Origin of the sequence: Paraburkholderia diazotrophica, assembly GCF_038900755.1 — a bacterium.
GTDB lineage: Bacteria > Pseudomonadota > Gammaproteobacteria > Burkholderiales > Burkholderiaceae > Paraburkholderia > Paraburkholderia diazotrophica_A.
The window spans coordinates 1-57,671 of the sequence record NZ_JBBPEN010000022.1; the positions used below are offsets into that span (position 1 = coordinate 1).

Here is a 57,671-nt window from a genome sequence, read left to right on the forward strand (position 1 = left end):
AGGATCTGGAGCGCAAGCTGATGCGCTATATCCGCAAGCACAACAAGAATCCCACGCCGATTAAATGGAAGTACGACGATCCATCGCGGCGAATTCGTCCGGTGCCATTTCAATGACGCAGTGGACTGGTGACATGGCAATGACGGTACGGTGGGATGTTTTACGTCCCGGAGAGGTGGAGTATGTCGTAAGACTTATCGGGTCTTCCCTTTCTGAAAAGCCGATTCAACCTCATTCGGCGTTGGCTTAGCGTGCCTGAAGGTTACTCGGTCGAAGGCACCGCTGCAGAATCTGACGGGCGGCTAGCCGGTATGGCGAAGCCGCGCAGGGCCGCCGCGCATGCGGAGAAAGCACCATCGGCGCGCTGCACATATCGTCAGGCGCATAGGCTGACCGGTGCAAGCATGACGGCGTCAATTGCGGCAACGCAGCGTTCCACGGGGCAGGGTCGTATCGATTTGCCACTGCAGCACGAAATGCAAGTCCGAAGTAAGCCTAGGTCCTGGGCAGGTCGAACGCGTGTTCCGGCGAGCCGTATCACTTGTGTCAACCCGTGAGATCGCAGTACCCCAACCTTCGAACAGGATGGACAAGTTTATGGCGATTTCAGGAATGTCGTTGAGAGACATGGTCCAGGACTGGCTGGCACCCGACCCGGAGAGAGGGTTCCGGGTCAGTCATTACGGGCGATCAGGGGCGGGACGTTACGTTTGCGTTGTCGCAGACAACGGAGGCGGGTCGAAGGCGATGTTCTTTTTTCGTCACCGGGACGGCAAATGGTGCATTTATCCTCCCGGTCCAGAGCGGCCTGCCATGCACGGTAAAGTCTCGTGTACGGAAGCGAGTGGTGGAGGCGTCTAGGTTGGGAAAATACAGGCAGGCCTGTGAAACGGGAATCGGCCTGCAGCGGTCCCCATCTGCTAGATACCGACTACGGTTTTCGGTCAAGGTTAGTTCTGCAACGGACTGCGCGCTGGTCTTGACCACCAGGCGCCTGCACAGGAGGACCATCGACCCGCGCCAATACCGCACGCTGCGTGGCGTTGATGTTCCCGTGTCAGACGCGCTATCGAAGAGCGAGGATGAAAGTGGACGCAATGCTGAATATGATCGAGCTGGAGACGTTCGCCGCGGTGGTCGAACATCGCAGCTTCACGCAGGCGGCGGCTGCACTGAACATCTCCTCTGCGGCAGCGACTCGCCGGGTCAAGCGGCTCGAACAGTCGATCGGGGCGCTGCTGCTCATCCGCGAACCGCCCGTGATGCCGACAAAAGCGGGCGAAGACGTTTTTCGTCATTTCATGACGGTCCGGCTTCAGGAGGATGACCTGCTTCGGTGTGTCACACCGGGTAAAGCGGCGACGACAGCGCTGGCACTGGCCGTCAATGCTGATTCCCTTGCCACCTGGTTTGAGCCGGTCATGGAGGCGGCGCGGCGCAGCCTGGTTCAGCCGGCCTCGTCGGGTGAGAGTACCGGCTGACGGTTCGGTGCGACCCGCTGCGGTGCGGTCTGGGCGCCGGTCAGGTCGATGTGGTCAACACGCAGGCGCCCGAGCCGGGCGCGTTCGGGTGGCCAGTCGACTCTATGACCGGACCCGGTCGAGAAACGGCGCGAACTGCCATGCGACCGGTACGCAGGCGGAAGCGAACAGCCCCGCCGGAAGCGGGAACCAGGCGGGCAGATGGCCGATACTAGTCCAGTTCATTACCGACACGAGAAGGGAGACGATGGCCCCGGACAGCAGCATCGCTGACGCGCAGCGCGGCGCGACCTGTCGACCGCTCTCGTGGAAGAGGAACAGCAGGCCGACGGCCGCAACATAGACGACGTTCAGCGAAACGATGGTCGACACAATCGCCTGGCCATCAGTGGCGATTGCGCAACCAATAACGATGATCAGCAGGCGCGACGCGTAGCCGTAGCGACCATCTCTGGCATGCAGGCCCTCAAGTGCCGATGACATTGCGCGCGCGATCGCTGTCCCTGAGCCAAGCGCAGCAAGCAGGATGACGCCGATGCAAACGGGCCCGACTGACCGACCGGTTTGCAGCATGATCCACGGGATTGCGCTCGCGGTGTCCGTCAGGCCGGAGAGCTTGCCGGCATGAAGTGCTGCGACGACTGTTGCGGCCGGGAGAAACCCGGTCGCCATGAGAAAAAGGCTCGCCAGTACGCAACCTAGCCACGCATCGCGTGGTCGGCACGCCGCGATGACGAACTGCTGATAGTCCGATCCCGTGATCACCAGGAAGCCAACTGCTGCGATGGTCACCAGTGTTTCCGCGCGTGGTGCGGCGCGCGTCTCCTGGACGAAGGACGGCCACGCATGGAGGTACACGGGCAGCCCATTCGAAGCTGCAAGCGCATGCACGAGCGCGATGTTCGTTGCCAGCAGGCAGCCCGCAAAGAGCATGGCGGCCATGCCGAGCTCAATGGAAGACATCACCAGCAATGCAGCCGCAATCACCGCCAGTGCATGCGTTGCTGGCAGTCCGACGGCGACCAGCACTGCGATACCGCCATGGATCTGCGCTGCCAGCACGCCGGCCATCCAGACGAGCGACAGCAGCGCCACGAGCTTGCGCACTATCGGGCCATAGCGCTCGCCCAACACATCCCAGATGAGTTCGCGTCCCCGCCAGAGCGTCGGCGCGACAACCGCGAGCGCGAGCATACCCAGTGCGGTGATGATCGCGTACAGGCTGCCCGCCATTCCGGAATGGACTGCCATCTCACCGGAACCGAGCAGGAACGCGACGCCGTAGCTTGCCGAGACGAGCAGGGCGGCGACGTGCATCGCGCCAAGGTTACGCTGCAACATTGTTGGCTCCTCCTTCGACTTCCCATTCACGGACGACCGCGTCGGGTCCGCGAAAGTACGCCGGACACACCCGCGCTGTTCGGGCGAAGGCAGGCAGCTCCAGCAGGCGCTGATGTACGGAAGAAAGTCGGTGGTAGGGAATCGCGGGCATCAGGTGATGCGCCAGGTGGTAGCCGTTGTTATGCGGATGGATGACCCCGCGCCACAGGCACCGGGAAGACACGTCGCGTGTGTATCTGAAGATGCCGCCTGGCTGCCGGCCGAAGTGGTCGCACAGCTCCCGGAACGTGGTGATCACGTGGAAGACGGTGGCTCTTGCCAGCAGCCACATACCGAAGAAAAGTGCCGCCGCACGCACGCTCCATAGAAGCGTCATGGCACCCAGTACGGCGCACCACCATCCTACGATGGCGAAGCGCTGCATCCATGTAAGCGTCGACAGATGCAGGTGTCCGAACGTCGAACTCAGGCATGCCGCTGGCGCGAACAAAACCTTGGAAAACGGCTGCCACCAGCGGTCGCCAGGCTTCGAAGGAACGGCGATATAGTCGGGATCGCGCGCAGGATCGCCCAGCCACGCGTGATGATGGGCGTGTAGCTCCCGATAAACCGCAAGGCTGCTGAACAGCGCCGGCGCGATCAAGAGGCATGCCAGCGCGTCATTGATGCGAGCTGATCGGGCAAGGCTGCGGTGGGCGGCGTCGTGAAGCAGGTTACCCAGTGCACGTTGCCGGTTTGCAATCCATGCAATCGCAGCGGGTGAGGACATCCATCCCAAACGATGCAGGGTCAGCATGGCGAGCGCAATGCCCAGTCAGTCGAACGCGATATCAAAAATGACGGGGACCACGTCAGGCGAAGTCACGGCCCGATGAAGCGTGTCCCATTCGGGAAACGCGGAGCGGATCAGTTCCTGATCGTGGATCACGGCGCGATGATTCATGGATTACCTCGCGTGAATGGCCTCGCATCGAAGACAATCACGTCGCCCGCAGCGAATGCGAAGGAGGAATGGAAGCGCAGGGGCGCCGACCACAGAGTTTGATCTTACGAAACATGTGCAAGCGTCGAACGTGCTTGCACAAATGTTCAGCGGGTTGCATTTTCGACAGCGGCGTGCGCGCTGGATCGCCTTGCTCGCGGAGCATCACGAAGTTGCATCGGGTTCCTGCAATCCGGCGGGCCGTGCTGTAGGGATCCCTGTTATCGACGCTCTGTTCGATTCCTGGTTGAACTGAGAAACGTCGTGCAGTATGACAAAGAAGGCGTTGCGGACAAGCTATCGTCGCGGTTGCCGCGCCAGTTGTCGCGTTGCCCGTCGCGCCCGATCTTGGCCCGGACTGACGCAGTGCCTTCCGTAACGATGGTCGCTGGATATCGCACCCACAACCGCGAGGATGGCAGTTAACGGAACACTGTCGTTGATTCAGCAAATCGAAGCAAGATCGCGTGCCGATGGCGGCCACCCGGGCCGAGCAATCGATCAAGGCATGATTTCCAGGACCAGTGCCTGGCGGGGCGAGGGACGCGCGCCGCTATGATGGTTCGGCGTCATCGCGCGGTTCCATCGAGATATGGATCCGAAAGCCGGAGGGCGGGTGCTGCGTAACGAAAAGTTCAAGACGGATATGCGTTTCGGGAATCGACGGCAGATGCGCGGCGCGCTCGACGCGCCGACGCAAAATATCCTTCTCGATTTCACCCGCCAGTTGATCGAGTTCCTCGCTGATCTCTTCCCGACGTCCCATTGCATTTCTCCACTACCGATTGCGATATCGCAGGCATGATCATCCATGCATTGAAAAACGCTACGTCCGAAGATTAATGGCCGGCCGATGGTCGACAGACACCATTGCGGAATTATCGCGGTTGCTGACTTTAGCGAAACTAACGCGTCAGGCGACTGATGCGCGAGTCCTTCAGGATATCGTCGGCACTATCGCCCAGCAGCTGACACTGCTCGTAGAGCAGGCCAATGAGTCGCGCCTTCCTTTTCGCGTCGAGCGGGACATCAAGGCGGCCCTCGATCCGTGCGACGGCGACCAGCACGCTATCAAGCGCTTTCTGGTCGAGCCGATAGCGCACATCACGATCGAGAATCATGTTGCCGTCGCCCGTCAGCAGCCAGGCGGGATCGATCGAGAACTGCTCGTACAACGCACGCAGTAGTTCGACCGGGACTGCACGTTCGCCACGCTCGTAGTTCGCATACGCACGCAGGGAGAGCCCGAGCTGCCGGGCTATTTTTTCCTGAGACAGTTCGAGGTGCTCACGAACCTGCACGATGCGCTGGTGGTAGTCGCCGTGATCCGCGCTGCTTGACATGTGGGCCTCACATTCCTACGATGATTTTGTACCTTGATTATAGGAACGTTCGAGTAATGGACAAGACTGGACGTACCTGGACCAACGCAGCAGGCCGCGGACCGATAGGCGTCATGTTCGCGAGGTCCGCGTGACGGGCGGGCGGTTCTATACGCTGGAAGAGATTGCACGCGAGCTGCATATCGCGCCCGCGACCGCGCGCAACCGCCTGACGCTGGGGCTGCCGATGCCGCCGTCACTGCGCGTAGGTCGACGGCGTCTGTTTCCCGTAGACGAGTATGAAAAGTGGATTGCCTCGCAATTGACCCGTACTGACGCACGTGACGCTGACGATTTTGCTGCCCCGGATCAGCGCGGGCCGTCTCACGACCCAACCTGATCGGTTTCTTTCTGATTCTGTTATCCGCTCAAACGATGACGCTGTACTGGATATCCCACCGTGCCGGCTGTTATTTCCTTCGTCTCCACCAAAGGCGGCGTCGGTAAGACGACCGTCGCCGCCAATCTGGGCGGCCTGCTCGCAGCCTTCGGCCTGAAGGTCCTTGCCATCGATGCAGATGTCCAGCCGAGTCTAAGCAAGTTCTTTCCCGTCCATTACCGTTCACCGCGGGGTCTGAGTGCCGTCGTGACCTCAGGCGGCAATCCGGCCGCCGACTGCATCAGCCGCACGATCTTCTCGAATCTCGATCTCGTCTATTCCGACACACCGGACGCGGGGCTGCAGGCCTGGCTCAACCGCCGTGAGGATCGGCTGATGATCCTGCGTCGCGCGATGCAAAGTCCGCTGATTGAAGCCTATGACGTCGTGCTGATCGATACACAGGGCGCGGTGGGCGAGCTGCAGAAGTCCGCGGCGATGGCCGCCAACATCATGGTGTCGCCTGTCAAGCCCGATGCGTTGAGTGCCGGGGAGTTCGCTACGGGCACGATCGCGATGCTCGATGAACTGAACCGGCTGGCCGACTTTGGCGAGTCGTTTCGCTCGGGTGATCTGCTCGCGCTGATCAATGCGCACGAGCGCACCACCAACGCCCGCGCACTCTCGGCTGTGCTGCGGCAACGGTTCGCGGACCACGCGAAAGTGAGAATACTGGACACGGTTATCCCGTCGGCGGCCGCCTATTGTGCGGCTGCGACGGCACGCATTCCCGTTCACGACTTCGATCGTCGCAGGCGGTTCGACAATTCCGCTTGGAACGTGATGCACCGTCTCGCATGGGAACTGTTCCCGTCGCTGGCGAATGTCTATGCCGGGGCATCGCGACGCACGCTGGTTGACGTCGGGACCGACGATGAGGGGACGGGCGACGGCGGACAGGGGGCGGTCGCATGAGCGCGTCAGGAAAGTCGCTCATCAGGGCGCGCGAAAACCTTGCTGCGCAACGCCTGGATGTGGCGCCGCCGGGTGCACAGGCGCCCGATCCGCAGTTGACGTCGGTGATCCGGCTCAGGATCACCGACGTAATGGTCTACGAGCGCAATCCCCGGCGCGCGTCGCACGAGCGCATCGCGGAACTCAAGGAGTCGATCCGCGCAAACGGCATCGAGCAGCTCGTGACGGTAACCCGACGTCCTGGTGAGACGCGCTACGTGGTCGCGAAGGGCGGGAATTCGCGCGTGACCGCGGCCATGGTCCTGTACGACGAAACCGGTGATGAACGCTTTCTTCATTACGACTTTGTCTACGTGCCGTATCCCGGCGAGGCGAGGCTGCTGGCGGCGCATCTGCGCGAAAACGATCAACGTGCGGACCTGTGCTTCTGGGACAAGGCGAACGGCTATCTGGCGCTCAAGGCCGATCTCGAAACCGAACGGGGATCCACGCTGTCGCTGCGCGAATTCTCGCGACTGCTCGAGCACGATGGTGCTGCGGTGAGCCATGTACTGCTTTCGCTTTTTCAGTTTGCGATCGAGCGCCTGTCCGCGCTTGGACCCACCACCGCATTTCTCAGCCGCCGTGCGCTCGTTGATGTCATCCAGCCCGGCATCGGTATGCTCCTGCGTCTGGCGAGGCGTCTGGGCCTGGATGATCAATGGGTGCAGGCGCGGGTGATCGATCCGCACCTGACCGGCATGGCTGCTGGCTGCGAGCCGGGCGATGCCGGCATGCCGCCACAGCGTGCCGCTTTCGACGCGGCACGTCTAGTCGATGGATTGCGACAACGCATGGTGGACGAGCTGGGTGTGTCGCGCGATGCGCTGGACCGGATGTGCCATCTGCTCGAGCGCACGCCGGATGCCACAAGCGGCGATCTGCGCGAAGTGGGCGGGATGCAGGTTGGCGAATACGTCGAGTCTGGGTTCCCTTCGGGCCGGGCAGACGCTGCCTATCGGCTGGCGCTCGGCTGACAGCCGTGCACTACTGGCAATAGGAGGATAGCGATGAGCCCGATGACTATGGCCGAGACGCACAGCCAGGACGCTTCATTTCAGGAGCAGTGGGGCGCCGCATTGAAAACGCGCGTTCAAAAAGCACGGCGGCGCGAGACGCACAAGTTGTTGTTGCTGGTCGCGCCCGTGATTCTGTTCCTCATGCTGACCTTCCTCGTGCCGATCGCCAAGATGTTTCAGGTCAGTATCTATGATCCGACATTGCGCGATCTTCTGCCAAATACAGCTCGTACGCTCGATGGCGGTTCGAAGGTGAAAACGTGCAAGCAGAATTTCTCCGAAAGCTGGCGGCCCATATGCCCGCGCGCCCGCCTTCGCAAAACAGCGTGTATTTCGCAAGCAGTTCCATGCCGGACTGGAAGTTTTCGGTAGGTTCGCCGTCCTTGCCGATGCCGGGATTGCCCGTCGCAACGCCCTTCAAGGAGGCGACGTCGCTGTACAGCACTTCCGCAGCCGCGAAACCGGCAAAATCTCGGCACGGAGCGCCTCCGCCTGGTGGCCAAGCCAACGCGTAACATTCCCGAGACTGACCACGAGGTTGCCGTGGTTCTTGAAGTTGTCCGGAAGCAGCCAGACCGGCACTGACCTCGCGTTGGCCTCAGACAGAAACGCGATGATCACGTGCGTTGCGACGGGTGCCCAGAACGAGCCGCTCAGGTACAGCAGCGAGAAGCGCAGGAATGCGATGCCGAGCACGACGGCAGGAATCGTCATCGGCGAGAGGAAGAAGCTCATCAGTGCGGCGCGGCCCGCGAGCGGTACCGCGATCGCGAGCGCGACGCCGATCATCGCTGCCGCGAACGCGAGCCGAACCGACAGCCAGAACGCCGGGACGATGTCGCCGTTGTCGAGGATCGCACGAACCAGCGCAGCGACGCGCCGTCGAACGGCATCGAGATGAAGCCCTTGTCGGTGAACGCTACCAGCAGCACGACAACGAGCGGCGCGAGGATGAAAGTGAGGAACAGCGCGTTGAACAGCAGGCCCCAGAATCCGTTCTGTTTCATGGCGTCATCCTCATCGCGTCACTCGAAAATGTGCTTGAAGCGGCGTTCGGCGAGACGTTCGCGATCAGCGGCAGCACTGCGATGCTCGCGCCGAGCGGCCAGTTCAGCGTGCCGAGAAACTCGTCGTAGGCGGCCGTCGCGACGACCTTCAGACGGCGGCCGCCGATCAGCGCGGGCGTCGCGAAAGCGGACGCGGACAGCGCGAACACGATGATCGAGCCGGACAGCATGCCGGGCATGATCTGCGGCAACACCACGCGGTCGCAACACGCGCAGAGGCGAGCCGCCGAGCGACAGTCCCGCCCATTCGACCTGGGGATCGAGCTTTTGCAGCGTCGCCCACACGGACATCACCATGTCCGCTGGCCGCAATTGAAGACCTCGACACTCGTGCCGGCCGAGACGTGGACCCGCGCTCGCTCACGAGCCTCGCACCTGGCGATTGGGTCGAAACTGCCTAAAGCGTGCTCATCAGCGGCGCAACCGGCGCGGGGAAATCGTGGCTCGCTTGCGCCTTAGCCCAATATGCTTGCCGGCGCGGGCACTCGAGCGTACATACCACGACCGAAATCAGGAGCGGGCCGAGCACGATCGACAGGCACAGCGGCTGCCACGGCAGCTTCATGCGCGCGAGCATGATCGTGTCGGGGACACCGAGCAGCACGCTCAGCAGCGTCAAGGTCAGCGCGAGGCCCGCCGTGCGCGGGAAGATCTCGCCGTAGTACGGATCGCTCAGTACTCCGGCGTAGTTTTTGAGCGTGTAGGTTCGCGGCCTTCCTCGGGCGGTGGCGCGCCGTAGTTCGGCTGCGCGATATGCAGCTTGCCCGAACTCGGTGTCGACTTCGAGCAGCCATTGATTCCGATGAACACGCGGGTCGCGATGCGTCCGTGCATACGAGCGTCGCCGTTCGTCGGACGCATTTTCTCCGGACGGATGTACACGTGCGCCGCGCCCTTCGTGCGGCACATGTAGCGTCGTGCCCGCGACGTCGACTTCCGAGTGGCGCGGATTGCGCCTGAGCACTTCCCCGGGCAGCGTGTTCGTGCGGCCGAGAAATGTCGATGCAAACGGCGTGGCGGGGCGCTCGTAAGCATCGTACGGCGTGCGCGATGCGGTCGCTCATCGTTATCGCTTCGACCTGATCGTGCCTGACAAGGATCGTTGTGATGCCGAGACGCTTCTGGATCGCGCGCAGTTCGATGTGCATTTCCTCGCGCAGCTTCGCGTCGAGATTCGACATCGGTTCGTCGAGCAGCAGCAACTCGGGCCGCATCGCGAGCGCCCGCGCGAATCGCGACGCGCGGGCGCTGGCCGCCCGACAGTTCTTTCGGATAACGCGTGTCGAGACCTTTTCTGAAGCGCTGCGTCTGATTCAACTGCCGGGATATTGCCGGGTGTGCGCCCTTAATGCACGTCAAATGGAAAGAGAACTCGCAATTCTCAGTGATACACCTCGGTGACCCTCAAGCAGTATTCGCAGCTTACCCAGTTCGTCGAGGTGACCGATAACAGAATCGGCGAGCATGTCGATGACAGGTCCTGGCGCGGTGCAGGGTAGCGTAATAGTCTCATCGACGGTGCTTGCGCCAAAGTTCAGAGCTGTAATCTGAGTCTCTTTCCCTCCAGGAAGTTCGTGAACCATTACTAGGAGGCCTGGCGCGACAACGTCAGGAATCTCGATTTGCCTACTCGAGGCAATGCCGTACGAGTCACGCACAGCGAGGAGACGCTTGAGTTGCGAGGCGAAAGAGGCAGGGTCGGCGAGCTGCTCCGGCAACGTACCGTACAAGGCCACTGCGCGCGGTATGCCTTCATCAGATGTGTATGCGTGCGGGTTTTCTCCCGTCAGATCATAAGCACCGCGTTGTACCCAGCGCGTGTCTCCGTCAGTCGTTCGCTCCTCGACGGCCTCAATGGGTAAGGGCAGTGCGCCGACAAGGTCCCACCCCGATATTGCAAAAACGCCGGGCTGCAAAGCATTGAACATCGCAAGAAGAAGATGAATTTGTCGGATATTGTCTCTGTCCCCGGGCGTTATGGCGTCCAGGTCCCGAATATTGAGTGCCGCAGTGATGACGCTGGCTGTCGTGCAAGACACGCCGTTTGTCACGAAAGGAAGGTTGTAGGGTGCATGCTCGCCGCTCAAGCGCTCGTACATCTTCTCCCGGATATGCTCTCGAAGGGTGTTGCCGTTCCATATCTGCCCTTGGAAAATAAAAGTTGCGTTAGCGTGTAGCGTCCAGAAATGTACGAGCTCCAGCGTCAGTTCATCATGGTTCTGAAGTGCGTGAATGAGAGACGCCGGGTCGATGCCGTACTGATGGACTTTGCGTAGCATCAGTCGCAAGAACTCAGTGTCGCCCGTCAGAAGTGCGTGCTGGTACGCAGGACGTGTGACGAAGTCGTAAGACAGGTCAGCGCCATTTTTGGACATTGCCGCCATGTCGTCGAGGGTGAGATTGAGTTCCTGAAAGCTGAACCCACCGGCCTTACGAATCGCCCCGGCGAGAAGCTGGTTGCCCGCGACCGCGAGTGGATGGCTCTGCGACCATGCATTGCCGTGTGGTCTTCGCTCGATGCCCAGGAAGCCGTTGGCATCTAGGCGAAGTCCGCGAGCGCCGAGGACGTCCAGGGAGTGCAGAGCATCACCGATACTGATTTGTTGGGCGGCGAATGTTGGGTCGAGCCAGTTTAGTGACGGTTGACCTTCCTTAAAGTAGTGAAGGTATACCCACCGGCGCATTACGCCGTCTACGCCAAATACAGGCGCGGTTGCACTCCAGTCTGTTTCCTTGACGCCTGGCGCAAAAAACATTACCCGCTGAAGTTGGCCAACGATGTAGCACTTGCTTTTCAGGGTGTCGACCACGTCAGTCGGCAGATTGATGGAATCTTTTCCTCCCGGTACGTCTGGCAAAAGGTTCCAGTCGCCAGGCATGATCTCGATCATATGGTAAAGGCCCGGATAGTCCCCGTAATTCATCTCAGCGAGCCGGAAGTCGGGGCCTTTGCCAGTATGCAAAGGAATGACATCGTCAATGACAACAGCGTTGTGCGCTGCCGCCATGCGACTCATTGCTATGAAATCTTCTTCTGTACCGAATCTGGAATCGATCTCCAGGCCGATGCGATCAAAGTTGCCGTCTACCGAATGGGTAAAGCGCTCGCCATTAAGACCACCGGCGACTTTGGTTGGACCCGGGTGAATTGCATTAATACCCATCGAGGACAACGAACGCCACAGTGTCTCGCTTCCCAATGCCTGGAGTACCGACTGTCCCGGCGCGGCTATAACCGCGCTCGGGTACGCGGTGAACCAGACAGACGAATTTGCGCACACCCCACGCGGGCGGGCCTCGGCATAGGGGTGACGCCAAAGCTTGGCTTGCCCCGCATAACTGCGTGCCCGTGCGCGAACCTGGTGGAGCATTGAAAGACTCACGAGCCACTGGATATGCTCTGAAGCCGGAACATTCATGGCAGACCTCCTCGAGATATTCTTGAGGCGATATCAGCGTTTGGGCGCGCTCAACCAGCGCCGTGGATACCCCGAGGCCAATGAGCCTTCATGCCTCGTTACAGTTTGCGCGCACGTCACCGCACGTGCCGGGTCTCGCCTGATCGTCATAGCCGACGATAGCCTTCACTTCGAGAAACGCCTCCAGACCCCACTCGCCATATTCACGGCCGTTGCCCGATCGCTTATAACCGCCGAACGGCGAGCCCGCGTCCCACGCCGGATAGTTCAGATAGACGCTGCCCGCGCGCAGCCGGAACGCCACACGCCGGGCGCGCGCCGGATCCGTGGATTGAACGTATGCAGCAAGTCCAAACGGTGTATCGTTGGCAACCGCGATCGCGTCTTCCTCGTCGCGATACGGCATGATGGCGAGCACTGGACCGAAAATCTCTTCTTGTGCAATCGTCATCGAAGGGTCGACGTTTGCGAATACCGTGGGCCGCGCGTAGTAGCCGCGCGTCAGGCCATCGGGACGTCCCGGCCCGCCGGCTGCGAGCAGTGCGCCTTCCTCGATGCCTTTTTTGATCAGCCGTTGCACGCGCGTATATTGCACGTCGCTCACCACAGGGCCCATCGTGGTGCGGTCGTCGTTCGCGGGACCCACACAGTGAGAGGCCGCCGCATGCTGTGCAATGCGCACGGCCTCGTCGTGCAGCGCTGCGGGCACCAGCATGCGTGTCGGCGCGTTACACGACTGGCCGCTGTTGCCAAAGCACTCATAGACGCCCGAGGTGACGGCGGCTTCCAGGTCCACATCGTCGAGAAGAATGTTTGCGGACTTACCGCCGAGTTCCTGATGCACGCGCTTGACGGTCGGCGCCGCGAGCTTCGCGATTTCCACTCCCGCCCGCGTCGACCCGGTGAACGACACCATGTCGACGTCCGGATGACTGCAGAGCGCCGCGCCCACTGTCGGGCCGTCGCCGTTCACGAGATTGAACACGCCCGGCGGCACGCCCGCGGCATCGAGAATCTCGGCGAACAGCACGGCGTTCAGCGGCGAGATCTCGCTCGGCTTGAGCACCATCGTGCAGCCGGCGGCAATCGCGGGGGCGACCTTGCAGACAATCTGATTGATCGGCCAGTTCCATGGCGTGATGAGCGCGGCCACGCCGACTGGCTCGTAATTGACAAGTGTCGTGCCCTTCTTGCGCTGCCACGCGAAGCGCTCGCAGGTACGCAGGAGTTCTTCGAGGTGACGTCTGCCGAGCGCGGCCTGCCATGTATGCGAAAGCATTTTCGGCGCGCCGATCTCGCGCGAAATGAGATCGGCCATCTCGTCGTAACGCGCCGTATAAGCATCGAGTATGCGGCGAATCAGTGCGACGCGCTCGGTCAGCGGCGTCAGCGAAAACGACGCGAACGCGCGCTTTGCGGCTGTCACCGCGCGCTCCACGTCGTCGGCATTGCCGAGTGCAATCTGCGCGAACGCCTCTTCCGTGCAGGGATCGACAACGGCGAGGCGGGCGTCGCCCGACGGCGCGACCCAGATGCCGTCGATGTAAAACTTCTGTGCATTCAACATCTGCTTCTCAGTCCGAGAGAGTTTCAAGAAGAACTGCCGGGATTGTTAATCCAGAGCCAAACCCGTTAGCTTCGACCGCAGCCTCTCCAGGGTGAGCTGGGTAGCTGGGCGTAGTGATGCATGGCTCCCCGACTTTCGTCGTCTGCGCATATGGTTTGAAAGACGCGTCGACATTTACAAGGGATTGCTGACGATAGGATGCCACCTGGTTTGCCGGTGGAGATCTTCAATGTTCCGAAGAGGTCTTTTGAAATGTCCTCCATGGCATGCAAACTATTCGGAAGGAGCGTGTAAAAATCAAAACAAACAGCACTCCCGAGTCGCCTAATGTGCAGTATAGCGAAAAGGCCTTTTGTGCCTTTGATCGCAATCAACGCGTGACTATGTTCTACTGAATACATCGTCGGCGCTTCGACTCCCGGAGTTACGTTGTGTCGGTCGGTCTTACGCGCCTAGCCGTATCGAATGACCTGGAATCACTAAGAAAAACCGAGAGACATCTGGCGTGCGCGTCATATCCATGGCAGCATCGCCAGACGAAAAAAGCGGCAACGGTTGGATGCGGTGCGGCGGCCGTAGATTCCGGCGACGACATTGCCCGCTGAAACGGGCATACGACTTACGCGCCGAGCAGGATTACGCGGGCTCGGCGGCATGGCAACTGGCGGAAGAGGCGTGCCCCCGGAGCATTTCTGTCTCAAGCAGCATGTTCGCCGGAACCGCGTGGAACCATAAATGACCTTGCCTCATCAGCGCGTGCGGCAGGCTCTAGCGGTGTTTGTCGATCTCAACGCGGTAGTCGATGTGAACGGTTACCGTGTTGAATCGTGCAAGTTTATAGGGTTGAGCTAGCAGCGACTGCAGTGCCGGTGTGTCCATTCGGCGAATGTGCTGGCACGGCATCCCGGGAGCTTCTGGAAAGGACGCTCGTCCAGGTTCTTGAGCAGCGGTCGGATCACTTCATTGACCGAGTGGACCGACGCAAACCGATGATGGCGCAGGCGCGCCATGATCTAGCGTTCGACCACTTGGACCAACTTCTACTTTCGGCTCGTCCATCGGGCGATATACGCGTGCAGTGAGGAATGACTTGCCGTAGTGACGTGCAAAGTCCAGTACGGTGTCGCCCGCGCGAGATTCATAGCGGTCGGTGTTGATTTGCACGGAATCCTGCTTGGCCGTCGTACGGATTGCTCGGCATCGAACGCGCGCCGATCACGAGCCCTTCCTTGTGGGTTGTCGTAATTGACACCTTGACGCCAAATTCGTACAGCGTACGAGCCTTGCCTTTGGCCAGACATTCGACTTCCGGTGCATGCAATGCGTAAAGCTTGTTCCTGTCCTTCTGCTTCTGCGACAGGATCCGCCTGGTGCGGCCGATCAACTCCTGCAGCGCATTGCGCCCGGTGTCAGCAACCGATTCGAGCTGACGCTCCACGTCACGCATCACCCGGGCAATGTACGCAGGGCCTTCTTCATGCGCTTGTACTGCTTCGCATGGGCGTAGTGGCCAATCTGACGCGCCAGATGCGGTGCCTCGCGGTTATAGATCTTCCGCAGCTTCAGTCCGTGCCGTGCTGCAGCCTTCACCAGATATTCTCGACACCGTTCGAGCAGGCGCGAATCGGTTGGATGGGCGATCGGCTTTTGCATGACTGTCGTGTCGACGATCACGCGTTTCGCGCTTGAGGCCTTGCTCACGTTTCCGCGCTTCGCCGCTTCGATCGTCTCGGCCAGCAGTTCTTCAACGCAGGCTTCTTCCAGGCGCTTGCGCCAGCGCGTCAGACTCGACGGATCGACCGGCGGCTCGGTCTGCAAATACGTCTCGCCGGTAAAGACCTGGCCAATACGGGTTCTCCACCCATTGCCAGATCACTTCCTCGTCCGACAGATCGAACGCATGCTGGAGATACAACAGCCCAGCAATCAACCTCGGTGACGTTGCCGGACAACCCTTGCGTGAGACGAAGCTCGCGCTCATTGAGGTATCCAGCCGATCCCTGTTGATCAGATCGGCCAGACGTACCAGCGGGTGCTTCAGGTTGATCTGCTAGGAACAGATCGCCTTCGCTCACCGGAATTTGCAGGAAACTACCCATAATCTGGCAGGTCCCATGCAAATGCATCAACCACTTTCCACTTCAAGCCCTTGCTGTACAAGGTGCTTCGAATTATTCAGACCCGACTCCTTAGACGTTAGGTGTCGCGAATTGGGTGTTAATCACGGCTTCGACCAGCGTAACTCCGTTGGGGGTAAGTGTTACCACATCCCTATCGATTATGACCAACGCCTTGTCAACCAGCGTTCTGAGCGTGGGGCGGATAATCGGATTGTCGAAGAAGCTTCTGCCATCAAAACGCCGCCTGAACACGTTGTCATTCACCGGAACCAGTGTGGAGAGAGCCATTTTGAAAGCGTTCACTTCGCGCTGAAGTGGGGAGACCCCTCGGCTTTCCTCAATGGGCAGACGGTTTTCATCCAGAGCTTCCTTGTATCTTTTGTAGCCGGTGACGTTGATGGCCTCGGCCCGGGTACATTTCGAGCTGGCGCCGAGGCCGATCGCCACTTCCGGGTACTGCTTATCGAGGTCGGTCACTAGCCCTTTCCATTTCTCCGGATGCTGATGGTTCTGGTGAAAGTACGTAGTCGGATGTTCTAGATATCCGGACGAGAGGTACTGCTCGATTAGATCGCGCATCTGATACTGCTTACCCAGCCCCGGGAAGTTCATCTTACGACTGTTAATAAGCCCGTTTTTCTGCCACAGACTTTCTCGTTCTCCGGAAACACCGGTACGCTTTTTCAGAAACTTTTCCATATGTAGCTTGGTGCAGACCACGTGAGAAAGTTCCAGTTCGAGGGTTTTCTCGATGTCATATTTTACATCATCCACGCTCTGGCCAAACATGCCGTAGATAAGGTCGACGCTGACCCAATCCAAGCCGATTTCACGCGCGTTAAAAATTGCATCCAAGCACTGTTCGGCAGAGTGCATACGTCCACAGGCTGAGATAATGCGGTCGTCGAAGGCTTGGGCACCGAAGCTGATTTTGGTAAAGCCCAACTCTTTTAACAGTCGAAGGTATTGTTTGGTCAGATGTTGAATTCGCCGACTTCGGCATGTGCGAGACATGGAACGTTCTGAAGCCACATAGTGGCCTCTTTGATGTTGTAATCCACCAGATCCCGGAACACTGCCTGTGATGAAGTGGCCTGTGGATTCAGAATAAGCGTCGGGTACTGGCAGAAATGGCGGCGGTAACGGCAGGTGGGGATATATGACCAAAGATGAATCTGCTTTGCCTGTTTTATATCACGCTCCATGTCATCAAGGAAGACGGCGAGTGGATAATCACAGATATCGCCAGGGAAGACGTGACAACCGAACGGATCTTTAAAGACATACTCCAGAAATGTGATGTTCTCCGGGCGGGAGAGAAAACTATATACTCGCGGCACCGGATAATTTGTATCGATATCGTTTAGTGAGTTCAGAGTTTCGCTGTTCATCAGAAGACCCCACCGTTAGCGAAGTAGTTGTGCGCTTCGCCGGACTCACGATCTTCACAGAAATAGTAGACAAAACGCTCGAAATCTTCCGGTTTGACCACATCGAAACACTCTGGCAACGGCGGCGGAAAACCGATATCGTCACCAACGGCGCGACGCATGGCACTGAAAATTTCATCACAGAACTCGAAATAGAGCCGATAGGCCGGGGTTTTGTAAGCATGGATCGGTTTGAAGTCGATAATTCTTGAATCGTGCTTAATTTCATGGATGCGGTGATACAGACGGTCAGCCACTGGCTCGGTAAAAAATTCGCGCACGGCGATGTCCTCCAGCAAAATCTGCGGATTGAGTAGTGCCGGCAATACAATGTTTTTGGGAACGTAGTCTTTAATGGAGTAAAACCAGGCCTGCTGCGACTGCGCGGGAGTGGTGTCGTAGAGCGTTGACTTTTGCTTTTGCTCGTTCGGGCGTACGTCTTTCATGATGATGATGCCATCCTGCCCATAGGCGATGCCGCCGATCACTTCCTCCAGAATGGTATCCACGCGACGGCTGTTAATTTCCACTCGGGAATCCCGGGCGTAAACCGGCTTGCCGCCCTCGGCGATTACCCGGATCCCGAAGTCCCAGTCATCGGAGAGGTGTTGTACAAAGCGGCCATTGTTCAGCTGGTAGAAAATTTCGATACCTCCCACTTTGTCGTACAGACTGCGCTCAACGGCAAACCCTTTGCCGTCCGGATAGCCGCCGAACAGCGAAAACGACACGTCACGGCAGCGCAAGGTTTTTTGGATTTCCCGAAAAAGGTTGGGGCGATTGCGGAAGGATTCTTCGTTGTAGTAGTAATTACACGTGCCAAGATCCCCATTTGCCTCAACCATTTTGTTAATCAGCGCGTGCAGCCAGTAAGGATCTACGGTGCAGTCCGCATCGGCCGACACAATATAGTGTTTTTTCTGAACTCCTAGCCGGTTGTCGCGGGCTTTTGCGCGCACAGAAGCGTAATCCATACCGCGTTTTCTGGCGGACGAGACACCCTGAATGGGCTCATGGAGGACATGAATCTCCATGGATGGATTTTGGGCTTTGAAAGTGTTAATTTTTTCAACGGAATCGTCCGTAGAATTATTATCGACAAGAATCGTTATAAACTGGCAACGCAACTGATACAAATACAGTATCACGCATCCTTCCTTCAGAACAGTCCACGTCGAGAATGTCAATTACATTATTGGAGAGTAACTGCTTACCAATGGAAAAATTCCGCCCAGCAACGTCATACATCAACCGCCTATTATTGAGGAACCGGTACACCTCCATAATAAATGCTTCATCAGGCAAACCGTCCTGCTCCTCTGATATCGGCATAACCGGCGCCTCAAATCCATACTGACCGTAGACTTCCCAATAATATTCGTAGCTGGTAGTGATGTAGCAGCGCTGGTTACTAATCGCTTCTCCAACAGGATTTCCATAGCTGTCGTAATCCCACGAAGTAAGGAAAGAGACCAGATCGCAGGAGTAATATAAATCCTCAATAGTAGTGGCTTCTCCCAGTGAAGACATGTATTTGTGCCGAAGCGGACCAACGAATTTGATAAATGACTTAACGTTTAATTTTTTGGCCAATGCATTCAGTTCCCGATGGTAAGAACGGTTTTCATCGGGATCGCCTGCCACAACCAGATAAACTTTCCGGTCGATATTGTTCTGACTAAAAAGTTGGTTTAGTCGATGGACCAGACAAACGTCCCGGTCCAAACGCTTTTGCGGAATAATGCGAGTGGTGCGGGCGATCAAAATGTCGCTATCGCGGATAAGGAAATTCTCCCTGATACTAGTATGTTTACCGTGTTCGGTGAAATTATAGGTATTTTTTTTAACCTTGACGTTTACTTTGTGATGACACCACGCTTCCAGTTCATTTTTCAGGTGGTTATTGAGTGTGACGTATGTTATATACTTGGATTTAACAGGCTTAACGGCATGAGGATAAGGTGCTGCACCGTATTTCATCGCATTTTTTTCACTGTTCCACATTAGATCGTGATCGCGCCAGATGACGTAATTCCCTAAGCAATTACGTTTACCGTAATCTTCAATCGCTGCGTATAGCGCCTTGGTATAGATAATATTTTCCGGAAGCGTTCCATTCTCAACAATCACATAACTGATGCTTAGCTTTTCCCATAGCTGAACGATTCGATGTGCCAGTCGCAGAGAAGATTCGCTAATTGCAAGCAGGAGTTCTTCCTGCTCTCTGGAAGAAGCCGGTGGAACTCGACCCATCAGAACATTGTGCGAGTGCGTTAGGAAATCAACGCTGTAGTGGGGAATAGAATCGATATCGTCAATACGAACCAGATCGAATATACCCCTATAAATCTCTTTTTCGTGATCGTAAGGCTTGCCGAATTTTCCTTTATCTACCTTTATATCGTAACCTAGGTCGAGATAAGACTTGATCTGATCCCGCGCAAGGATTTTGGCCATTTTTGACGCCTCAACTGTGATGCCTGATACGGCGACAGCGTCAAATGATATAAATATGGCCGCGGCATGCATATCTTTATGACACATTCAGAATCACCATAAAACAAATTGTGAATATGAATCATAATCGCGACCAAAAAACATTTATTTGCGACACGATGTCGCCGTGGTTCGAACGGGATTTCGGACAGTGCCTCATGGCGCGCTGGGCTTCGAACTATGCCCGGTCGAGACAATGAACGGCGTCGTGTCGCAGATGCAATTTCCGCGACGTGACGTTCGCGTACGGGATGACCGAAACCCCCAAACCTCCCCGGTAACGTTCCAGAGCTGCACCGACGACCCGCTCGTCAAGTGGGTGACAATGAATGGCCGCGTGCAGTCAAATCCTTCGAAATGCAGATAGATTGTTGGAAAGTAAGGTCGTGGATGACAGCATTCCATGAATCCACCGTACTGCGGGAGCAGACACCCCCGGCCGCCGGCACGGCAATTGTCCGCGAGGACGATCGCCGGAGCTTGCGAGGCCGTCACTCAGGAAGCTGTGCTACGCGACCGCGAACAACGCTTGCCGCACAGCAAAATTGAATTGTTTTTCTCGTTCCGGTCCGTGGGCCATCGCCGTGCCGAAGGTGTCCGGCGATGCAGGAGTATCGTTCGTGACGTTGAGCGAGGTAAGGAAGATTGTTGCAGTAGCGGACCCATTCTCGGGCAAATGCTACAGAATCACTTCGAGCATTAGATAACGCACGAATCAGGGTAATTTCTGTGCGTCCCTAACCTTGTGAATACCTATATCTAGTCGATGCAGGGCCCGTCCGAATTCCCGATCTCGAGGCTAGGCTGCCAAAGAACGTGCAGCTTCTCGGGTGGCTTGCCGTTGAGCACTGCAAGCATTAACTCAACGATCGTCACACCGACATCATGCGGAACGGCCCATTGGAGGATTGTGAAGTTGTAGCCCATGAGCGTGTCTGGAGGGAGGCCACCATTGACGATGATCGACATTTCGCTTCCGAGCATAACCCTGGCGTCAACAAGCGCACGCACGGCACCGGCGCCGCATGGGGGGTTGTCCACGATCACGGCAGTCGGTCTCGGATTGCATGAAAGAATACTCGTCATTGCTTCGTAGCTGCTGGCGCGGCTGAGCGTACCTTCGATCACGTAGCGCGCGTTTACGGGCAGACCGGCGGCGGCCATCGCGTCAATGTAGCCTTTACGCGCCTGTGTTGTAAAATGCAACTCCAATGGTCCGTTGAGCAACGCGATCCGGCGGTGGCCAAGGTTCACAAGCCGCTCGACTGCCTGGCGTACTCCGGCCTCGGTGTCGAAATCAAACCAGGAGTACGGACCTGGAAGGATGCTGCGGCCGTAGGCAACGAACGGGATGCCCTCTTTCACAAGATACTGCAGCCGGCGATCATTCAGTTTGGTACGCGTGACGATCATGCCGTCGACGCGGCGTCCTTCAGCCATCCGCTCGTAGGTACGGAGTTCGTCGACGTTAGAGGCCGAGGCAATGATTAGATCCTTGTTGGTGCACTCGATGGCCTTAGTCATGCCGGACACGACTTCGAGGAAGTATGGATCTCCTAGATCATGCGCCGTGGGCGGACAGATGATGCCGATAGCATCGGCGCGCCCGGTTGCCAGGTGCCGCGCCATCGAATTGGGGCGGTAGCCGACGCTCGCCGCAACCGCAATGACTCGCTCACGGGTGCGCTCACTCACTTCCGGGTGGCCGTTGAGCGCACGGCTGACTGTGGTTCGCGACATTCCAAGCTTGTGCGCAAGATCTTTGAGTTTCATCGCGTGTCCCGGTCTTGCCGCTGTCCTGCCAACCTGTCGGGGCCACCGACCCCGTAGCGCGAGGCGTCAACCTGCAACCCTGCCATCATCAACGACATGGACGGGCATCGGATCAGAGATCTCCCCGATCTGGCAGGAATAGAGCGATCCGCTGCATTGCCGACTGGAAAGTCTTCCTCGACCAGCTTCCATTCGCCAAGCGGATGATCGGCAATCAGATCGTGCGTGCCCTTCATCGACTCGGACATGCGCTTGCGGCAATACGTCGGCTCGATATGGTCCTTCGCGGTGCAGAACAGGCAGTACCAGCGGCCCTGATGCTCGAAGACCTGCGGTACTTCCAGTTGCCCGAACACTTTCGAGCGGAACAGCGGCGGGCGCGGCGATCTATGCTCGAGATCGCGCGACATCGCATGCCCGAGCACGCCGCGTCCGATCGCTGGGCTCACGGGCTCTCGTGTGATGAACATCATGTGCCAACAGTCGCCGTTCGGGGCTGCGAAGACTCGGGAGGCGCGGAAGGCCTAGTCCTCCAATACATCTGCTTCAAGAGCGGCTGTACCTGTAAGGATCGGTGTTCAGCATCCGATTGTGCACGAATCGTTCCCACCTGTGCAGATTGTCGGATCAAACTGCACCCGTTTGGTTCGACTTCAGATGATGGTCTGCGCCCAACAACATATACATGGCGGGCACGACGAAGAGCGTAAACAGCGTGCCGATCGACAGCCCCGTGAAGATCACGAGCCCCATCGCGTAGCGGCCCGCCGCGCCCGCGCCCGATGCGATCACGAGCGGCAGCACGCCCAGCACCATTGCGGCCGTCGTCATCAGGATCGGCCGCAAGCGCACGCCGGCCGCTTCTTCGAGCGCCTCGCGCTTGCCGCGTCCCGTGCGTTGCAGTTCGTTCGCGAACTGCACGATCAGAATGCCGTGCTTGCTGACGAGGCCCATCAGCGTGACGAGGCCGACCTGCGTGTAGATGTTGAGCGTCGAGAGTCCCATGTTGATGAAGATGAGCGCGCCGAACAGCGCCATCGGCACCGACACGAGAATCACGACAGGATCGCGGAAGCTCTCGAACTGCGCGGCGAGCGCGAGAAACACGATGATCGTCGCGAACAGCAGCGTGATCACGAAGCCGCCGGACTCCTGCACGAACTGCCGCGACAGGCCCGAATAGTCGGCCGTATAGCCCGTCGACGCGACGTCGGTGGTGGCCTTGCGCAGGAAGTCGAGCACTTCGCCCTGCGAGATGCCCGGTGCGAGCACGCCGGAAATCGTCGCTGAATTGAGCTGCTGGAAGTGATTGATCGACTCGGGCACGATGGTCTGCTTCAGATGCGTGACCGTCGATGCGGGAATCACGCTGCCATCGGGCGTGCGCAAATAGTAGTCGAGCACTTGCGACGGGTTCAGCCGGTCCGTTTGCAGCACTTGCGGAATCACCTTGTATGAGCGGCCCGCGATCGAAAAGTAATTGACGTAGTTGCCGCCGAGCGCCGCGCCCAGCGTCTGCCCGACATCGCTTTGCGACAGGCCGAGCGAAGCGACCTTGTTGCGGTCGACGAGCAGCATGCTTTCCGGCTTGTCGATTTTCAGGTCGCTGTCGACGAAGAAGAACATGCCGCTCTCGCGCGCCTTTTGCAGCACCGCTTGCGACACTTCATTGAGGTTCTCGAACGGCTCCGTCGTGCTGATGACGAACTGCACGGGCAACCCTTGCGCGCCCGGCAGCGGCGGAAACTGGAACGCGGCGACGCGCGCGCCCGCAATGCTGTCCCACTTCTGCTGAAGCTCCTTCTGCAATTGTGTCGCGCCCTTCTTGCGCGTGTCCCACGTCTTGAAGAGCACGCCACCAAAGCCCTGGTTCAGTGTCGGCGCGCCCGTCAGCTGGAACATCTGCGAGTACTCGGGCAACTGCTTCGAGATATCGAACACCTGGTCCGCGTAGGTCTGCATCTGCTGGATCGTCGCGTTCGGCGGCCCCTGGATCTGCGACAGCACGATGCCCTGGTCCTCCTGCGGCGCAAGCTCCGATTTCGACGTCGTGAAGAGGTACACGGTGCCGCACAACAACAGAGCGCCCATCACGATGAACACGGGCCACGTGTCGAGCATCGCATGCAGAAGACGCCCATAGCCGCGATGCACGCGCTCGAACTGCCGGTCGACGAAGCGCGCGAAGCGGCCCGACTCCTGATCCGTGCGGAAGAAGCGCGAGCACATCATCGGCGATAGAGACAGCGCAATCACGCCCGATACTGTCACGGCGCCCGCCAGCGAGAATGCGAACTCGGTGAAGAGCGCGCCCGTCAGTCCGCCCTGGAAACCGATCGGCAGGTACACGGCAACCAGCACGACCGTCATCGCGAGAATCGGTCCGCCGAGTTCGCGCGCGGCGATCAGCGCGGCTTCGAAGGGCTGCTTGCCTTCCTCCTTCATATGCCGGTCGACGTTCTCGACCACGATGATCGCATCGTCGACGACGAGCCCGATCGCGAGCACCAGCGCCAGCAGTGTCAGCAGATTGATCGAATAGCCGAGCAGTTGCATCACGAAGAACGTGCCGATCAGCGAGAGCGGCATCGCGATCACGGGCACGATCACCGCGCGGAAACTGCCGAGGAACAGGAAGATCACGACCGTCACGATCAGCAGCGCTTCGACGAGCGTCTTCACCACTTCTTCGATGGCCGTGTTGATGAAGTCGGTTGCGTCGTAGACGATGTCGCCCGTCATGCCTGTCGGGAACTGCTTCTGCAGGTCTGGGAAGATCGTTCTCACGCGCTTCGCGACGTCGAGCACGTTCGCATCGGGCGCCACCTTGATGCCGATGAACACCGAACGCTTGCCGCTGAACGCGACGTTGAAATCGTAGTTGTCCGCGCCGAGCACGACGTTTGCGACATCTTCGAGGCGCACGATCGCGCCATTCTTCTGCTTGACGACGAGCTTCTTGAAGTCGTCGACGGAATGCAGGTCCGTGCCCGCATTCAGATCGACGCTGATCATCTGGCCTTTGGTCGTGCCGAGCGTCGCCAGATAGTTGTTGTTGCCCAGCGCCGTGGAGACGTCGGCGGCCGTGACGTTGTGCGCGGCGAGCCGGCTCGAATCGAGCCACGCGCGCAGCGCGAACTGACGGCCGCCGAGAATTTCCGCCGTCTGCACGCCCTGGATCGAATCGAGCTTCGGCTTCACGACGCGCAGCAGATAGTCGGTGACGTTGTTGCTCGGCAGCACGTCGCTGTAAAAGCCCACGTACATCGCGTCTGTGGTCTGGCCCACCTGCACGGTCAGCACCGGCTGCTGCGCTTGCGGTGGCAACTGGTTGCGCACCGACGCGATCTGCGTGTTGATCTCCGTCAGCGCGCGATTCGAGTCGTAGTTCAGGCGCAGCGTCGCGGTGATCGTCGAGACGCCCGCGCTGCTCTTCGACGACATATAGTCGATGCCCTGGGCCTGCGCGATTGCGGATTCGAGCGGCTGCGTGATGAAGCCGGCCATCGTGTCTGCGCTCGCGCCGTAGTACGACGTCTTGATCGTCACCACGCCGTTTTCGGTCTGCGGATATTCGCCGACCTTCAGCGCGGACAGCGACCGCAAGCCGAGCACGAGGATCAGCAGACTCACCACCGATGCGAGCACCGGGCGTTCAATGAAGATGTCGGTGAATTTCATCGGGCGGCCTCTTATTGTTCCTGGGGCGTCGGGTTCGGGTTGTCCGCCGGCTGCACGCGGTTGTCGATCACGAGCGGCGTGCCGTTCTTCAGCTTCAACTGGCCGCTCGTCACGACCTGCGCGCCTTCGCTGATGCCCTTGAGAATCGCGACCTGATCGCCGCGCGTCGGCCCCGGCGTGACGAACACCTGCTGCGCGACGGGCATGATCTTGCCTTGCGCGTTCTTTTGCGCGCCCGGCTTCACGACGAACACGGTCGCGCCGTAGGGGTTATAGGTGATCGCCGTTTGCGGCAAGGTCAGATAGCGCTGCACAGTGCCCGCGTCGATCTTCACGTTCGCGTACATGCCGGGCAGCAGCTTGCGCTCGCGGTTGTCGACGGTCGCTTCGATCTGCACGTTGCGCGTCGTGCTGTCCACGCGCGGATTGATCGAGCGGATCTTGCCGTCGAACGTGCGGTTGCTGAACGCATTCGTATCGACGACGATCGCCTGGCCGACCTGCAATTGCCCGAGCTGCTGTTGTGGCAGATAGAAGTCGGCGTAGATCGGATCGATGGCTTGCAGCGTGACGATCGCATCGCCCGGATTGATGTACTGGCCGGGGTTGACCGTCGTGATGCCGACGCGTCCTGCGAAGGGCGCGCGTATCGTTTTCTTGTCGACGAGCGCGGCCTGCTGGTCGACCTGGGCTTTCTTGCTCTTCAGGTCGGCGGCATCGGCGTCGAGCTGGGCCTTCGCAATCGCCTGAATGTCGAACTGCGCCTTGTCGCGCTTATAGACGGTTTGCGCCAGTTCCGCGGCTGCTTGCAGCGACGCCAGCTGCGCGCGATCCGAATCGTCGTTCAGGCGCACGAGCACCTGGCCCGCCTTCACCTCCTGGCCCGAGCCGAACGCGATTTCGCGTACGAGCCCGGCCACTTCCGTCGTCACGTCGACGCCGCGCACCGCGCGCAGGCTGCCCACGGCGGCAAGCTGCGGCTGCCACGTCTGGTAGCTTGCGACAGCGGCCGTGACGGTCGCGGGCGGCACGGCATTGCTCGCCATGAACTTCTTGAGCATGTGCGCCCTGAACAGATTGAAGCCGACCAGCGCGCCGAGCAATACGCCCACGCAGATCAGCATGATGATCATCCGCCTGGTCATCTGTCTTTTCGTTGTCATCGTCGTCTTGTCCTTGCACTGCAAACTGCTTTGCATGGGACAGGAGTAAGGGCTAAAGCGCTAACTCCCGTCGACATGTGGCACAAACTCGTCCGGCGGCGCTGCCGTCGATCGCATGCGACGCGCGGCCATTGCAAAAGAATTCACTGCGGCGTCGCAGACGCCGGGACGGCCGCCGGCGCGGCCTGGGCTGCCAGGCTCGCGGCCGTGTCGTTCCACCAGCCACCGCCGAGCGCCTGGAACAACGCCGCCGTGTCCGCATAGCGCGCGGCCTGCGCCTGTGCGAGATTCACGACGGTCTGCTGGTACTGGCGCTGCGTATCGAGCAACGCCAGATAGCTGACGCCGCCAACGCGAAACTGGCCGCGCGTCAGATCGAGCGAATCGCGGGCCGCGCGCCATGCTTCCGTCTGCGCACGCAGACCGCTCGCATCGTGTTCGAGCGCACGCAACGTATCGGCGACGTTCTGGAACGCGAGCAGCACCGTCTGCCGATATTGCGCGTTGGCCTGATCGAAGGCGGCTTCGGCTGCGCGCTTTTGCGCGCTCAGCTGTCCGCCATGAAAGATCGGCTGCGTGACGCCCGCGCCGATGTTCCAGATCATGTCCGCGTACTTGAGTAGGCCCGCGGGCGTCAGCGCTTGCGGGCCGTAGCTCGCCGACAGCGTGAGCTGCGGATACATGTTCGCCGTCGCCACGCCGACCTGCGCGCTCGCCTGATGCAGCGTGGCGTCGGCGGCGAGGATGTCGGGCCGCTGCCGCACGAGTGACGACGGCACGCTGACGGGCAAGCTCTGCGGCAGCGTGAGTATCGCCAGTGTGAACTCGGGCACGCCCGTGTCGCTGGGCGGCTTGCCCGCGAGCACGGCGAGCTGGTGGCGCGTCTGATCGAGCGACTGGCGCAACGGCGGCAACGTCGCGCGCGTCTGCGCGACGAGCGTTTCCTGCGAGAGCACGGCGGCGCGGCTCACGCCGCCAAGCTCGAACTGCTTGCGCAACACGCCGAGCTGCGCGTCCTCGTCGGTGGCGATGCGCTCGGTCGCGTCGATCTGCTCGCGCAGCGACGCTTCCTTGACGGCCGCCGTCACGATGTTCGCGGACAACGCGAGATACGCGGCTTGCAACTGAAAGCCCTCGTAATCGACCTGCGAGCGCAGCGATTCGAGTTCGCGCCTCCCGCCGCCGAATACGTCGAGGTTGTACGACACGCTCACCGATGCGTTGTACAGATTCAGTATTCTATGCAGACCGGGCTGACCGAACGTGACGCCGTTGAATTTCTCGCGCGTCGCATTGGCCTTCGCATCGACGGACGGATACAGCGTCGTGCCCATTTGCGCCCGCAGGTTCTCGCCGGCCTGTCTGAGCGCCGCTTGCGCCGCAGCGACGTTGGGACTGTTGGCGAGCGCTTCGCGGATCAGCGCGTCGAGCGGCTCGCAATGAAAGAGCGTCCACCACTGCGCGGGAATGTCCTGGCCGGCGACGAACTGTTGCGGGACGCCCGATGCGCCCGGCGCCGACGCCGTTCGATCGGGCAGCGGCGTGGGCGTGTAGGTGTCGGTGGCGGGCGGGGCGGGCGTTTGGTAATCGGGACCCAACGCGCAACCCGACAGCGAACAAAACTGTGAAAGCAGGACTGTAACCAGTGCGATGCGCGCGCAAACGCGATGCGCAATGCGGCGCCGAATTGCACCACTAAATTGCCGATGCAATCGGCTGCGACCAACTGCGGTTGACGTCATGGAACACCTATCCACCTTAGTTCGCGTGAGCGGCGTGTTGTTAAAATTGCGGATGCAGAACTTACCCGTCCCCGCTGCGCTGGTCTTCCTGCGAGGCGGTCAATGTAAGCATGAGTGATTTGGAGCGATATTTCGCTCGCCTCCGCAGCGAACTTCAGGCGCGCGCATCTGATAACAGGTTGCGAACATCCTTCGCGCGTGGTCAATGCCTGTCAAGCCAGTTCAAAACAATTTCGACACCCTCATTAATCGACAGCAAACAAGTGTCGATGAAGACGTCTGGTGCCGTCGGCTGTTCGTACGGCGAGTCGACGCCGGTGAAATGTTGGATTGCGCCACGTCTCGCGAGCCGATAGAGTCCTTTGGGATCACGAGCCTCGGCTACGGCCAAAGATGCGTGGACATGAATTTCAGCGAAGTTATGCTTCCCTGCGATGGATTTGGCGAGTTCTCGGTCCGAGCGGAAGGGGGAGATGAGGCACACCAGTACCACGATGCCGGCGTCAGCCATCAATTTTGCAACTTCCGACACGCGCCGTACGTTCTCGTGTCGATCCTCATCGCTAAAGCCGAGGTCCTTGCAAAGACCGAGCCTGACGGAGTCGCCATCGAGAGTGTAGGTGAGGCGGCCGGACGCATGAAGACGCGCCTCAACCCTGTCAGCGATAGCCGATTTTCCAGACCCGGACAGACCGGTGAACCACAGAATGGCAGGCGTTTGTCGTAGCAACCGTCGTCTAGACTCAGGATCAATGCGAAAGTCGTGTGAGTAAAGATGTGAAGTCGATGCCTCGTTCGTCATACACGCCTACGTAAGCGGGTTGGGATGGTTGCTGGAATTCGGGTACGCGCGCTCAAGCATTGCAGCAGTGTGACGTCAGTTGAACGTGGACGAACGGATCTGCCGTCGACGCGGCAGATTGCCGCCTATCATTCAAGGCCCAAGCGCGACGAATCGGAATATTCCGAGCGGTGCAGTCGTTTCCCACTCATACTGGTGCACAGCATGCGGGTTCGTCGGTTGACGATGGCAGGCCGTTCCCGCGTGCCTTGCTCAATAGAAGACCGTCGCACCATACATGTTCGACGCGTCCCCATTTACAGGCTGAAGCAGCGTCCGGGAAGAAGCCTCGCCCGTGATGATTGGCGCTGGTGTTGCAGAGCAATGGAAGACCTGTGAGCTTTTCGTATTCGATCAGCAGTTGGGCTACCGGATGCTCGGAAGTTCTTGCGATCGTCTGCAATCGAGCCGACCCGTCGAGGTGCACAACGGCAGGAACCTTGTCCTGCCATTCCGCGCGCGTCTGATGATCGAACAGCATGTAGGGGTCTGGAGTGCCGGGGCAAAATACGGCAGGAGCACGGTCTTCGAGGCATATTGGTGCCACGGGGCGGAAATGCTCTCGATACTTGATATCGTTGAGGATAGCCTTCATAGCGGGCGAAGTCGCAGCGGCCAGGATGCTTCTGGCACCCAATGCCCGAGGCCCCAGCTCGGCGCGGCCGGCAAGAAAAACGACGGGTTCATTATCCGCGAGTATCCGGGCGAGTTCCGCAATGGAGCAAGGAGACGCCGTCCATCCGGCCGGCACGTCGCCAGTTTTCACGGCTGGTCCGCTATAGACCGACCATTCCAACGGTACGAAGCCTTTGTCCGCGGCCATCGCGCAACAAGCGGCGCCAATCGCCGATCCACTATCATTCGGAAAGGGCGGGACCCAGATTGCGTCGAACAAGCCACTCGCACGTAATGCGCTATTCCATTTGATGTTGAGTGCGCATCCGCCAGAGATACACAAATTTCGCGGCCCCGGAATCGAATGTCGCTGGAGCGCCATTCCCATTTCGTGAACGAGAAGACGCTCAAGGAATACATGAAAGGAGACGAGTACGTCTTCGTGAGGCTTGGTCTTTAGTTGTGGCAGGCTTGCTTCGAAGAAGTCGCGTACAGCTGCGAGCGATGTTTCCGGAATATGGACATTCTGGCGGTAATTTCGTGCAATTTCCGTATCGCCGGCAAAGCGTTCCTGGTAAAGCCGATGAAACTCAGTGACGATGTCTTCATCGAGGGACCCGAGCGCGATATATGCCATAAGCTTGCCGGCCACGCCAAGATCCCACTCCGCGCCGTCCGCCTTCTTATAGGGCCCAAAATGATGACCTGCCGCAGCGTATATTTGGCCGATGACCGGAAACAGGCAGTCAACGAGGCGCGCTCCGTGGCGTTGTACGTGGTACAGCCTCGGCACCATTCCACCATCCCAGACCAGGCAGAACGCGGGCTGCTCGCTCCGCGCGAACGGGCTGGTGCAGTACGCGGAGGCAACATGGCCTGACACATGAGGATAGCTTTTATATGTACGTGACGCTCCGCCGACCAGCAGTCCGGTGCCGTCGACCGAGGCAAGAAGATGGTCCACTTTGCGTTCGATATAGGGGGCGCCATTTAGGCTGACCAGCATGGAGCCACTGACCATCCGAAACTGTGACTCCACTTCGCCGTCCCAGCCGTCGACAACAAACTGGTCTATATCTTCGACGCGCAAGCCACCTTCGCTCAATGCGGCCGCAACCGCATCCAGGTTCTCGATTTTTTGGTATCGCGGGTTGTTTTCCCGCTTCTCCTGTTCGATGCAAAAAACGAGTTTTCCATCCTCGACAACGGCGATTGCTCCGTCGTGTGTCAGCTTGAGGCCACAAATGCGCATAGTATCCCCTACTCAAAGAGAGTAATTGGGTTGAGGCGAAAGGAAAGCCCGGTTCCGGAAGCGCGCGAGCAGACAGTCTTCATTGGGCGACTCACCGACGCACTCCACGCGCTCAACTTCGGTCAGTTCTTCTTTCAGAATTTCCAAGACCGTTTCTGCACCGGCAAGGTGTCCCCACCGCCGGCAACTGGCGTCACGCGCCGACCCGAATATCAATCGGCCACCAGGTACAAGCATCCGTACCAGATTGCGAATAGCGGCGCGCACCTCCTCGATGTTGCCGAGGTAATAAAGAACTTCCGCCACTACGATCAGATCGAACTTGTCGAGGGTCAAAAAATGCTGTACGTCTGAAACAATCCAGGCCGTGTTCGGTGGCTCCTTCAGACGTTCGCGTGTTTTCGAGAGCGCTTGTGGCATAACGTCGATAATGGTGAGCCGTTGGCAATGAGGTGCCAATCTTTCCGTAAACGCTCCTCCCGCGCATCCGACTTCTAACGCGTTGGAGACAGATCCGTCGACGAGTGACATTCGGAGCATTTGCTCATGGCGTTGGAGTTCGAAGGGATTACTGTCCAGTTGCCACGGGTCGTCCGCGTCCAATTCTCGACGCAGTAATTCAAAATTCGTTACATTTCTCAATTTGGTCTACCTTACTAGTAGTCCGCTACAACGTCGTTGTACGACGCGCTATGCGGGACGCGTCGCTTTCCGGACAGAACCGGCGTGCCTCACAGCTCGGGTCCGTTGCGCTCGATGGCGGCGCCGTCCGGCCACTCGCTCAGCGGGCTGCCGATCGGCAAAATCACAGCCAGCACGTCTTCAATGCGCGTAGGAGGTAAGTCAAGATGAACGTTTGGGAGCGTTGATCGCACGCGCACCCCATCCAAGATTGTCCCCATTCCATTCCGAAACAATCTGGCAAAGTGATTCTTTAAGGCATGCCGGACTGTGCCAAACGCAAATGGGACGCGGAGTTCTTGCAGCACTGGATATATCGCGCGGATCGAATGACCGATTCCGAACCCTTCGAGATCCGGACGCACCCCATACAGTCCCAATTCGGCTACAAGTACATCGACCGAGCCTACCTTGATGAAACGACGAAGCGATCCCATGTGAGCTGCAACACCCCTCGAATCGTACGCGATGGCGCGGAGTTCGGGCCGCGCACCGGCCCAACTTCGGCCACCCTCGAACGGTTTTGCGTTGAAAGCCCCGGTTGGCCCATACGTCGTTCGGAAGAATCGGGCCAACTCGATGTGATCGGTGAGTTCAAGCTCATTTTCCCAGCACAATCTCCACTGCACTTTTGAGGACATGCACAGTTACCTCGTTTTGACGCGTTCATCGCCTGCTGCGCGAGCGGCCAGACATACCGATGGTGCGCATCAGTTTTCTATGGCTATAAGGGAACGCAAGGATTAATCAAACCGATCATCCGTTAGCTAAACAGATCTCGCCTAGAGACACGACGACACTTAAAATGATCTGTCAACAGGTGGGTTATACGATCGAGTTATTCGCAAGGGGTGTTTAAAAATCGATCTTCCCACCTTCGAAGAGGCTCTCGTACTGCCCGCCTGCGAAGTGACGCTTCAACTCCTCAAAATTGAGTACCGTTTGTTCCAGTGGCCTCAGTTCCTGACGTTGAAGGACTGTGCTGCCAGAGTATGGACGCACAGGAATTTCGAGGAAAGACCAAACCGCTTGCAGACATGAAGCGGGATTGTCCAGTAGACTTTCATACTCGACGGTAAGAATGTTCGCTGGTGCGAATGAGTCCATCACCAGTCGGTGGAAATCGTCAGCAGCTTTGAGATAGTCCTCACAGTCTTTAATTTTTAAGGTTACCTGAGGAGGCGGACCGGAGTCGTTGCCTGCGCCAAACTTTAACCATTGACCACTTTGCCTTGCCTGCACCAACGATCGCAGCGATTCCAATGTATTTCTGCGGATCACAAGCATCACCTTGAGGTATGGCCATCTAGCCAACTCATCAAAGAACCCAGGACGTTCCTGAAGCTGAGGTTGGTTGATCTTGCAACCGACGTGTGTGATCGCGTTCTTTCCGGCTCGGGCGGGATAGTGTAGATAGGCGAGTTCGAGGAGTTCGTGATCGGTAAGTAGCAAGCGTTTGGGATTGTGCCAGATCGCGTCGTAAGGATTGAGCAACTCGCCATTGCTTGATACGTTGCGATGTTCGTTTAGCAATTCTTCAAGATAATGTGTGCCCGTCCTTGGCATCCCGAGGATTACAAACGGATTAATTATCAGCATGGGTTGGGTCATAGCGTATCTTCAACAGAATCGGAAGCGATGGTTCTAAAAACTGATTCCTGTCTAGTTCATTACAAGGATCTGATTCTGCTCGGTTTCCAATCATCTGCGTCAAGATAGGAGACGTCGGCGAAACAGTACTGCCGACAGAAAGAATGGCAAGACTGTGTAGACGCAAAGCGCAATCACATGCAGACCGATTCCGGCGGCTGGGCGCGCAAGCATCGCAGGGCGGATGAGTTCAACGGAATGTGTGAGCGGCAAGAATCGCGCAAGCTGTCGAAATGCACCTGGAAGATGGGCGACCGGAAAGACGACACCGCTCAGAAAAAGCATGGGTGTCAGAACAAGTGTTTGATAGAAGATAAAGTAATCATAACTCGGCGCGATCGCGATGAGGACCATGGCAATACTCGCGAAGGCGAGGCCAGTTAAGATAACGACGGGAATGACATAAAGAATGCCCGGAAAGGCCGCATAGCCCAGCGTCGTGGCAACCGCCGTAACAGCCGTGCCGGCCAAAAGGGCTTTTGTTGCTGCCCAAGCCAATTCACCGAGAATGACGTCGCCGATCGTGAGTTGAGTACACAAGACTGCTTCCCACATGCGCTGAATGTGCATGCGAGCGAAAGTCGCATAAATCGTTTCGAACGTCGCGGAAGTCATTGCGCTTGTCGATACCATTCCAGCCGCCAAAAAGGCTACGTAAGAAGTGCCTTCGATGCGGCCTATCATTATTCCCACGCCGAAACCCAATCCGAACAGATACATCATCGGGTCCGCAAGGTTACCGATAAGCGAAACGAGTGCAGTTTTTCGCCACGCCAGATAATTGCGGCGCCATACCATGCGCCAGTTCCAAGTGTTGGTGGGCATAGTCATCGTGAATAGTTCACGCATCATCTAGTCCTTCATATCGCGTCCGGTCAACCGAAGAAACACGTCTTCCAGGTTTGCGGGACGTTGCAGAACGCGCAGACCCGTTCGCTTGCACAACTGCATGCGCACCTGTTCCAGATCGGCTGCATAGCAAAACAGCGTCTCGCCGCTCACCTCCGTGCGCTGCGCGTATGGATCGAGCAATGCACGCAGTTCGTGCGAATCGCCGCCATATATCTCCAGGACGTGGCTCCCAATTTGTTTCTGGATTAGCGCATGAGGGGCACCTTCCGCAATGCTGCGTCCTTTGTCGATCACGCAGAGACGATCGCACAATCGTTCGGCCTCTTCCATGAAGTGAGTGGTTAGAAGGATCGTCTTGCCGCGCGCAAGTAGAGAGCGCAAGCGGTCCCAAACGAGGCGGCGCGCATGTGGATCAAGGCCGGTCGCGGGCTCGTCCATTACTAGCAGTTGTGGGTCGTTGATAAGCGCCCGGGCGATGGTCAACCGACGCTTCATGCCGCCGGATAATTCTGAGACGCGCGCGTGAGCCTTGCTCTCTAGGTGCGCGAATTCAAGCAGCGACGGAATCACCGCTTCGACTTCGCCCGCGCTCATGCCAAAGTAGCGCCCGAATATCTGCAGGTTCTCGCGGACCGTAAACCCGGGCTCAAGGTTGTCAAATTGCGGAACTACGCCGATACGCCGCCGTGCCCGACGTGCGCGTACGGGCACGGGCTCTCCAAGGACAGTGATAGCACCCGCGTCAGGCGACGCCATACCGAGGATCATGCGCGCGGTCGTGCTCTTGCCTGCGCCGTTGGGTCCCAGCAGGCCAAAGCATTCGCCCTGCTCGACGCGAAATGAAAGTCCGTTAACGACCTGTTTGCCGTCATATAACTTTCTTACGCCAGTAAACGTTATCGTTGCAGCAGCCATTGAACGGGAGGTCGAAATGTGGCTTTGTTAAAAAAGATCGTGATTTGCGCGCGAGATCTAAGCATCATTCACTACGAACTACATTGTTCGACGTTTTGAATGACGGTGGCTTGCACTGTCGGTCACACTGCGCATCCATACCCGTCGATGCATTAGCGTCTGCCGTCGCAGCGTATCCAGGCGGATCGACGTATTCGCGACAGTCGTCGGCGGCCGAGCCTCGGGAAAGCCAGTTGCTGTTACTCAGCGTACACAATGCGTAGGCTTTTACAGGAAGCAATAACAAAAGGTTGATAAATGTGTGCGCGGAAAATCCGAGAAATCGAAGTTCTCGAGACCGAACTGCGGCCACGGAACAGCGGATCATAGTCATTGAGGCTATTAGAAAGCATGCGTGCCAAGGTGCCGAGGCTGTCAGAACGATCTGCAAGAACCCGGCAAGCATTGAAACGGCAAGCAAAAGCGACCCTACGTTTTGCCCGATCACGTCCAGCGTAAGGTAACGATCGAGACGAGGCAGGAGGCGCAGCGCAAGCAGCGTGTCGCGATAAGTACTGCGCGCCCAACGTAGTTGTTGACGCAGATACGGCCACAACTTGTCTGGTACAACGGTAGCTGCGATCGCGTCTGGAACATATTCCGTTCGGTAACCAGCTGCCAGCATAAGAATTGTCAAATGACGATCTTCGCCAAAGTCACTGCGTTTTCCGCGAAACGTCTGAGTCTCGTACTGGTTCAGCAGCAAAAGAAGCGCGGATCGCCGATAGATGGCGCATGGACCGCAGCAGCACATAACAGCACCGAAACGGGCTTGAGCGGCACGCTCTTCGTTGCAGGCGAGCCAGTATTCCATATCGATCAGACGGGTCAACCATGTGTCGCTGCGATTGCTTGCTGTCAATTGACCCATGGCGGCCCCGATCGCCGTGTCGCTCATTGTTAGTACGAGTTTCTTCACGACGTCGGGCGCTAGGGTCGTATCTGAGTCGACGTTAAGTATCAGTTCCGCGGACGAAGAACGGATCGCAGCGATTTGTGCCTTGCGTTTTCCTACGTTCCGGGGAAGGAGGACAAAATTGAATCTCGGATCGTGCTCGTACTCGTGGTACACCATTCTCAACGCGTCTCGATTGGCTGAACCGTCATCGACCACGTGGACTTTAACGGGGCCAGCATACTCCTGAGTCGCGATTGAAGCGAGGCATGCCCGCAGTGTGTCCGGGTTTTCGTTGAAGCACGGCACAATAACGTCGACGTCGGGCAGGGAGTTGCAGTTGGTCGAGTTACTTCTCGCCGGTGGCCCGCTAGCCGGCATGGCGTGTAGAACCTGCGCGCTTTTATAAATGGTCGAAAGTAGTGCGTACAATAAAATGGAGGTCGTGTTGATCGTGGCAGGGATGTTCATCGAGGTCAGTTTGCTAAGTGGCGTTAAGAAATGATCTGATTACAGGCCTGCCGTGATCCAGAGAATGAACAGGTGGAAAACGCCAAAGATTTGCTTGCGAAGTTCCTGTCGGTAGTGGGCAAGGGTGTCTCTCCAATGCGCCTAGATCCGTGGATGTCTCGCTATGTCTTGGCGAGATCGCAGAATCTTGCGCTCTCTCGTCGCTCGGTTTCTCAGCTAGTGCACGGTCATGATAGCGAGCTGGCAAGTAATATATCCATCGGCTGATGCAGAAAGCTCGGTCAGTGATTCCTGTTTATTGCGTCAGGATTTCCTGATGCGTTCATATTGATTAATCCGTGTCGAAGCCGTTTGCAAGCTGCTGCTCATGATTGGAGAAACCTCTTGTAGTGAGGCGCACCAGCCTTGATAGATGGTGCCGGTTTTTGCGGGGGCTCATCGGTGTTTGTCGACATCAAGGCAGTGAACTGATTACAAACCTGCGTTCCTTCAAAGCTGGAATCAGGCGCGACAGCGCCGTAACGGTCTGATCGCGCGATGTGGCGCGAGCATCCGGATACCACTCTCCAGGAGGGCTCCCATCGTGTAAAAGGACAATAGAGCCTGGTTGCACGGACGCCAGCACAGCGTGCACAATCGCGTCGACACCGGGGCGAGACCAATCTCGCGGGTCTATCGACCAGTGAAGTGCCGTCAGTCCCGCCTTTGCCGATTCGGCAATTACTTCTTTCGTCCATATTCCGTATGGCGCACGCACATACCGCACCGTTGCGGCAGGGCATGTCCGCTTGAATATCGCGTTCGCTTCCAATATCTCACGCCGTGTCTGTTCCGGTTCGCATTTTGAAAGATCCCGATGCGTCATCGTGTGATTGGCGATCTCGTGACCTTCAGCGATGATCCGTTCTATCAACTGTGGATGACTTGCCGCGTAGAAGCCAAGTACGCAGAACGTTGCCGGCACCTTGTGCTGTGCCAACACGTCAAGTATCTTGGGCGTCCATACTAGATCTGGACCGTCATCGAAAGTAAGGTAAACCTGACGGGATTGGTGTTGGCGGTCGAAGTTGTCCGGCACTTCGGACACTAATCGAATCGGTTCGCACCCGTCTCGTTGTGGTATGTCATCCTTCATCTCTAAGTCATCGAGTATTCATGGTGGTGCGCAGAAAGCGTCGCGGTGGTGAAAATCTGTCTATGACTCACAATTTGGGACTCTGAAAAAAACGGTCGGTCAGTAATTCGAAGAAAATCTTCATGCGACCTCTTGCACCTTTAGCCTTGATATGCGTAACTTTGCGGGACGACAATTAATTTGTACAATCGATTGTTTCGATACGTCTCATCCACACAGCGAATACCTGAACATGCGCTTCAAAGGCCTCGATCTCAATCTTCTTGTTGCGCTGGATGCGCTGATGACACAACGTAATCTGACTGTCGCGGCGCAGAACATCAATTTGAGTCAACCTGCCATGAGTGCCGCGGTCGGCAGGTTACGAGACTATTTTTCTGACGACCTGTTCGTGATGAGGGGCCGCGAGTTTGTTCCGACAGCTCGGGCGATGGAGCTCGCAGGCCCGGTTCGGGAAGCTCTGTCGCACATACAGCTTTCGATCATTTCGCGCGACGTATTCCAACCGGCCAAATCGAATCGCCGCTTTAGGGTCTGCCTTTCTGATTTCATGACACTTGTCTATTTCCAGAACGTCGTAAAACGTGTCGCGCGCGAAGCTCCCTCAGTGAGTTTTGAATTGCTTTTTCCTGACGACGAGCCCGGCGAGTTGCTTCGTCGAGGTGACGCCGATTTTCTGATTTTGCCGGGGCTGTTGCTGGCCGATTCTCACCCCAAAGCGGCGCTCTTCGAGGAGAAGCTCGTATGTGTCGGATGTCCAACGAACAAACAGTTGTCGCGGCGGCTCCCGTTGGAGAAGTACATGTCGATGGGACACGTGACAGTGAGGTTCGGACGGGCGCGCAGGCCCTCGATCGAGGAGTTTTTCTTACTCGATCTCGGTCTCAAGAGGCGCGAAGAGGTTGTCGTGCCGACCTTTGATCTGGTTCCGTCCATGCTATCGCGTACCAACCGTATAGCAACGATCCCTATGAGGCTGGCAAGGCATTTCGCCGAAGTGGTTCCCCTCCGGATCGTCCAGGTACCACTGCCCCTTTCCTCGTTCACTGAATCGATCCAATGGCCTGCGCTGCACAACGGTGACCCTGCAAGCATCTGGATGCGCGAGCTGTTATTACAGGAGGCGCAAAGCCTTGTGGCTGGCTAGTATCGATGGCTTCACGGCGAATTCGGGCCGAGCCGAATTTCTTTTTCAAACGTCGCGAATGTCGCGACCTCCGCGAGTGTGAAGCGAAAATCCCGCAGCGTCGCGTGAATTGCCACGGCGATTTCGTGTTCTGATGCACCCCGGTAGCGAAAGCGCGCGAGGATCGTATCGTAGCCGCCAGCGCCGTCGAAGACATGATGTTGTTTTGGCAAGACGGTTTCATAGAGCGCCGCGATTCCTTGCGGCAATTGCGCATCGACGAACACCTTGCCGACTGGCTCCGGTAGCATCAGAAATCCGCCGCGCGCGCGCGACGTCGATGCGGCGAACGCGGCTCGTGTTTGCTCCGCGAAACATGCCTCGTCACCTGACTGCTGCGCGACCCACAAGGCGAACAGGTCAATATCGTACAGATCGCGAAACAGGAAAGGGATCTCCCCCCCACCCACGCGCGCACCGATCTCGAGGAAGTACAGGGCGTCGGGGCCTCGAATGATCTCAAGATGGAACGGTCCATTGACCAACGCGAGCGCGCGCAGGCTGGCATCTGCAAACGCGAGCAGTGCATCATTTAGCGGCCCGGGATCAAGCATTACGGAGCCGAGTGGTTTGCCCTGCGCAAACTCGAGGCAAGTGTTGATATAGCGTGACGCGCGCGCGATCACAAATGCACCGTCAACAACGAAGCCGTCAATGTGATAAATCGTTCCTTCGATGTACTCCTCGCATTCGTACTCAACGAGCGGAAGAGTCGGCAACAGTGCATTGAACTGCGCCTCCGTGTCGACGCGCCGCACACCTACGCTTGCGGCGCCGGTGCGCGGCTTTGCGATGAGCGGAAAACGCATTGTATTGATCGGCTCCGCATCGGGAGAGGTCAGATTTTCCAGCGCTGCGAAGCGCGGCACACACAGGCCGGCTGCCGCGACGGCGTGCTTCATGACTGCCTTGTCGCGAAACCGGACGACTGCATCAGGCAGGTCACCAGGGATACTGAACGAATTGCGGAGCCGCGCGGCCGCCATCAGGTCGAATTCGGACAGCGCGACGAGCCTGTCGATGCCGCCCAGTGCCGAACTGCAGGCGCGCACGGCCGCGTGCAGCGCATCTTCATCGCCGAAATCGGGTAGCTGTTCAATGTGAGTGATGCGCGACGCGCGCAGTGCTGCCGCAGCGTTTGGTGTGCAGACGTATGCCACGTCGTGCACGGCATGGTCGATATAGCGATGATAGGCCGCGAAGTCGTCGGACCAACGATTAAGCACAACGATGCGTCTACTGTTGGGGGACAGGCTGATTGTCATGTCGAGAAATTTTCAGATATCGTCAAGGGTGCGATTAAATCTGAGAGCGCTTTGCGCCTCGGCGAGACGTAAATCAAGCGTCGGGCGATCGGCAGCGGTAAACAGCACATGTCCGGCGCGGCCGCGAAAATCCATCAGTTGTGGCACGGCACCGCCGATGTGGGGATGGACCTCGATCTCCTCGAAGCCAGGCATTGCGCGCACCCGCTCGACTGCGGCGGCGCTGGCGAAGCGGCCCCTTACAGGCGCGAGGAACCGCACACCGCTCGCACACGTCGTAAGCTCTGTGTCGTAGCCGGGCGCCGGATTGGTGTCGCCGAGATGGCTGCGTATCATCACTTCCGGCAACGAGAGTGACTTGCTGAGTTCAACCAGACGGTAGATGCGGTCCCCTCCGAGCCGCGCGGCGATCTCGATGAGCACCGGACCGTCGCGTGTGATGCGGGCCTCCGCATGGAAGACGCCGAGTGTAAGGCCCATTCGTGCTGTGATTTCTTCGACGTATGCGACCAGCGCCGCTCGGTGCTCTGGCCTCAGCGCTGCTTCAACCGTGTGTCCCATCTCGACGAAATACGGCTCGGCGCTCAGCAGCTTTTCGGTTACAGCGACAACACGCGGCCCGCGCCCGTCGATGTAACCTTCAATGCTGTACTCCGGACCCTTGAGGTATTGCTCAAGCAGCAAAACGTTGCCAATCTTGCGGCCCATGTCTACAACGCCTTGGTGTATGGCGCGCTCGACCGCGAACTGCAGCTCGGCAAGCGAGTTGACGCGCGTCACCAGTTGACTACCGCAGCCGTCCACAGGCTTGAGAACGGCTGGGAAGCCGACCTGTGAGGCGGCCGTCGTGATGTCGCGGGGATCTGCGATTTGAGCGAACTGTGGCACTGCCACTCCCATAGTTGCGAGGTGCAAGCGGCTGTGATACTTGTCTTGAGTTAGCGCTGCCGCTTCAGGCGGCAAATGGGGAAGACCGAGCCGGGCCGCCGCTTGCGCGGCTACACCGACTGTGTATTCGAACCCGGGCACGATTGCGTCGACGCGCATAGCGCGCGCCGTTGCGGCGACCGCGTCTGGGGAAGCGGTGTCGACCACGGTGAACGATGCGGCGGCGTTGCGAAGTGCGGGCAGAACGACGCGCTCGTCACGGTTGGCCGAAAACACATGCACGGCGACACCGAGGCGCGCAGCAGCGGCGATAAGCGACGCGCCCGACGACGCCGGTTCAATTACGATGACGGCGGTCACGCGGATGCTCCTTATGTGGCAACTGGTTCAGCTTGAGGCACTGTTGTCACAAGCAATTCGTCGAAGTATTCGTGGATCAGTTCGACGAAGTGGCACAGATAGGTCTCCGCTTTTTCCGTTCCGCCCCAGTTGTCGATTGCCCGCTGCAGGGCGACCCACATCCGCTCATTGTGCTCGCGCGATTCGTCGTAGTGAATGTGGCCGAGCGAACCCCTCACATAATCGTGTCCGAACGCGCGCGCCGCAGCTTCAGTGATGACCTTGTTGTAGCGATCCGAATACCATTCGACGAACCAATTCCACACCATCGTCGGCAGCGGCCCGTCGCGGCCGATGCTCAGATAGAGGTAGCCAATTAATTTGTCGGTGCTGTGAAAGGGCGCGGTGCGATCGACGTCGGCTGCGGAAAGGCCGAATTTCTCGATGTCACGTAAGAATAGCCCATCGTGCCCGTATTCTTCTGCGAGGTATCGCGCGAGAAACTGCGCGAGCACGTTGTCCTTGTAGCTGATTTTGTAAAGTGCGAATGCGTCGACTTCGTTGTTGAGCCGGATTCGCAACACGGTTTCGACGAGATGTCGGCGATAGTATTCACTGTCGATCCAATCTCCACGGTGGAACGCAGCTGTTTCCGGCGAAGTGGCAAAAATCTGCTTCATCGCCTGCTCAGCGACTTGCTCTAGATGAACGCGATCGTTGCTTGTTGACATATAACCTCCAAGTAAAATAGAAAAACAAGAACGGAGAAACCAGCGCTGTGGCCACTCTTTATTCCCTGGCTGGAAGAGCCAAAAGACACCGGGTGATTTTTGAGCAAGGCAATATGTACCTCGGGACTTATGAGGCTTCTTGTTCTCCGGAGTTGCGCAGGCCGCAGTCGTTGTGTGGCGAGACGCAAGACTTTCAAATGCTTCTCAATGATGTTTGATTAGATTAGAACCGACTTGCCCGGGTCTTCCTGCTAGTAGCTCGGCAACACGCAGAACTCCTTCCAGATTGGCGGCGCATACCCGCAGCCACGTTGTGCGAATCGTGCCGTATGCCCTAATGAAAGGCAATGGTGCAGTCTTTGGCCGACCCCTGCGGGCGGACGTGGCAGCGCACATCGGAGCGATTGGGCGCGAGCCCGAAGTGGTCGCTCTCGAGTTGTTTTGCGTTCAAATTCTCGCTCGCGCATGTTCTCTGCGTGAGTGACGGAAGGATATTAACCCCAGGTGTATGCGTGGTATAAGCTGATAATCTTTATGTCTGCATGAGGGAAATTGATGATTCGCGATCTCGACAGCGCGCTGCTGCGTACGTTCGTGACGGTGATTGAGGCCGGCAGCGTGAGCAACGCTGCAATGGCACTTCATCGCACCCAGGCTGCCGTCAGCATGGCTCTTCGTCGTCTTGAAGACGAAGTCGGCCAACGCCTGCTCGAACGTTCGCCGCGCGGCGTGAAGCCGACTTCGGCGGGCAGTGTGCTGCTACCGTATGCGCACAAGTTGCTCGAAATTGGGCTTGCCGCCCGCTCCGCACTCAATGCAGGCGACGTTTCAGGTACCGTCAGGATTGGCATTCTGGAAGACGTCGCAATGAGTCACCTCCGCCATGCACTCAGGCAGTTCTCGGCATCGTTTCCTGACGTTGCACTGGAGATCGTCGTCGACGCCAGCCCTGCGTTATCCCAGCGGCTCGCAAGCAACACGCTGGATTTTGCGATTGGCGATCCTGCGCTGATTCACGTCGAGCCGCTCGTTACCTGGCGGCATCCGCTTCGCTGGGCCGTCGCACGCACGCGAAACGCTGACCTGCGAGGTGGACCCCTGCCTATCGTTGCATTCGGCGGAGCATGTCGATGGCAGGAGAACTTCTTTGCGACATTGCTTGAAGCCGGCATCGCGTGGCGCGTCGCGTGCACGAGCACCAGTTTGTCCGCAATCCAGTCGGCCGTTGAGGCCGGGCTCGGTATTGCCCTGCTTCTCGATTGGCATGTGCGCCGCGATACGATGCGGGCAATCGATCCGTGTTCTGCCGGGCTGCCTATACCACCTGTCGCGGAGTTCGGCCTGTTTAGTCCCGCGAATGCACACGACAGCACGTCCGCAGCAGCGGCTCTGCAGCGCTTCCTCTTTCGCGCGTTGCAATTGGGATCCACAGACGACGGCGCACTCAACTAAGGGCGTATCGGCATGCCGCTACGCAGGCTTCCATGTTCTCCGCGTCTTCCGGCAGGCTGCGTCGGATGGGGCAAGCTTTCGACGTATCAGAACTCGCGGTATATGCGCGAGACAAATGCGCCGGGCTGCCACCGTCCAGGCGCAGGGGGAATCTCTGGGGGCAACGGCGATATTCCAGCAAGCCGGTGAATGAAGCTTGACAAATGTCATTGAAAAATCTAGTTGGAGATGCAATCAGATTTCCTTCCCTCAAGCAGGTCGTTCGTGTAATTCGTGCACTCGAACAGTAAGCGGATGCTCGATTGGTCGATTCATACGCTCAAGGCCGACTGCCTGCCGGGCGCAGTGCTTGAGAGATGACCTGTTGCAGAAGAAATGAGCGAGGCGAGGCGTAGTTCTCAATAACATCGCGTCACACTCGTATGTCGTGTTCCGGCTAAACATGGCCGTCCAGTTTGTATCGAGCTTCGGTGCAAGTTAATAAGCAAGACTCATAAGTTGCCCGATGCTGAAGATGACGTGAATTTGTAGTAAAACCTCCAATTTTTTCCGTTAGTATCCTAGGCGCGCATACAGGCACGTTGTTGTGTGGTTGTCGCCCCTATTCGATATCGCAGTTGCGACTTTGTCCGTTTTGTCGGCGTCGTCGACACGCGCTTAGTTGTGGCGTGCAAATTTGTCATCGCCGACGCGAGCACAGGATCGACTCTTTTGTCGAGCCGTGTTTCCGGCGGCGCTTGGCGCGCTAGCGCCGGAGTTCAAATCCATGCCGCATTTTCATGTCAACGAGAGACCTCGAGATTTCGATGTAGTGTACGAAGTAGTAAAGACGCTAGTCTCGTCCCGTGATGCCGAGCGGACGTTGGACAGGTCGCTGCGTTATCTGTCATATGCGCTCGGATGGCGCTCCGCGTTCATCGCCGTCAGGGAACCGAATGGACATCTGTGCAGTTTGTGCAGCACTGGGTTGTCGGAGGGATGGCGCGACAGTGCGCGATTCTTGTCTGGAGAAGGGATCGTAGGACGGTTGCACTCGAGCGACGCGGCAGTGGTTGTGCCTGAGCTGAATGAAGAACCGCTTTTCGCGGACGACATCGGAGCCTTCGGTGTATCGGAAGGTGAACATGTCGCTCTGCTCGGGACTCCGATCCGGCACGAAGGGCGGCCGCTCGGCGTGCTTGTGGCTTTTTGCGAGAATGCGGACGGCAAACGCATTTTCGGCGATGACCTTCAGCTTATGAAGATTGTAGCGGCGCCGATGGCACAGGCGCTGCTGCTTCATCGTGACGAGAAGCCCATGCGCGACGGCGCAGAGCCGGTCAGGCGCCCGCGTAAGGAAACCATTCGTGCATATCAGCTCGATAACACGATCGGTGCGTCGACGGCGATGCAGCAGGTTTTTGCGCAGGTCCATCAAGTGGCGCCGGCGAGAACGACGGTGCTGTTGCGCGGCGAGAGCGGTACGGGCAAGGAATTGATCGCGCGTTCAATCTGTCTTCTATCCCCGCGCAAGGAGCAGCCATTCATCGCGGTGAATTGCGCGGCGCTCACGGAAACGCTGCTCGAAAGCGAGTTGTTCGGCCACGAGAAGGGCGCGTTCACTGGGGCGCAATCTCAACGCAAGGGGCGTTTCGAGCTAGCGCACGGCGGGACACTTTTCCTCGACGAAATCGGCGATATCTCTCCGTCCTTCCAGGCCAAGCTCTTGCGCGTTTTGCAAGAGCGGGAGTTCGAACGGGTAGGTGGCGCGACGCCGGTAAGAGTTGACGTAAGGCTGATTGTTGCGACGAATCGCAATCTGGAACGAATGGTGAGGGACGGGGAGTTCCGCGCGGATCTGTATTACCGCATCAACGTGGTAAGTATTCTTTTGCCGCCGTTGCGCGAGCGTCGCGAAGACATTCCGGCAATGGCGCAGTATTTCCTCGATCGTTTCAATCGCGAGAACGGTCGTTCACTGCGCTTCAGCGACGAAGCATTGCGCGTGCTGTCGAGCTGTTACTGGCCCGGCAACGTGCGCGAACTCGAGAACTGTGTTGAGCGCACTGCGACGATGACACACCATCAGATCATAGATCGCCTTTGCTTCCTCTGCGAGATCGACCAGTGCCTGACGAAGGTATTGCATCACATCGAGCGTGAAGATGCTGTGCGTCCCGGTCCCCCGTCGGAGCTTGCTGCGAGCGAAGCATCGAACGCGCTCGCAAGCGGCCACGCCGCCGATCTTAACGGCGGCCGGTTCAACGTCCCTCGCGGCGACGGGAGGCCGGAGGGCGAGCGTGAGCGGCTCGTCTGGGCAATGGAGCGTTGTGGCTGGGTGCAGGCGAAAGCAGCACGGCTCCTAGGCATCACGCCGCGGCAGATCGGTTATGCGCTGCGCAAGCACGAGATCAAGGTACGTCGCTTCTGATAGACACAAGGCCCGCGAGTACATCTGCATTGCCGTGCAATGTCGCAATCCGTTCAACTCCGTCTGGATGATGCCAATGACGACAATTCCTGGTCCTGCACGGCGCCGCAATGGTGTCGCATGCGCTCTATATCGATGGTATGCAACTTGCCTGTCGTCGTGGACCTCAGATTGTCAGGAGTCGACGATGTTGTTCAAGACGAGGACTGCCGAAGTGTTCGAGGAGCCAGGTTGCGCGAAGAACCAGGCCAAGAGCGAGAAGGAGCGCAAGCGGGGCTGCGCGAAACAAGTCTCGCCGGGAGCGGCGGCTGGCGGGTGCGCGTTCGACGGCGCGAAGATCGCACTGCAGCCGGTTGTTGACGTTGCTCACCTCGTTCACGGCCCGATCGCATGCGAGGGGAACTCCTGGGATAACAGGCATGCGGCATCTTCCGGGTCGACGCTCTACCGCACAGGCTTCACGACTGACCTCAATGAACTCGATGTGATCTATGGTGGCGAGAGGCGGCTCTTCAGTAGTGTGCGCGAGATCATAGAAAAGTACGATCCGCCCGCCGTGTTTGTCTATCAGACGTGCGTGACCGCGCTCATCGGCGACGACATAGAAGCGGTTTGCAAACACGCATCCGAAAAGTTCGGGAAGCCCATTATACCGGTGAATGCCCCCGGTTTCGCCGGATCGAAGAACGTGGGGAACAAACTTGGGGGCGAGGCGCTTCTCGATTACGTGATTGGCACTCGCGAACCGGCGTATACGACGCCTTGGGACATTAATATCATCGGCGAATATAACCTGTCGGGTGAACTGTGGCAGACGAAGCCGCTCTTCGATGCGCTGGGTATTCGTATATTGTCCTGCATTTCCGGCGACGGCCGGTACAGTGAGATAGCGAGTGCGCACCGCGCGAAGGTCAATATGGTGGTTTGCTCGAAGTCGATGATCAACGTCGCGACAAAGATGTGGCAGCGCTACGGCATTCCGTACTTTGAGGGCTCGTTCTACGGAATCGGCGATATGAGCGATGCGCTACGCCGGGTCGCGACGCTGCTGGTGCAGCAGGGCGCAGCCGAGGACCTGCTTGCGCGTACCGAGCGCTTGATTGCGGCAGAAGAGGCGCGTGCCTGGGCTCGCATTGCTCCGTACCGCGCGCGCCTCGATGGCAAGCGCGTGTTGCTGATTACGGGCGGTGTGAAGTCGTGGTCGGTTGTGGCGGCATTGCAGGAGGCGGGGCTTGAGATCGTCGGCACGAGTGTTAAGAAGAGCACGGATGGCGACAAGGACAGGATCAAGGAGATCATGGGAGACGACGCGCGCATGGTCGAGAATATGACGGCACACGAAATGTACACGATGCTCTGCGACGCGAAGGCCGACATCATGCTGTCCGGTGGGCGCTCGCAGTTTGTCGCGCTGAAGGCGCGCACGCCATGGCTCGACGTCAACCAGGAACGCCATCATCCGTACGCCGGGTATGAGGGCATCGTCGCGCTAGTACGCGAAATCGACCGCGCGATCCATAACCCGGTCTGGGACCTGGTGCGTATTCCGGCGCCGTGGGATGAAGAGGCTGAGAGGCTCGGTACTGGTCTGCCGCAGTTCCCGGAGGACAGGACGCCAGCGTTGCGGCGCGCAAGCGTGCAGGATTGCTCGACTGGCGTTCGCCCGAGCGTCACAGCCTGAGCGCAGCGTGGAGCGAACATCATGGCTATAGTCGTTGAGTCAAAGAAAGCTTGCACGGTCAATCCGCTGAAAATGAGCCAACCGCTTGGCGCGAGCTATGCGGCCATGGGACTCGACGCGTGCATGCCAGTGATGCACGGCTCGCAGGGCTGCACGTCGTTCGGCCTCGTGCTGCTGGTGCGCCATTTCAGGGAGGCAATTCCGCTGCAGACAACAGCGATGGATGAAGTCACCACTATTCTCGGCGGATATGAAAATGTCGAGACGGCGCTGCTAAACATCCGTAGGCGCGCGGCGCCAAAAATCATCGTGCTCTGCTCGACGGGGCTCACCGAGACGAACGGGGAAGACATCGTGGGCCATCTCGCGATGGTGCGCAAACGCGAGCCCGAACTGAACGACACCGAACTCGTCTACGTTTCGACGCCGGATTATGTTGGCGCCTTTGAAGACGGCTACAGGCATGCTCTTACCGCGATCGTGAAGACGCTGGTCAAGCCGCTGCCTACTGTGCACCGACAGGTCAATCTGCTACCTGGTAGTCATCTATCGCCGGGCGATATCGACGAACTGCGAGAGATCGTCGGCGCATTCGGGCTAGACCCGATCATACTCCCCGACGTCTCGCGTTCGCTCGACGGCCACGTTTCGCCTGTCTGGCGTGGTACCACGCTAGGCGGAACCACGCTCGATCAGATCCGGATGGCGGGTGGTTCGGTCTTTACAATCGGAGTTGGAGAGCAAACCCGCGAAGGTGCGCAGACGCTCGAGTCGATAGCTGGGACGCCGTTCGAAATTTTCGAGCGGCTCACCGGGCTCGAACCCAATGACCGGTTCTTGCAGCGCCTCGCGCAACTTTCGGGGCAGGCCGTTCCGGCAAAGTACCGCCGGCAGCGCAGCCAACTGCTCGATGCGATGCTCGACGGCCATTTTTACACCGGCGGTATCAAGGTGGCCGTGGGTGCGGAACCGGATTTGCTGCTCGCAATCGGTTCGCTGCTACAGGAAATGGGCGCGGAACTGTCGGTCTGCGTCAGCACGACCACATCGGCGTCGCATGCGCTACTTTCGACGAGCAGGGTGGTGCTGGGTGACCTGGAGGACATGGAGCGAGCCGCGACCGGTTGCGATCTGCTCATCACCCATTCGCACGGCAGGCAGATGGCCGCGCGCCTTGACAAGCCACTCATGCGCGTAGGCTTTCCCGTGTTTGATCGCATCGGTAACGCACATCGTTGCCAGATCGGCTATCGAGGCACGATGAACCTTATTTTCGAAATAGCAAATCTGCTGACCGCACAGATTGCACACCACCATCCAGCCGACTGGGCGTTGCCGCCATCGTCGATCGCCGTCGCCGTAGCAGCCCCAGCTATGAAATGACGGTGCTGGTGATTACAGCCAGCACTATGAACATTACTAGGAACCCATCGCATGAAAATTGCATTTGCCACGCAGGATAAGGTGCATGTCGACGCGCACTTTGGGTCGGCGAAGAACATTGTTACGTACGATGTAACGGTCGACAGTCATAAGTTCGTGGAAGCCTTTTATTTTGGTGACAATCTGGAGGAGGACGGCGACGAGGACAAGCTCGCGCAGAAGCTTGAAGTGATCCACGGCTGTGCGATCCTGTACGTCGCGGCTATTGGCGGTTCGGGCGCGGCGCGCGTGGTTGCACTGAAGGTCCATCCGGTCAAGGTTTCGCAGCCGGAGCCGATCGAGGACATCCTGATGAAGTTGAGGGACGTCCTGAAGGGCACACCGCCACCGTGGCTGCGCAAGGCACTCACCAAAAATGCTGGTAGATCATACGATATTGGAGGATGACGAGATATTTGATCGCTAACTCAATCACCGACACGATTGCCGCGCTGGCGGCTCCGCGACGCCCGCAGTGGGTCGTGTGACAGGGGAGGACATGATGAATGACCCGCAAGAGCTGAAGGCGCGCCTGAAAAAGCTCAATGCATTGGCCGTGCAAGCCAAGATGGATCTGCATGACCTGTCGGAAGAACTGCCGACCGGTTGGGAGCAGATCCTGATCGTCGCCCAGCGCTGTCACGACGCGCATGCCGCACTGATGGACGCTCGCAAGACCGCAGCGGCGGTTTCGGGTGAACCCGGGAGGCTGACATGAACGATACCTTCAGCGTGAAGCTACCCGGTGGCGAAACTTGGACTCCGGCTTTTGTCTCCTCGCTCGACGAGGAAAAATGCATCGGCTGCGGGCGATGCTTTCGAGTGTGTTCTCGAGGTGTCCTTCAACTCGTTGGTGTAAGCGAGGACGGCGCCCTCATTCCGCTCGATGACGATGATGAAGAGGAGTACCAAAAGAGGGTCATGACAATTGCGCACCCACTGTTGTGTATCGGCTGCACGGCGTGTGCGAAGATCTGTCCAAAAAAGTGCTACAGGCACGCCCCGGCGCAGATTTGAGCGCGAGAGTATGACTATGGATTTCCATGCGACGCTGATGCGCCACGCGATAAACACTAACGACTGCACGGTCCTTGCACTCGCTGGAGTGCTTGCAGCGGCGTTCGAGGAAGCCGGCGTGCGCATACTGCCTATCCGCGGACTGAACGCCGACGAGACCCGCTGGCTGCTTGCACGGTGGTTTCCAGGCGCGGACGATGCATTATCGCTGCCACAGGGTGCATTGGTTACGACCACCCCGCGGCGTGGCTCGCGTTACGACGAGGTCGAAGACCTCATAACCCTGTTCAAGGCGCATGCTGATCCGCGCGCAGGTACAACCAGCGAAGTCCATTGCATTTCCCATGCCTTGGCCTGCGCGTGTGTGCGGGACAAACACCTCTGGCAGGACTTGCGCCTTCCTTCGCGTCATGAATTGTCGGGGCTGCTCGGCTACTGGTTTCCACGGCTCGCTGAGAAAAACGTCCACGGCATGAAGTGGAAAAAATTCCTCCATAAGCAACTGTGCGAGCGAGAGGCGTTGTCTATCTGCAAGGCCCCGTACTGCGGCGACTGCGCGGATTTCGCGGATTGCTTCGGACCGGAATGAAGATTCTGGCTGCCCAAGTGAGCATGCGCCCGCGGGGAAGGTGTGCGATGACTGTCAGGTTCGACACTGACACTCAAACGCCCAGAAACTCGCAGGGAGACTGGCGGTAGCCGTGCCGGGGATGTACTACCAAATTATCGCGACCCGGACTGTGCCAGCAATGCTTCCACGACATCGAAACCGACGCAATCGGTAGGGTCCAGCTTGCGTAGCTTGGCGATCAGCTTCAGTGCAACGGCGCGGTTGCCGCGCCGCACGCTGATGAACGCCAGTGCCTTGAGCGTGAATAGCCAGAAGCGGCTAGGACCAGGAATGGTGAAGTCCGCATCGCCCGGTTGTACCGCACACCAGTTGCTGTCGATCGACGCTTGTCGGGCGGCGATCGTCAAAGCCTTGGTCGCGACCTCCTGCGCCTCGCCAAGTTCACCGCGGTTCGCATGGAACTTATACAGGAGATAGTAGGGGGGCAGGCAGCGCGGGTACGTCAGAACCGCGGTCCATAGCGCGGCGGCCACATCCTCATCGTCGCCGCCGCGAGCCGTGTCGATCAGCTTTAGCACGGCGGCGGGGACGTTGCCGCCGAAGAGGTCGGTCGATTCGATACCGGTAATGAGGTTCATCAACTTGCTCCGATGATGGGGCTCCCCCCGCCTTCGCGAAGTTCGGGAGTCGATTTGATAACGATGTGTTTCTCTACCCGAACTTGAACAGGATGCCATGCCCGCCGCGGGGGTACGCCCATTCGAGGTTGTGGTGCTCTGTGCATAAAATACGGCAACTGCCGCATTCCAGGCAGCCGTCGGTTATCAGCGTGACCGAGCCGTTGTTCTCCTTCCGATAACAGGACGCAGGGCACACGAAGGTGCAGCTTTTGTCGGCACAGTCGTTGGTGCAGACGTCAACGTTTTTGATATGGACGTGCGGCCGACCTACGTCCACGCGGTAGCGGTTCTGAAACAGCTTTTCCTCGATGTTGACAGTGACCGTTTTCATCGGAAGGCCCTCCAGAATTTGTACGCGTCGCCGACGAGCCCGGTCAGCGAGCGGCTTTCGCGGAAACTGGCCATAACCTCGTGCTTCTTGGTCTTCTTGTCGACGCCATCCACGGTAATCATGGTGCGGGCCGCCTTGGCGACGAGATCAGGGTATGTCGTAAAGAACTGTGGATTGCGGTGCAGGATTTTCGGCATGTCGCGGTACTTGTATAAGTCTTTCATCACGAAGCTATCGTCGAGCGCGTCTTTATACGTGGCTAGTGCGTTAGCGCGGTAGCCGCGGCCAGCCGCTTTTGCGGCGATGGCGGCTTCGGCAGCGAGGCGTCCTGTTGTCATGGCGAGGTTGCAACCTTCGCGATGCGCGGCGTTGACGAAGCCGCCTGAGTCACCGACGATCATCCAGCCATTGCCGTACACTTGCGGTATCGCGTCGAAGCCCCCTTCGGGAATTAGATGAGCGCAGTACTCCTTCATCTCGCCCCCTGCAATGAGCGGCACGATTGACGGATGACGCTTCATTTTTTCGAGCAGCACATACGGGCTCATGCGGTTCGAGTTCTTTTTGAAATCACTCAGCATGCAGCCGACCCCAATGGTCAGCGACTCTTTGTTGGTGTAGAGGAAGCCCGTTCCCGCCATGCCTTCGGTGATCCTGCCAACCATCTCGATCACGACGCCTTCCTCATCGCCAACGTTAAAGCGCTGGCGAATGGTCTCCTCTGGCATGAAAAGAATCTCCTTCACAGCTAGCGCGACGTTGCTCGCCTCGATTTCGCTGTGAAAGCCTGCCTTGCGTGCGAGCGTTGAGTTGACCCCGTCCGCGAGAATCACAATGTCTGCATAGACCTCGCCCTGCTCCCGATCGCATTGCACGCCGACTACCTGATCTCCATCCATGATCAGGTGATTCACCGTGGTCTCGCAGATCAGCAATGCGCCGGCCTCGCGCACCTTCGATGAGAACCACTTGTCGAACTGCGCACGGATGATCGTGTAGCGGTTGTACGGTGGCTTGTTGTAGTCGTCGCTACGCACGTGAGTGCCCACGAAGGAAGTATCATCGAGCATCCACATGCGCTGCTCGATGATGTGGCGCTCGAGCGGAGCGTGGTCACGAAAGTCCGGAATGATCTGTTCTAGCGCGTTTGCGTAGAGAATCGCGCCTTGAACGTTTTTGCTGCCAGGATATTCGCCGCGCTCGATCTGAAGCACCTCCAGTCCGCCCTTGGCCATCACGTAAGCTGCGGCGTTGCCGGACGGTCCGGCACCAACGACGATCGCATCGAATCGTGAGGTTTTTTTCATCATGCTCTCCTTTTGCTACGCATCTGCTGCAGCTCCAGATGGTCCTTGCACGCGTGAATCAGCGCCGGCAGCAGTTGCAGTGCGTCCGCGACGATGCCATAGTGCGCGTAGTCGAAAATCGGAGCGTTCGGATCGGTGTTGATCGCGACGATGACGTCAGAACTCTCCATGCCGACGCGGTGCTGGATCGCGCCCGAGATGCCCGCAGCGATGTAAAGTTTCGGCCGCACGGTTTTGCCTGTCTGCCCGACTTGCCGATCGGCCTCCACCCAGCCCGCCTGCACGCACGGACGGGTTGCTCCAACTTCGCCGCCGAGCACGCGTGCCAGATCGAACGCAAGCTGGAAATTCTCCGCGTTCTTTAGTCCCTTGCCGCCGCTAACTATGACGTCGGCGTAGGGCAGGTTGACCTGATTGCTTTTGTCATCGGCGATGAAGTCGAGCAATTTGGTCACAATGTCGGCCTCAACGATCCCAAGCGCCTCCTTCACGATCTCGCCGCCGCGCCCCGTTTGCGCCTGCGGCATCGCCATGACCCGCGGGCGCACCGTCGCCATCTGCGGACGGTATGCGAGCGTCATGATCGTACAAAGTAGCGAGCCGCCAAACGTCGGCCGCGTGGCCGCCAGCGCGCGCGAGGCTGGATCAATGTTTAACTCGGTGCAGTCGGCGGTGAGGCCGGTCGAGAGCGTCGTGGCCACAGAGCCGGCGAGATCTCGGCCCGTTGAGGTTGCACCGAGCAGCAGGATTTCAGGGCGGTACTTGTTGACCAGATCGGTCAGCCCTTTTGTAAACGGCTCATTGCGGTAACCGAGCAATACCGGATCGTGAATCACGTATGCCTTGTCCGCGCCGAAACTGAACGCCTGGGTTGCAAACTGTTCAAGTGGCTCGTCCGTACCGCCGAGCGCCGCCACGGCGACGTCGCTGCCGAGTTTGTCTGCGAGCTTGCGCGCCTCACCGAGCAGTTCCCACGACACGCTATGTACGTGTCCCCGATCGTGCTCAAGAAAGACCCAGACACCTTGGTAGGCTTTTAGGTGCTCGGGCAGATCGAGGTTACGTCCTCCGGCCGGTTTGGCTGGCATGGCCGGCTTCTTGTTTGAGGCAGCGGGCGAGTTCATGAGTCCCTCTTCATCAGCACGTCCGCCTCCAGTGTCGGATGGCGAGTGAATATCTTATGCGTCAGGTTTAGCGACACTTCGTGGAAGCTGGACGCGCCGAGTTCGAGCATTTCAACCGTTTCAGCGCGTGGCGTGGGGCCGAACACTTTGCTGACCACGGTCGGTGAACCTTTCAGCCCGATCTTGCTCGCGTCATCAATGCCGGCCTGTTCGCGGTTCCATTTGCGCACCGGGAAGCCTGCCGCGTGGATCATTGCGGGCAGTGTTGCGAAGCGCAGTTCGTTAGTGTTTTCAAGCATCGTCACAAGACATGGCAATGCAGTTTTGAGTACCTGCACGCCGCCTTCGGCGCGACGCTCGACGACGATCGTGCGCGCGTCGAGGTCGATCTCGACGATTCTGGACACATAGGTGAGTAACTGGACGCCGAGGCGCTTGGCAATGCCGGGGCCAACCTGAGCGGTGTCGCCGTCGATCGTCTGTTTGCCGGTAAAGACGATGTCCACCGCCTGTTCTGTTGCAATCTGCCTGATAGCGGCTGCGAGCGCATACGATGTCGCGAGCGTATCGGCGCCAGCGAACGCACGATCGGTGACGAGCACGGCGTCGTCGGCGCCGTAGCTGATGCATTTACGGAGCGCGTCCTCAGCCTGTGGCGGTCCCATGCAGAGCATCGTGACCGCGCCGCCGAAGCGATCCTTTATCCGCAACGCTTCTTCCAGCGAGAACAGATCGTACGGGTTCACAATTGCCGGCACGCCTTGGCGCATGATGGTGTTGTTGACTGGATGAACCCGGATCTGCGCCGAATCCGGGACCTGCTTGATGCAGACGACAATATGCATTGAGGGTACTCCGGGTCAGGCGGCGCCACGGGTGGGCAACGACGCGCACACCTTGTCAAGGGGGACGAGTCTCCGTCCGTCCGCTTCCTGGAAAACTTTGAATACCTTCTGCTCCGCAGGCGTGGACACAACAAAGTCGTTGTAGGCCTTCTGGAGCAGACTTCGGTAGACGTTGAGCACGCCCGTCGCATTGTCCCGCGGCAGCTCTTCCTGTTGCTCGATGTACTGGAAGAAGCGCTTAAGGATGTGCAGGCGGCTCACGTTCACCACCTTTTCATCAAATTCGATCTCGAAGAATCGCATGAAATCCTCGATCGATGAGAGGTGATGCAGTTGCTCGATAACTCTTTGCATATCGTTGCTCCTATTGGACACGTTTGGCCGCGATAAGCACACTCATGACGCCTTCACTCGCGTGCCGCGGGCCTGGGCTAGGAAGCGGTGCAAATCCCTTGCACTGGGCGCCTGCTTGTGTTGCACGGCGAAAGAACGAATGCGCGCAAGCAGCTGCGGGATGAGTCGCTCAGCGACCCTCACGCCTAAAGCGTCGTAGGCCTCGCGCACACTTTGAGATCCAGAATGTTTGCCGAGTATCATCGACCGTTGCCGGCCGAGCTCAGCTGGGTCCAATCCCTCGTAAGTGGTGGGATGCTTGGCTATGCCGTCGGTGTGTATGCCCGATTCGTGAGTAAAGACACCTCGACCGACGATGCTCTTGTTGAATGAAACCGTACGGCCTGACGCCTGTTCCACCAACGAGGAAATGTCGAGCAGCGCTCGCGTGTCGACGCCTGTGTCACGTCCCAGCAGGTGCCGCACGCCCATCACGATTTCTTCCAGCGCCGCATTGCCGGCCCGCTCACCCAAGCCGTTGACGGTGGTGTTCGCGTGCGTGGCGCCGGCCCCAAAAGCGGCGAGAGTGTTGGCTGTGGCAAGCCCAAGGTCATTGTGTGCATGAATTTCGATCTCGAGATCGACAGCATTGCGCAGCGCTGCAATGGCGTGGAAGGTCTTAAAGGGATCCAGCACACCCGCGGTATCCGCAAACCGCACTCGCTGCGCTCCATATTGCTGCGCGCAGCGAGCGACTTCTATGAGGAACGAGGGGTCCGCGCGCGAGGCGTCCTCCATGCCAAGAGAAATCTTAGAGTGATTTTTCGCTGCCTCCTCGACGATGCGTGCTATCTGTGCTAGTACCCAACCGCGCGACTGACGCAGCTTGTACTGCAAATGAATGTCCGAAACCGGAATGGAGAGATGAACGATATCAGCACGGCAGCGCAATGCCGCAGCGAGATCCCCATCGGTGAGGCGGCCCCAAACCATCAGACTGGCGTCGAGCTTGAGATCGACAATGGCCTCGATGCACGCGATTTCGTCTTCGCCCATGGCCGGAACTCCGATTTCGAGTTCGGCCACGCCCGCACGCGACAGTGATGCGGCGATCGCGCATTTTTCCTCGGGGTGAAACGCGACACCGGCGGCCTGTTCCCCGTCCCGGAGTGTCGTATCGTTGATCATCGGTTTGAGCATTTCAACGGTCTATGGGATTGTTACCCAATGGCTTCGCAAGGCTCGTGCCAAGCAAGCATCACCGGTGACAGAGTGCTCTGCGTGGATTTCGACCGGCTATTCGTGTCGCCAATGTCATTTTCCTGACAGTGTTGCCGTTCATCAGGCGACTGCGAGCGGATTGAGCGTTGCATCGGTTCTTGATGCATCGTCGTCGTGGCTATCATTAGAATAATTTGATATGCGAACTAATGCGCGGTCAAAACAGTGCAATTGTGATGGTGTCGCAACAGCGACACATTAGTCGGGTTTGTCGAATTTGAATGCCGGGCGCAACCCGAGAAACCTGATCGGCCCTACCACCGGGGTCTTACCAGTTCCAAGGTTGAACGAGACCCCGAAGCGAATCGCGTTGGAGTGGCACGGATTTCGCTTTTGCCTAGCGCGCGGCCGCCGTCGGGTTGCGAGGAGATATCTATGGAAGATAGCGAGAACCACAGCATGCTGCCCTCGACCGCCTATATCGGCATCGGGCAGATAACGCGCTTGGGCTCCGCAGTCGAAGCGCTCGCCCCCCCGGGCGGCGGTTGTTGTTCACGCAGTGGTGGCGACGGTCAGTCTGGCCGCGGTTCGTCAGGCATCCCCCATGACCTGCCGACAGAGGTGTGGGAAAAGATAAAGAATCACCCCTGCTATTCAGAAGAGGCGCATCGTCATTATGCGCGGATGCATGTGGCGGTTGCCCCAGCGTGCAACATCCAATGCAACTACTGCAATCGCAAATATGACTGTTCGAACGAGTCCCGGCCTGGCGTCGTGTCGGAGAAGCTGACGCCGGAGCAAGCGGTAAAAAAGGTAGTGGCCGTCGCCGGCCGGATCCCGCAGCTGACCGTGCTTGGCATTGCAGGTCCCGGGGATTCGCTGGCTGATGCGAAAAAGACCTTTGACACCTTCCGTATGCTTCGCGAGCGGACTCCGGACATCAGGCTATGCCTGTCGACGAATGGACTCGCGTTGCCGGAGCTTGTCGATGAGATCTGCGAGCACAACATTGACCACGTAACCATCACCATCAACATGGTTGATCCCGCCATCGGCGAAAAGATATATCCGTGGATTTTCTGGGGCCACCGACGACTCACGGGCAATGAGGCCGCGCGCATCTTGCACGAGCGGCAAATGCTAGGGCTCGAGATGCTGACTGCGCGTGGCGTACTTACGAAGATCAACTCGGTGTTAATTCCAGGCATCAACGACGAACACCTGATCGAGGTAAATCGCGAGGTGAAGAGGCGCGGTGCCTTTCTGCACAACATCATGCCGCTGATCTCCGAGCCAGAGCATGGCACGTATTTCGGCCTGCACGGACAGCGTGGTCCGACTGCGCGTGAGCTTAATACCGTGCAGGAGGCGTGCATGGGCGGCACGAACCTGATGCGCCATTGCCGGCAGTGCCGTGCCGACGCGGTGGGGCTTCTGGGCGAGGATCGTCGCGAGGAGTTCACGCTAGACAGGATCGACCACATGGAAGTCGACTATGACCTCGACGGTCGCCGCGAATATCAGCG

Annotated in this window: 46 protein-coding genes and 10 pseudogenes (1 of these 56 running past the window's edge); 14 read left to right on the plus strand and 42 right to left on the minus strand. The window is 58.4% G+C overall.

Annotation, left to right across the window (positions count from 1 at the left end):
• Positions 1-1,097: 1,097 nt before the first annotated feature.
• Positions 1,098-1,421: pseudogene (locus AABE10_RS33935) on the plus strand (LysR family transcriptional regulator); the annotation flags it as partial.
• Positions 1,422-1,583: 162 nt separating this feature from the next.
• Here the strand turns inward: AABE10_RS33935 and AABE10_RS33940 are convergent.
• From AABE10_RS33940 to AABE10_RS33960, 5 genes are all read right to left on the minus strand, one after another.
• Positions 1,584-2,822, minus strand: coding sequence for a sodium:solute symporter (locus tag AABE10_RS33940; protein ID WP_342937471.1), 1,239 nt, complete (start codon positions 2,820-2,822; stop codon positions 1,584-1,586).
• A complete protein-coding gene (locus AABE10_RS33945) occupies positions 2,809-3,618 on the minus strand; it encodes a fatty acid desaturase (RefSeq protein WP_342937472.1) in 810 nt (269 codons plus the stop codon). The genes AABE10_RS33940 and AABE10_RS33945 overlap by 14 nt, the downstream gene beginning before the upstream one ends.
• Positions 3,619-3,636: 18 nt before the next feature.
• Positions 3,637-3,765, minus strand: a complete 129-nt coding sequence (locus AABE10_RS33950) for a hypothetical protein (protein ID WP_342937473.1) — start codon at positions 3,763-3,765, stop codon at positions 3,637-3,639.
• Positions 3,766-4,357: 592 nt separating this feature from the next.
• A complete protein-coding gene (locus tag AABE10_RS33955; RefSeq protein WP_342937474.1) occupies positions 4,358-4,570 on the minus strand; it encodes a hypothetical protein in 213 nt (70 codons plus the stop codon).
• A gap of 139 nt (positions 4,571-4,709) precedes the next feature.
• Positions 4,710-5,147, minus strand: a complete 438-nt coding sequence (locus AABE10_RS33960) for a helix-turn-helix transcriptional regulator (protein ID WP_342937475.1) — start codon at positions 5,145-5,147, stop codon at positions 4,710-4,712.
• Between the two features lie 439 nt (positions 5,148-5,586).
• Between AABE10_RS33960 and AABE10_RS33965 the strand changes: the two genes are divergently transcribed.
• Both AABE10_RS33965 and AABE10_RS33970 read left to right on the plus strand, forming a co-directional pair.
• On the plus strand, positions 5,587-6,480 hold the full coding sequence (locus AABE10_RS33965) for a ParA family protein (RefSeq protein WP_342937476.1): 894 nt from the start codon (positions 5,587-5,589) through the stop codon (positions 6,478-6,480).
• Positions 6,477-7,496, plus strand: coding sequence for a ParB N-terminal domain-containing protein (locus AABE10_RS33970; protein ID WP_342937477.1), 1,020 nt, complete (start codon positions 6,477-6,479; stop codon positions 7,494-7,496). Before AABE10_RS33965 ends, AABE10_RS33970 begins: the two co-directional genes overlap by 4 nt.
• 305 nt (positions 7,497-7,801) lie before the next feature.
• Here AABE10_RS33970 and AABE10_RS33975 read toward each other — a convergent pair.
• The 3 pseudogenes from AABE10_RS33975 to AABE10_RS33985 form a co-directional block, all read right to left on the minus strand.
• Positions 7,802-8,147: pseudogene (locus AABE10_RS33975) on the minus strand (electron transfer flavoprotein-ubiquinone oxidoreductase); the annotation flags it as partial.
• A 3-nt stretch (positions 8,148-8,150) separates the two neighbouring features.
• A pseudogene (locus AABE10_RS33980) lies at positions 8,151-8,545 on the minus strand (ABC transporter permease); the annotation flags it as partial.
• 18 nt (positions 8,546-8,563) lie between these two features.
• A pseudogene (locus AABE10_RS33985) lies at positions 8,564-8,905 on the minus strand (ABC transporter permease); the annotation flags it as partial.
• Here AABE10_RS33985 and AABE10_RS33990 point away from each other — a divergent pair.
• Positions 8,905-9,102, plus strand: a pseudogene (locus AABE10_RS33990) (ATP-binding protein); the annotation flags it as partial. The pseudogenes AABE10_RS33985 and AABE10_RS33990 overlap by 1 nt on opposite strands.
• Here the strand turns inward: AABE10_RS33990 and AABE10_RS33995 are convergent.
• The 24 genes and pseudogenes from AABE10_RS33995 to nodB all read right to left on the minus strand — a co-directional run.
• A pseudogene (locus AABE10_RS33995) lies at positions 9,092-9,323 on the minus strand (ABC transporter permease); the annotation flags it as partial. The pseudogenes AABE10_RS33990 and AABE10_RS33995 overlap by 11 nt on opposite strands.
• Positions 9,278-9,898: pseudogene (locus AABE10_RS34000) on the minus strand (ABC transporter ATP-binding protein); the annotation flags it as partial. The pseudogenes AABE10_RS34000 and AABE10_RS33995, both read right to left, overlap by 46 nt.
• A 62-nt stretch (positions 9,899-9,960) precedes the next feature.
• Positions 9,961-12,024 carry a maltose alpha-D-glucosyltransferase gene (treS, locus tag AABE10_RS34005; RefSeq protein ID WP_342937478.1) on the minus strand — a complete coding sequence of 688 codons (2,064 nt, stop codon included), beginning with the start codon at positions 12,022-12,024 and terminating at the stop codon, positions 9,961-9,963.
• A gap of 88 nt (positions 12,025-12,112) precedes the next feature.
• A complete protein-coding gene (locus AABE10_RS34010; protein WP_342937479.1) occupies positions 12,113-13,591 on the minus strand; it encodes an aldehyde dehydrogenase family protein in 1,479 nt (492 codons plus the stop codon).
• A gap of 771 nt (positions 13,592-14,362) precedes the next feature.
• Positions 14,363-14,746, minus strand: a pseudogene (locus AABE10_RS34020) (IS21 family transposase); the annotation flags it as partial.
• Between the two features lie 22 nt (positions 14,747-14,768).
• Positions 14,769-15,638 (minus strand): annotated as a pseudogene (locus AABE10_RS34025) (IS5 family transposase); the annotation flags it as partial.
• A gap of 142 nt (positions 15,639-15,780) precedes the next feature.
• Positions 15,781-16,656 carry a radical SAM protein gene (locus AABE10_RS34030; RefSeq protein WP_342937480.1) on the minus strand — a complete coding sequence of 292 codons (876 nt, stop codon included), beginning with the start codon at positions 16,654-16,656 and terminating at the stop codon, positions 15,781-15,783.
• A 29-nt stretch (positions 16,657-16,685) separates the two neighbouring features.
• Complete coding sequence (locus tag AABE10_RS34035; protein WP_342937481.1) at positions 16,686-17,102, minus strand: hypothetical protein; 417 nt, start codon at positions 17,100-17,102, stop codon at positions 16,686-16,688.
• On the minus strand, positions 17,102-18,289 hold the full coding sequence (locus AABE10_RS34040; protein WP_342937482.1) for a glycosyltransferase: 1,188 nt from the start codon (positions 18,287-18,289) through the stop codon (positions 17,102-17,104). The genes AABE10_RS34035 and AABE10_RS34040 overlap by 1 nt, the downstream gene beginning before the upstream one ends.
• Positions 18,234-19,598, minus strand: coding sequence for a hypothetical protein (locus AABE10_RS34045; RefSeq protein ID WP_342937483.1), 1,365 nt, complete (start codon positions 19,596-19,598; stop codon positions 18,234-18,236). Before AABE10_RS34045 ends, AABE10_RS34040 begins: the two co-directional genes overlap by 56 nt.
• Before the next feature lie 798 nt (positions 19,599-20,396).
• On the minus strand, positions 20,397-21,410 hold the full coding sequence (locus AABE10_RS34055; protein ID WP_342937484.1) for a substrate-binding domain-containing protein: 1,014 nt from the start codon (positions 21,408-21,410) through the stop codon (positions 20,397-20,399).
• Positions 21,407-21,859 (minus strand): hypothetical protein, encoded by a 453-nt coding sequence (locus AABE10_RS34060; RefSeq protein WP_342937485.1) that lies wholly within the window; start codon positions 21,857-21,859, stop codon positions 21,407-21,409. The genes AABE10_RS34055 and AABE10_RS34060 overlap by 4 nt, the downstream gene beginning before the upstream one ends.
• A gap of 178 nt (positions 21,860-22,037) precedes the next feature.
• Complete coding sequence (locus AABE10_RS34065) at positions 22,038-25,091, minus strand: efflux RND transporter permease subunit (protein WP_342937486.1); 3,054 nt, start codon at positions 25,089-25,091, stop codon at positions 22,038-22,040.
• 11 nt (positions 25,092-25,102) lie between these two features.
• The gene (locus AABE10_RS34070) at positions 25,103-26,254 is read right to left on the minus strand and encodes an efflux RND transporter periplasmic adaptor subunit (protein ID WP_342937487.1); all 1,152 of its coding nucleotides are present in this window, start codon (positions 26,252-26,254) and stop codon (positions 25,103-25,105) included.
• 143 nt (positions 26,255-26,397) lie between these two features.
• Positions 26,398-27,996: an efflux transporter outer membrane subunit gene (locus AABE10_RS34075; protein ID WP_342937488.1), complete on the minus strand. Its 1,599-nt coding sequence runs from the start codon at positions 27,994-27,996 to the stop codon at positions 26,398-26,400.
• 202 nt (positions 27,997-28,198) lie between these two features.
• Positions 28,199-28,798, minus strand: a complete 600-nt coding sequence (gene cysC, locus AABE10_RS34080) for an adenylyl-sulfate kinase (RefSeq protein ID WP_342937489.1) — start codon at positions 28,796-28,798, stop codon at positions 28,199-28,201.
• A 187-nt stretch (positions 28,799-28,985) separates the two neighbouring features.
• Positions 28,986-30,704, minus strand: a complete 1,719-nt coding sequence (nodU, locus tag AABE10_RS34085; RefSeq protein WP_342937490.1) for a nodulation protein NodU — start codon at positions 30,702-30,704, stop codon at positions 28,986-28,988.
• Between the two features lie 12 nt (positions 30,705-30,716).
• Complete coding sequence (gene nodS / locus AABE10_RS34090) at positions 30,717-31,346, minus strand: nodulation methyltransferase NodS (RefSeq protein ID WP_342937491.1); 630 nt, start codon at positions 31,344-31,346, stop codon at positions 30,717-30,719.
• Positions 31,347-31,435: 89 nt separating this feature from the next.
• The gene (locus tag AABE10_RS34095) at positions 31,436-32,026 is read right to left on the minus strand and encodes a NodA family N-acyltransferase (protein WP_342937492.1); all 591 of its coding nucleotides are present in this window, start codon (positions 32,024-32,026) and stop codon (positions 31,436-31,438) included.
• 214 nt (positions 32,027-32,240) lie between these two features.
• Entirely contained in the window at positions 32,241-32,996 is a 756-nt protein-coding gene (locus tag AABE10_RS34100) for a sulfotransferase (protein WP_342937493.1), read from the minus strand.
• A 99-nt stretch (positions 32,997-33,095) separates the two neighbouring features.
• Positions 33,096-33,887, minus strand: coding sequence for an ABC transporter permease (locus AABE10_RS34105; RefSeq protein WP_342937494.1), 792 nt, complete (start codon positions 33,885-33,887; stop codon positions 33,096-33,098).
• Entirely contained in the window at positions 33,888-34,820 is a 933-nt protein-coding gene (nodI, locus tag AABE10_RS34110) for a nodulation factor ABC transporter ATP-binding protein NodI (protein ID WP_342937521.1), read from the minus strand. It lies immediately after the preceding gene.
• Between the two features lie 46 nt (positions 34,821-34,866).
• Complete coding sequence (gene nodC, locus AABE10_RS34115; RefSeq protein ID WP_342937495.1) at positions 34,867-36,207, minus strand: chitooligosaccharide synthase NodC; 1,341 nt, start codon at positions 36,205-36,207, stop codon at positions 34,867-34,869.
• 454 nt (positions 36,208-36,661) lie between these two features.
• A complete protein-coding gene (nodB, locus tag AABE10_RS34120; RefSeq protein WP_342937496.1) occupies positions 36,662-37,342 on the minus strand; it encodes a chitooligosaccharide deacetylase NodB in 681 nt (226 codons plus the stop codon).
• Between the two features lie 232 nt (positions 37,343-37,574).
• On the opposite strand from nodB, the gene AABE10_RS34125 reads away from it, so the two are divergent.
• The gene (locus AABE10_RS34125; protein WP_342937497.1) at positions 37,575-38,489 is read left to right on the plus strand and encodes a LysR family transcriptional regulator; all 915 of its coding nucleotides are present in this window, start codon (positions 37,575-37,577) and stop codon (positions 38,487-38,489) included.
• Positions 38,490-38,500: 11 nt separating this feature from the next.
• Here AABE10_RS34125 and AABE10_RS34130 read toward each other — a convergent pair whose 3' ends face one another.
• From AABE10_RS34130 to AABE10_RS34140, 3 genes are read right to left on the minus strand one after another with little or no spacing between them, the layout of a single operon-like run.
• Positions 38,501-39,793, minus strand: coding sequence for a biotin carboxylase (locus tag AABE10_RS34130; protein WP_342937498.1), 1,293 nt, complete (start codon positions 39,791-39,793; stop codon positions 38,501-38,503).
• Positions 39,794-39,805: 12 nt separating this feature from the next.
• Positions 39,806-41,041: an ATP-grasp domain-containing protein gene (locus AABE10_RS34135; RefSeq protein WP_342937499.1), complete on the minus strand. Its 1,236-nt coding sequence runs from the start codon at positions 41,039-41,041 to the stop codon at positions 39,806-39,808.
• 11 nt (positions 41,042-41,052) lie between these two features.
• The gene (locus AABE10_RS34140) at positions 41,053-41,751 is read right to left on the minus strand and encodes a hypothetical protein (RefSeq protein WP_342937500.1); all 699 of its coding nucleotides are present in this window, start codon (positions 41,749-41,751) and stop codon (positions 41,053-41,055) included.
• Between the two features lie 555 nt (positions 41,752-42,306).
• Here AABE10_RS34140 and AABE10_RS34145 point away from each other — a divergent pair.
• From AABE10_RS34145 to AABE10_RS34180, 8 genes and pseudogenes are all read left to right on the plus strand, one after another.
• Positions 42,307-43,203 carry a LysR family transcriptional regulator gene (locus AABE10_RS34145; protein WP_342937501.1) on the plus strand — a complete coding sequence of 299 codons (897 nt, stop codon included), beginning with the start codon at positions 42,307-42,309 and terminating at the stop codon, positions 43,201-43,203.
• Positions 43,204-43,969: 766 nt separating this feature from the next.
• Positions 43,970-45,613 (plus strand): nif-specific transcriptional activator NifA, encoded by a 1,644-nt coding sequence (gene nifA / locus AABE10_RS34150; protein ID WP_342937502.1) that lies wholly within the window; start codon positions 43,970-43,972, stop codon positions 45,611-45,613.
• 187 nt (positions 45,614-45,800) lie between these two features.
• The gene (gene nifE, locus AABE10_RS34155) at positions 45,801-47,294 is read left to right on the plus strand and encodes a nitrogenase iron-molybdenum cofactor biosynthesis protein NifE (protein ID WP_342937503.1); all 1,494 of its coding nucleotides are present in this window, start codon (positions 45,801-45,803) and stop codon (positions 47,292-47,294) included.
• A 21-nt stretch (positions 47,295-47,315) separates the two neighbouring features.
• Positions 47,316-48,677: a nitrogenase iron-molybdenum cofactor biosynthesis protein NifN gene (nifN, locus tag AABE10_RS34160; RefSeq protein ID WP_342937504.1), complete on the plus strand. Its 1,362-nt coding sequence runs from the start codon at positions 47,316-47,318 to the stop codon at positions 48,675-48,677.
• A 51-nt stretch (positions 48,678-48,728) separates the two neighbouring features.
• Positions 48,729-49,143, plus strand: a pseudogene (gene nifX, locus AABE10_RS34165) (nitrogen fixation protein NifX).
• Between the two features lie 72 nt (positions 49,144-49,215).
• Positions 49,216-49,434, plus strand: a complete 219-nt coding sequence (locus AABE10_RS34170) for a CCE_0567 family metalloprotein (protein WP_342937505.1) — start codon at positions 49,216-49,218, stop codon at positions 49,432-49,434.
• Positions 49,431-49,733, plus strand: coding sequence for a ferredoxin III, nif-specific (gene fdxB / locus AABE10_RS34175; protein WP_342937506.1), 303 nt, complete (start codon positions 49,431-49,433; stop codon positions 49,731-49,733). The genes AABE10_RS34170 and fdxB overlap by 4 nt, the downstream gene beginning before the upstream one ends.
• Before the next feature lie 16 nt (positions 49,734-49,749).
• Entirely contained in the window at positions 49,750-50,322 is a 573-nt protein-coding gene (locus tag AABE10_RS34180; protein ID WP_342937522.1) for a nitrogen fixation protein NifQ, read from the plus strand.
• A 134-nt stretch (positions 50,323-50,456) separates the two neighbouring features.
• Here the strand turns inward: AABE10_RS34180 and AABE10_RS34185 are convergent, their stop codons facing one another.
• The 7 genes from AABE10_RS34185 to nifV all read right to left on the minus strand — a co-directional run bounded on the left by AABE10_RS34185 (position 50,457) and on the right by nifV (position 56,124).
• Positions 50,457-50,942 carry a hypothetical protein gene (locus tag AABE10_RS34185; RefSeq protein ID WP_342937507.1) on the minus strand — a complete coding sequence of 162 codons (486 nt, stop codon included), beginning with the start codon at positions 50,940-50,942 and terminating at the stop codon, positions 50,457-50,459.
• A 73-nt stretch (positions 50,943-51,015) separates the two neighbouring features.
• On the minus strand, positions 51,016-51,315 hold the full coding sequence (locus tag AABE10_RS34190; protein ID WP_342937508.1) for a ferredoxin family protein: 300 nt from the start codon (positions 51,313-51,315) through the stop codon (positions 51,016-51,018).
• Positions 51,312-52,622, minus strand: a complete 1,311-nt coding sequence (locus AABE10_RS34195; RefSeq protein ID WP_342937509.1) for an FAD-dependent monooxygenase — start codon at positions 52,620-52,622, stop codon at positions 51,312-51,314. Before AABE10_RS34195 ends, AABE10_RS34190 begins: the two co-directional genes overlap by 4 nt.
• Positions 52,622-53,746: an electron transfer flavoprotein subunit alpha/FixB family protein gene (locus AABE10_RS34200; RefSeq protein ID WP_342937510.1), complete on the minus strand. Its 1,125-nt coding sequence runs from the start codon at positions 53,744-53,746 to the stop codon at positions 52,622-52,624. Before AABE10_RS34200 ends, AABE10_RS34195 begins: the two co-directional genes overlap by 1 nt.
• On the minus strand, positions 53,743-54,591 hold the full coding sequence (locus AABE10_RS34205) for an electron transfer flavoprotein subunit beta/FixA family protein (protein ID WP_342937511.1): 849 nt from the start codon (positions 54,589-54,591) through the stop codon (positions 53,743-53,745). The genes AABE10_RS34200 and AABE10_RS34205 overlap by 4 nt, the downstream gene beginning before the upstream one ends.
• A 15-nt stretch (positions 54,592-54,606) precedes the next feature.
• Positions 54,607-54,945 (minus strand): nitrogenase stabilizing/protective protein NifW, encoded by a 339-nt coding sequence (gene nifW / locus AABE10_RS34210; protein WP_342937512.1) that lies wholly within the window; start codon positions 54,943-54,945, stop codon positions 54,607-54,609.
• Positions 54,946-54,987: 42 nt separating this feature from the next.
• The gene (nifV, locus tag AABE10_RS34215; RefSeq protein ID WP_342937513.1) at positions 54,988-56,124 is read right to left on the minus strand and encodes a homocitrate synthase; all 1,137 of its coding nucleotides are present in this window, start codon (positions 56,122-56,124) and stop codon (positions 54,988-54,990) included.
• A gap of 456 nt (positions 56,125-56,580) precedes the next feature.
• Here nifV and nifB point away from each other — a divergent pair, with 456 nt between their 5' ends.
• A protein-coding gene (gene nifB / locus AABE10_RS34220) for a nitrogenase cofactor biosynthesis protein NifB (RefSeq protein WP_342937514.1) crosses the window boundary here: on the plus strand, positions 56,581-57,671 show its 5' portion. 517 nt of this gene lie beyond the right edge of the window; 1,091 of the gene's 1,608 nt are visible here — the first part of the coding sequence; the start codon lies at positions 56,581-56,583; its stop codon lies beyond the right edge, outside the window.

Bases quoted from the DNA above. Each gene is read 5' to 3' on its own strand.
- AABE10_RS33940 (WP_342937471.1), bottom strand. From the start codon at position 2,822: ATGTTGCAGCGTAACCTTGGCGCGATGCACGTCGCCGCCCTGCTCGTC.
- AABE10_RS33945 (WP_342937472.1), bottom strand. From the start codon at position 3,618: ATGCTGACCCTGCATCGTTTGGGATGGATGTCCTCACCCGCTGCGATT.
- AABE10_RS33950 (WP_342937473.1), bottom strand. From the start codon at position 3,765: ATGAATCATCGCGCCGTGATCCACGATCAGGAACTGATCCGCTCCGCG.
- AABE10_RS33955 (WP_342937474.1), bottom strand. From the start codon at position 4,570: ATGGGACGTCGGGAAGAGATCAGCGAGGAACTCGATCAACTGGCGGGT.
- AABE10_RS33960 (WP_342937475.1), bottom strand. From the start codon at position 5,147: ATGTCAAGCAGCGCGGATCACGGCGACTACCACCAGCGCATCGTGCAG.
- AABE10_RS33970 (WP_342937477.1), top strand. From the start codon at position 6,477: ATGAGCGCGTCAGGAAAGTCGCTCATCAGGGCGCGCGAAAACCTTGCT.
- treS (WP_342937478.1), bottom strand. From the start codon at position 12,024: ATGAATGTTCCGGCTTCAGAGCATATCCAGTGGCTCGTGAGTCTTTCA.
- AABE10_RS34010 (WP_342937479.1), bottom strand. From the start codon at position 13,591: ATGTTGAATGCACAGAAGTTTTACATCGACGGCATCTGGGTCGCGCCG.
- AABE10_RS34035 (WP_342937481.1), bottom strand. From the start codon at position 17,102: ATGAACAGCGAAACTCTGAACTCACTAAACGATATCGATACAAATTAT.
- AABE10_RS34045 (WP_342937483.1), bottom strand. From the start codon at position 19,598: ATGGCCAAAATCCTTGCGCGGGATCAGATCAAGTCTTATCTCGACCTA.
- AABE10_RS34055 (WP_342937484.1), bottom strand. From the start codon at position 21,410: ATGAAACTCAAAGATCTTGCGCACAAGCTTGGAATGTCGCGAACCACA.
- AABE10_RS34065 (WP_342937486.1), bottom strand. From the start codon at position 25,091: ATGAAATTCACCGACATCTTCATTGAACGCCCGGTGCTCGCATCGGTG.
- AABE10_RS34070 (WP_342937487.1), bottom strand. From the start codon at position 26,254: ATGACAACGAAAAGACAGATGACCAGGCGGATGATCATCATGCTGATC.
- AABE10_RS34075 (WP_342937488.1), bottom strand. From the start codon at position 27,996: ATGACGTCAACCGCAGTTGGTCGCAGCCGATTGCATCGGCAATTTAGT.
- cysC (WP_342937489.1), bottom strand. From the start codon at position 28,798: ATGACGAACGAGGCATCGACTTCACATCTTTACTCACACGACTTTCGC.
- nodU (WP_342937490.1), bottom strand. From the start codon at position 30,704: ATGCGCATTTGTGGCCTCAAGCTGACACACGACGGAGCAATCGCCGTT.
- AABE10_RS34095 (WP_342937492.1), bottom strand. From the start codon at position 32,026: ATGTCCTCAAAAGTGCAGTGGAGATTGTGCTGGGAAAATGAGCTTGAA.
- AABE10_RS34100 (WP_342937493.1), bottom strand. From the start codon at position 32,996: ATGACCCAACCCATGCTGATAATTAATCCGTTTGTAATCCTCGGGATG.
- AABE10_RS34105 (WP_342937494.1), bottom strand. From the start codon at position 33,887: ATGATGCGTGAACTATTCACGATGACTATGCCCACCAACACTTGGAAC.
- nodC (WP_342937495.1), bottom strand. From the start codon at position 36,207: ATGAACATCCCTGCCACGATCAACACGACCTCCATTTTATTGTACGCA.
- nodB (WP_342937496.1), bottom strand. From the start codon at position 37,342: ATGAAGGATGACATACCACAACGAGACGGGTGCGAACCGATTCGATTA.
- AABE10_RS34125 (WP_342937497.1), top strand. From the start codon at position 37,575: ATGCGCTTCAAAGGCCTCGATCTCAATCTTCTTGTTGCGCTGGATGCG.
- AABE10_RS34130 (WP_342937498.1), bottom strand. From the start codon at position 39,793: ATGACAATCAGCCTGTCCCCCAACAGTAGACGCATCGTTGTGCTTAAT.
- AABE10_RS34140 (WP_342937500.1), bottom strand. From the start codon at position 41,751: ATGTCAACAAGCAACGATCGCGTTCATCTAGAGCAAGTCGCTGAGCAG.
- AABE10_RS34145 (WP_342937501.1), top strand. From the start codon at position 42,307: ATGATTCGCGATCTCGACAGCGCGCTGCTGCGTACGTTCGTGACGGTG.
- nifA (WP_342937502.1), top strand. From the start codon at position 43,970: ATGCCGCATTTTCATGTCAACGAGAGACCTCGAGATTTCGATGTAGTG.
- nifE (WP_342937503.1), top strand. From the start codon at position 45,801: ATGTTGTTCAAGACGAGGACTGCCGAAGTGTTCGAGGAGCCAGGTTGC.
- nifN (WP_342937504.1), top strand. From the start codon at position 47,316: ATGGCTATAGTCGTTGAGTCAAAGAAAGCTTGCACGGTCAATCCGCTG.
- AABE10_RS34170 (WP_342937505.1), top strand. From the start codon at position 49,216: ATGATGAATGACCCGCAAGAGCTGAAGGCGCGCCTGAAAAAGCTCAAT.
- fdxB (WP_342937506.1), top strand. From the start codon at position 49,431: ATGAACGATACCTTCAGCGTGAAGCTACCCGGTGGCGAAACTTGGACT.
- AABE10_RS34180 (WP_342937522.1), top strand. From the start codon at position 49,750: ATGGATTTCCATGCGACGCTGATGCGCCACGCGATAAACACTAACGAC.
- AABE10_RS34185 (WP_342937507.1), bottom strand. From the start codon at position 50,942: ATGAACCTCATTACCGGTATCGAATCGACCGACCTCTTCGGCGGCAAC.
- AABE10_RS34190 (WP_342937508.1), bottom strand. From the start codon at position 51,315: ATGAAAACGGTCACTGTCAACATCGAGGAAAAGCTGTTTCAGAACCGC.
- AABE10_RS34195 (WP_342937509.1), bottom strand. From the start codon at position 52,622: ATGAAAAAAACCTCACGATTCGATGCGATCGTCGTTGGTGCCGGACCG.
- AABE10_RS34200 (WP_342937510.1), bottom strand. From the start codon at position 53,746: ATGAACTCGCCCGCTGCCTCAAACAAGAAGCCGGCCATGCCAGCCAAA.
- AABE10_RS34205 (WP_342937511.1), bottom strand. From the start codon at position 54,591: ATGCATATTGTCGTCTGCATCAAGCAGGTCCCGGATTCGGCGCAGATC.
- nifW (WP_342937512.1), bottom strand. From the start codon at position 54,945: ATGCAAAGAGTTATCGAGCAACTGCATCACCTCTCATCGATCGAGGAT.
- nifV (WP_342937513.1), bottom strand. From the start codon at position 56,124: ATGCTCAAACCGATGATCAACGATACGACACTCCGGGACGGGGAACAG.